This window comes from Helicobacter suis, from assembly GCF_902196135.1.
GTDB lineage: Bacteria > Campylobacterota > Campylobacteria > Campylobacterales > Helicobacteraceae > Helicobacter > Helicobacter suis_A.
The window spans coordinates 1-57,671 of sequence record NZ_CABIKE010000002.1; the positions used below are offsets into that span (position 1 = coordinate 1).

General features: G+C 39.7%; 45 protein-coding genes, 3 tRNA genes and 2 pseudogenes (1 of these 50 running past the window's edge). 22 read left to right on the top strand and 28 right to left on the bottom strand.

Annotated features, from left to right (window positions below; all coding sequences use genetic code 11):
- A pseudogene (locus G6Q06_RS01455) lies at window positions 1-657 on the bottom strand (hypothetical protein); the annotation flags it as partial.
- Between the two features lie 83 nt (window positions 658-740).
- On the opposite strand from G6Q06_RS01455, the gene G6Q06_RS01460 reads away from it, so the two are divergent.
- Window positions 741-1,295 (top strand): phospholipase D-like domain-containing protein, encoded by a 555-nt coding sequence (locus G6Q06_RS01460; RefSeq protein WP_205435748.1) that lies wholly within the window; start codon window positions 741-743, stop codon window positions 1,293-1,295.
- Here the strand turns inward: G6Q06_RS01460 and G6Q06_RS01465 are convergent.
- Window positions 1,292-2,020, bottom strand: coding sequence for an outer membrane protein (locus G6Q06_RS01465; RefSeq protein ID WP_163565503.1), 729 nt, complete (start codon window positions 2,018-2,020; stop codon window positions 1,292-1,294). The genes G6Q06_RS01460 and G6Q06_RS01465 overlap by 4 nt on opposite strands.
- Before the next feature lie 87 nt (window positions 2,021-2,107).
- Between G6Q06_RS01465 and flgH the strand changes: the two genes are divergently transcribed.
- From flgH to pseI, 5 genes are read left to right on the top strand one after another with little or no spacing between them, the layout of a single operon-like run.
- Complete coding sequence (flgH, locus tag G6Q06_RS01470) at window positions 2,108-2,833, top strand: flagellar basal body L-ring protein FlgH (protein WP_205435757.1); 726 nt, start codon at window positions 2,108-2,110, stop codon at window positions 2,831-2,833.
- Window positions 2,833-3,528, top strand: a complete 696-nt coding sequence (gene pseF, locus G6Q06_RS01475) for a pseudaminic acid cytidylyltransferase (protein ID WP_163565505.1) — start codon at window positions 2,833-2,835, stop codon at window positions 3,526-3,528. Before flgH ends, pseF begins: the two co-directional genes overlap by 1 nt.
- Complete coding sequence (locus G6Q06_RS01480; protein WP_163565506.1) at window positions 3,518-4,417, top strand: hypothetical protein; 900 nt, start codon at window positions 3,518-3,520, stop codon at window positions 4,415-4,417. Before pseF ends, G6Q06_RS01480 begins: the two co-directional genes overlap by 11 nt.
- Window positions 4,411-4,983 carry a UDP-4-amino-4,6-dideoxy-N-acetyl-beta-L-altrosamine N-acetyltransferase gene (gene pseH / locus G6Q06_RS01485; RefSeq protein WP_163534375.1) on the top strand — a complete coding sequence of 191 codons (573 nt, stop codon included), beginning with the start codon at window positions 4,411-4,413 and terminating at the stop codon, window positions 4,981-4,983. Before G6Q06_RS01480 ends, pseH begins: the two co-directional genes overlap by 7 nt.
- A gap of 20 nt (window positions 4,984-5,003) precedes the next feature.
- Window positions 5,004-6,020: a pseudaminic acid synthase gene (gene pseI / locus G6Q06_RS01490; protein ID WP_163565507.1), complete on the top strand. Its 1,017-nt coding sequence runs from the start codon at window positions 5,004-5,006 to the stop codon at window positions 6,018-6,020.
- Here pseI and G6Q06_RS01495 read toward each other — a convergent pair.
- Window positions 6,002-6,460, bottom strand: a complete 459-nt coding sequence (locus G6Q06_RS01495; protein ID WP_163564717.1) for a transcriptional repressor — start codon at window positions 6,458-6,460, stop codon at window positions 6,002-6,004. The genes pseI and G6Q06_RS01495 overlap by 19 nt on opposite strands.
- 676 nt (window positions 6,461-7,136) lie before the next feature.
- Here G6Q06_RS01495 and G6Q06_RS08820 point away from each other — a divergent pair.
- The 3 genes and pseudogenes from G6Q06_RS08820 to G6Q06_RS01505 all read left to right on the top strand — a co-directional run.
- Window positions 7,137-7,448: pseudogene (locus G6Q06_RS08820) on the top strand (methyl-accepting chemotaxis protein); the annotation flags it as partial.
- Window positions 7,449-7,460: 12 nt separating this feature from the next.
- Entirely contained in the window at window positions 7,461-7,937 is a 477-nt protein-coding gene (locus G6Q06_RS08825) for a CZB domain-containing protein (protein WP_240328728.1), read from the top strand.
- 1 nt (window position 7,938) lies between these two features.
- Complete coding sequence (locus G6Q06_RS01505) at window positions 7,939-9,027, top strand: aminotransferase class I/II-fold pyridoxal phosphate-dependent enzyme (protein WP_163565508.1); 1,089 nt, start codon at window positions 7,939-7,941, stop codon at window positions 9,025-9,027.
- A 135-nt stretch (window positions 9,028-9,162) separates the two neighbouring features.
- On the opposite strand, the gene G6Q06_RS01510 is transcribed toward G6Q06_RS01505, so the two are convergent.
- On the bottom strand, window positions 9,163-10,224 hold the full coding sequence (locus G6Q06_RS01510; protein ID WP_163565509.1) for an HrgA protein: 1,062 nt from the start codon (window positions 10,222-10,224) through the stop codon (window positions 9,163-9,165).
- Between the two features lie 214 nt (window positions 10,225-10,438).
- On the opposite strand from G6Q06_RS01510, the gene G6Q06_RS01515 reads away from it, so the two are divergent.
- On the top strand, window positions 10,439-11,482 hold the full coding sequence (locus G6Q06_RS01515) for a HoxN/HupN/NixA family nickel/cobalt transporter (RefSeq protein WP_430734572.1): 1,044 nt from the start codon (window positions 10,439-10,441) through the stop codon (window positions 11,480-11,482).
- A 17-nt stretch (window positions 11,483-11,499) separates the two neighbouring features.
- Here G6Q06_RS01515 and G6Q06_RS01520 read toward each other — a convergent pair whose 3' ends face one another.
- From G6Q06_RS01520 to G6Q06_RS01570, 12 genes are all read right to left on the bottom strand, one after another.
- A complete protein-coding gene (locus tag G6Q06_RS01520; RefSeq protein ID WP_163533631.1) occupies window positions 11,500-12,684 on the bottom strand; it encodes a DUF2130 domain-containing protein in 1,185 nt (394 codons plus the stop codon).
- Window positions 12,685-12,701: 17 nt separating this feature from the next.
- Window positions 12,702-12,788: transfer RNA gene (locus tag G6Q06_RS01525), tRNA-Leu, on the bottom strand.
- A gap of 129 nt (window positions 12,789-12,917) precedes the next feature.
- Window positions 12,918-13,052 (bottom strand): hypothetical protein, encoded by a 135-nt coding sequence (locus G6Q06_RS08695; RefSeq protein WP_275896938.1) that lies wholly within the window; start codon window positions 13,050-13,052, stop codon window positions 12,918-12,920.
- Window positions 13,023-13,107: transfer RNA gene (locus G6Q06_RS01530), tRNA-Leu, on the bottom strand. Before G6Q06_RS01530 ends, G6Q06_RS08695 begins: the two co-directional genes overlap by 30 nt.
- A gap of 20 nt (window positions 13,108-13,127) precedes the next feature.
- Window positions 13,128-13,439 (bottom strand): F0F1 ATP synthase subunit C, encoded by a 312-nt coding sequence (locus G6Q06_RS01535; RefSeq protein ID WP_034375811.1) that lies wholly within the window; start codon window positions 13,437-13,439, stop codon window positions 13,128-13,130.
- Window positions 13,440-13,502: 63 nt separating this feature from the next.
- Window positions 13,503-15,512, bottom strand: a complete 2,010-nt coding sequence (locus tag G6Q06_RS01540; protein WP_163565511.1) for a polyribonucleotide nucleotidyltransferase — start codon at window positions 15,510-15,512, stop codon at window positions 13,503-13,505.
- A 20-nt stretch (window positions 15,513-15,532) separates the two neighbouring features.
- The gene (locus G6Q06_RS01545; protein WP_163533629.1) at window positions 15,533-16,192 is read right to left on the bottom strand and encodes a phosphoribosyltransferase; all 660 of its coding nucleotides are present in this window, start codon (window positions 16,190-16,192) and stop codon (window positions 15,533-15,535) included.
- 1 nt (window position 16,193) lies between these two features.
- Window positions 16,194-18,461, bottom strand: a complete 2,268-nt coding sequence (locus tag G6Q06_RS01550; RefSeq protein ID WP_163565512.1) for an LPS-assembly protein LptD — start codon at window positions 18,459-18,461, stop codon at window positions 16,194-16,196.
- Window positions 18,462-18,881: an RDD family protein gene (locus G6Q06_RS01555; protein WP_163565513.1), complete on the bottom strand. Its 420-nt coding sequence runs from the start codon at window positions 18,879-18,881 to the stop codon at window positions 18,462-18,464.
- A gap of 6 nt (window positions 18,882-18,887) precedes the next feature.
- Window positions 18,888-20,135: a phosphoribosylamine--glycine ligase gene (purD, locus tag G6Q06_RS01560; protein WP_163533626.1), complete on the bottom strand. Its 1,248-nt coding sequence runs from the start codon at window positions 20,133-20,135 to the stop codon at window positions 18,888-18,890.
- Between the two features lie 316 nt (window positions 20,136-20,451).
- The gene (locus tag G6Q06_RS01565; RefSeq protein ID WP_163565514.1) at window positions 20,452-21,300 is read right to left on the bottom strand and encodes a hypothetical protein; all 849 of its coding nucleotides are present in this window, start codon (window positions 21,298-21,300) and stop codon (window positions 20,452-20,454) included.
- A 1,455-nt stretch (window positions 21,301-22,755) separates the two neighbouring features.
- Window positions 22,756-26,565, bottom strand: a complete 3,810-nt coding sequence (locus G6Q06_RS01570) for an Eco57I restriction-modification methylase domain-containing protein (RefSeq protein ID WP_240329152.1) — start codon at window positions 26,563-26,565, stop codon at window positions 22,756-22,758.
- 117 nt (window positions 26,566-26,682) lie between these two features.
- On the opposite strand from G6Q06_RS01570, the gene pgi reads away from it, so the two are divergent.
- Window positions 26,683-28,335, top strand: coding sequence for a glucose-6-phosphate isomerase (pgi, locus tag G6Q06_RS01575; RefSeq protein ID WP_205435758.1), 1,653 nt, complete (start codon window positions 26,683-26,685; stop codon window positions 28,333-28,335).
- A 94-nt stretch (window positions 28,336-28,429) separates the two neighbouring features.
- Entirely contained in the window at window positions 28,430-29,482 is a 1,053-nt protein-coding gene (locus G6Q06_RS01580; protein ID WP_163565516.1) for a tetratricopeptide repeat protein, read from the top strand.
- A gap of 224 nt (window positions 29,483-29,706) precedes the next feature.
- On the opposite strand, the gene G6Q06_RS01585 is transcribed toward G6Q06_RS01580, so the two are convergent.
- Window positions 29,707-32,025: a TonB-dependent receptor family protein gene (locus G6Q06_RS01585; RefSeq protein ID WP_163565517.1), complete on the bottom strand. Its 2,319-nt coding sequence runs from the start codon at window positions 32,023-32,025 to the stop codon at window positions 29,707-29,709.
- Window positions 32,026-32,155: 130 nt separating this feature from the next.
- On the opposite strand from G6Q06_RS01585, the gene fliW reads away from it, so the two are divergent.
- Complete coding sequence (gene fliW / locus G6Q06_RS01590) at window positions 32,156-32,563, top strand: flagellar assembly protein FliW (RefSeq protein ID WP_163533621.1); 408 nt, start codon at window positions 32,156-32,158, stop codon at window positions 32,561-32,563.
- 1 nt (window position 32,564) lies between these two features.
- Window positions 32,565-33,647: an undecaprenyldiphospho-muramoylpentapeptide beta-N-acetylglucosaminyltransferase gene (gene murG, locus G6Q06_RS01595; protein ID WP_163565518.1), complete on the top strand. Its 1,083-nt coding sequence runs from the start codon at window positions 32,565-32,567 to the stop codon at window positions 33,645-33,647.
- On the opposite strand, the gene G6Q06_RS01600 is transcribed toward murG, so the two are convergent.
- Both G6Q06_RS01600 and G6Q06_RS01605 read right to left on the bottom strand, forming a co-directional pair.
- The gene (locus G6Q06_RS01600; RefSeq protein ID WP_034376154.1) at window positions 33,630-33,899 is read right to left on the bottom strand and encodes a hypothetical protein; all 270 of its coding nucleotides are present in this window, start codon (window positions 33,897-33,899) and stop codon (window positions 33,630-33,632) included. The two genes, murG and G6Q06_RS01600, sit on opposite strands and share 18 nt — an antisense overlap.
- The gene (locus tag G6Q06_RS01605; protein ID WP_163533618.1) at window positions 33,900-34,166 is read right to left on the bottom strand and encodes a TrbC/VirB2 family protein; all 267 of its coding nucleotides are present in this window, start codon (window positions 34,164-34,166) and stop codon (window positions 33,900-33,902) included.
- A 289-nt stretch (window positions 34,167-34,455) separates the two neighbouring features.
- Between G6Q06_RS01605 and G6Q06_RS01610 the strand changes: the two genes are divergently transcribed.
- From G6Q06_RS01610 to dnaK, 3 genes are read left to right on the top strand one after another with little or no spacing between them, the layout of a single operon-like run.
- Complete coding sequence (locus tag G6Q06_RS01610) at window positions 34,456-35,241, top strand: HrcA family transcriptional regulator (RefSeq protein WP_163534542.1); 786 nt, start codon at window positions 34,456-34,458, stop codon at window positions 35,239-35,241.
- Window positions 35,238-35,756: a nucleotide exchange factor GrpE gene (gene grpE / locus G6Q06_RS01615; RefSeq protein WP_163533616.1), complete on the top strand. Its 519-nt coding sequence runs from the start codon at window positions 35,238-35,240 to the stop codon at window positions 35,754-35,756. Before G6Q06_RS01610 ends, grpE begins: the two co-directional genes overlap by 4 nt.
- 21 nt (window positions 35,757-35,777) lie before the next feature.
- On the top strand, window positions 35,778-37,643 hold the full coding sequence (gene dnaK / locus G6Q06_RS01620) for a molecular chaperone DnaK (RefSeq protein WP_163533615.1): 1,866 nt from the start codon (window positions 35,778-35,780) through the stop codon (window positions 37,641-37,643).
- Between the two features lie 211 nt (window positions 37,644-37,854).
- Here the strand turns inward: dnaK and G6Q06_RS01625 are convergent, their stop codons facing one another.
- From G6Q06_RS01625 to flgB, 7 genes are all read right to left on the bottom strand, one after another.
- The gene (locus tag G6Q06_RS01625) at window positions 37,855-38,022 is read right to left on the bottom strand and encodes a hypothetical protein (RefSeq protein WP_163565519.1); all 168 of its coding nucleotides are present in this window, start codon (window positions 38,020-38,022) and stop codon (window positions 37,855-37,857) included.
- A 102-nt stretch (window positions 38,023-38,124) separates the two neighbouring features.
- Complete coding sequence (locus tag G6Q06_RS01630) at window positions 38,125-40,083, bottom strand: FUSC family protein (protein WP_240329153.1); 1,959 nt, start codon at window positions 40,081-40,083, stop codon at window positions 38,125-38,127.
- Between the two features lie 14 nt (window positions 40,084-40,097).
- On the bottom strand, window positions 40,098-41,195 hold the full coding sequence (locus G6Q06_RS01635; protein WP_163565520.1) for an Mrp/NBP35 family ATP-binding protein: 1,098 nt from the start codon (window positions 41,193-41,195) through the stop codon (window positions 40,098-40,100).
- A 35-nt stretch (window positions 41,196-41,230) separates the two neighbouring features.
- A complete protein-coding gene (locus G6Q06_RS01640) occupies window positions 41,231-43,141 on the bottom strand; it encodes a peptidoglycan D,D-transpeptidase FtsI family protein (RefSeq protein ID WP_163565521.1) in 1,911 nt (636 codons plus the stop codon).
- A 51-nt stretch (window positions 43,142-43,192) separates the two neighbouring features.
- Window positions 43,193-43,495 (bottom strand): flagellar hook-basal body complex protein FliE, encoded by a 303-nt coding sequence (gene fliE, locus G6Q06_RS01645; RefSeq protein WP_034376995.1) that lies wholly within the window; start codon window positions 43,493-43,495, stop codon window positions 43,193-43,195.
- An 86-nt stretch (window positions 43,496-43,581) separates the two neighbouring features.
- Window positions 43,582-44,073, bottom strand: coding sequence for a flagellar basal body rod protein FlgC (flgC, locus tag G6Q06_RS01650; protein WP_163533612.1), 492 nt, complete (start codon window positions 44,071-44,073; stop codon window positions 43,582-43,584).
- 9 nt (window positions 44,074-44,082) lie between these two features.
- Window positions 44,083-44,505 carry a flagellar basal body rod protein FlgB gene (gene flgB / locus G6Q06_RS01655; RefSeq protein ID WP_163533611.1) on the bottom strand — a complete coding sequence of 141 codons (423 nt, stop codon included), beginning with the start codon at window positions 44,503-44,505 and terminating at the stop codon, window positions 44,083-44,085.
- A gap of 123 nt (window positions 44,506-44,628) precedes the next feature.
- Here flgB and G6Q06_RS01660 point away from each other — a divergent pair, with 123 nt between their 5' ends.
- Window positions 44,629-45,786, top strand: a complete 1,158-nt coding sequence (locus tag G6Q06_RS01660; protein WP_006564752.1) for an FtsW/RodA/SpoVE family cell cycle protein — start codon at window positions 44,629-44,631, stop codon at window positions 45,784-45,786.
- Here the strand turns inward: G6Q06_RS01660 and folE are convergent.
- Together folE and truD are read right to left on the bottom strand one after the other, a co-directional pair.
- The gene (gene folE, locus G6Q06_RS01665) at window positions 45,770-46,321 is read right to left on the bottom strand and encodes a GTP cyclohydrolase I FolE (RefSeq protein ID WP_163565522.1); all 552 of its coding nucleotides are present in this window, start codon (window positions 46,319-46,321) and stop codon (window positions 45,770-45,772) included. The two genes, G6Q06_RS01660 and folE, sit on opposite strands and share 17 nt — an antisense overlap.
- A gap of 45 nt (window positions 46,322-46,366) precedes the next feature.
- Window positions 46,367-47,539: a tRNA pseudouridine(13) synthase TruD gene (gene truD / locus G6Q06_RS01670; RefSeq protein ID WP_163565612.1), complete on the bottom strand. Its 1,173-nt coding sequence runs from the start codon at window positions 47,537-47,539 to the stop codon at window positions 46,367-46,369.
- A gap of 23 nt (window positions 47,540-47,562) precedes the next feature.
- Between truD and G6Q06_RS01675 the strand changes: the two genes are divergently transcribed.
- The 4 genes from G6Q06_RS01675 to G6Q06_RS01690 form a co-directional block, all read left to right on the top strand.
- Entirely contained in the window at window positions 47,563-48,024 is a 462-nt protein-coding gene (locus G6Q06_RS01675) for a hypothetical protein (protein WP_006564755.1), read from the top strand.
- Between the two features lie 45 nt (window positions 48,025-48,069).
- A tRNA-Met gene (locus G6Q06_RS01680) sits at window positions 48,070-48,147 on the top strand.
- 44 nt (window positions 48,148-48,191) lie between these two features.
- A complete protein-coding gene (locus G6Q06_RS01685; protein WP_163565523.1) occupies window positions 48,192-48,776 on the top strand; it encodes an NAD(P)H-dependent oxidoreductase in 585 nt (194 codons plus the stop codon).
- A gap of 177 nt (window positions 48,777-48,953) precedes the next feature.
- A protein-coding gene (locus G6Q06_RS01690; RefSeq protein WP_163565524.1) for a vacuolating cytotoxin domain-containing protein crosses the window boundary here: on the top strand, window positions 48,954-57,671 show its 5' portion. 312 nt of this gene lie beyond the right edge of the window; only the first 8,718 of its 9,030 coding nucleotides appear in the window; it begins with the start codon at window positions 48,954-48,956; its stop codon lies off the right edge, out of view.

Below are 57,671 nucleotides of genomic sequence, written 5' to 3' on the forward strand. Positions count from 1 at the left end.
TTCTTCTTTATGTTCTTCTTTATGTTCTTCTTTATGTTCTTCTTTATGTTCTTCTTTATGTTCTTCTTTATGTTCTTCTTTATGTTCTTCTTTATGTTCTTCTTTATGTTCTTCTTTATGTTCTTCTTTATGTTCTTCTTTATGTTCGCCATTTTCTGCTTGTTGCTCAGGAGTGCTTGAAGAGGCCTCATGTTCTCCGGGGACATCTAACAACCCTTTTAGTTGATCTAAACTTGAATCAATATCCTCTAAAAAATTTGTATCCGCATGCTGTGTTTGTTCTACTTGGGGACTTGGGGCTTGCTTAGGGGCTTGATCACTAGGAGAGGTGTCCATAACTCTTTGTAAAATATAAAGTACATCTGTGGGCAAAAAAGGCTTTTGGATACAATGGGTAAATCCCTCACACTCCTCCACACCCTTTCTATGCAAGAGTGCTTTAAAATGTACATTTTCTAAGTAGGGTTTGATTTGTGCATATTCCTCGCCACCTACAGCTGTATCATCTGCAAAAAAGAAATACGCATTATCTTCTTGTAGTAATGAAATAGCGTCCCTTACACGATCTACAGCCACTAGCTCTAGGTTTAACTTTTTAGCGATGTTTTCAAAAAGCTTACCCACCATCTTATTTTGATTGACTAACAGAATTTTCAAGGACTCTCCTTAAGCTAGGCTAGCTAAGCTGTGGATTATAATACAACTTCGCCTTTTTTTACTTTAACCATTAAGGATGTTATATGCGCCTCTTTAAAGCGTCTTGTCTATTTTCAGGTTTACTCGCTTTTGGCCTTAATCTGCAGGCTGATTCTACGCTATACATGCTCCCTTATGAACAAAATGAGGCGCTTAAAAGTTTGATTAGCGGGATTAATGCGGCTAAGAGTAATATCAATATTGCCATTTATAGCTTTACCCATAGAGAGATTAGCAAGGCCTTAAAAGATGCGGCTAGCCGCGGCGTGCGCATTAATATTATCTTTGATCGCAGTTCTAACATCCATAGCGAATATTCGGCAATGGGCTATCTTTCTAAGTATCGTGGGATTAATACTTGTATGCTTAGTGGCAGAGAAGCGCGTAAGTTTAGGCGTGGCAAGCATGATTATAAAGGCATCATGCACCAAAAACTAGCCCTCATTGATAACAACACAATCTTTTTAGGTTCGGCTAATTGGAGTAAAAACGCTTTTGAGAATAATTACGAACTCTTAATGAGAGATGACAACCCGGCTATTATCCAAAAAGCCCAAAGTTATTTTAAAAAGATGTGGGCGGAGTGCCAACACCCTTAAAAATGATAGCTATACCCTATGTAGAAAGCAAAAGTACGGCGGAAGGTGATGCTATAGTGGCTATCGCTGTAATAAGTGTGGTTGATTGTGGGGATTTTAAATCCAAGATCGATGCCATGTGCACCTACTACTAAGGCGCGAATCCCTACATCAAATAGAAACTGGAAAGCGCTCACACTAGGTTTAGCATCTGCGGGCAAACCCATAGCATTTTGCCCATTCACACCCATAAGCCAAGAATTTCCCGCAATAGCCACACCGACATAAAAACCCAAATCTAAAGAAATGTCATCGCGATAAAATGCCCCCTGAAAGAAGTTATAAAAAAAATCCGCCGCTGCCCCATAGGCAAGCATATTGTTGCTCCCATAGTAAGCCCCCCCTCCATAAGGGCTGCGTTTATAGCGCGCTCCATACCCATTCCAATCCAAAAAGGCATAATAGCGCATCCCAAACATCTGATCATCGCGGAAATAGCCCGTATACCCGATATTAAACCCTAGCCCATTAGCCCCAACATTCATGTCATTACGCCCCGGCTGAAAAACACTTGTAGCTGTGGCATTGGTTGTTAAAATAGTTACGGTACCTGTCTGGTAATTTGCACCGATAAATAAACCATCTTTCCAAGAAGTGTGTCTTCTGAATTGATCGCTAGGCTGTGCGTATAAAAACCCCGTTCCTAAGATCATTGTAAAAAACCACCCTAAATCCTTACTTCGCATATTTCTCCCTAAATCTTAATGCGTCTAAATAAAGCGCCATTATAGTATAATTTGGATACAAAATGTGCCAAATTTTTTTTAGAAAGGATGGTTGTGCTTATCCAATTCATTTCCCCCAAATGGTTGTTAATCCATGCGCTTTCTCTTTCTATGGCTCTAAGTGTAGAACCCGGGATTAAATTTGATCCGCCCGGCTATGTAGAGGACATGCCCTCTAAAGAATTTATCCCCCAAATTGCCAAACCCGGTAGTTTATTTGGGCAAGGAGAACGCCCCTTATTTGCCGATAGACGGGCTATGAAACCTAATGATTTGGTTACTGTGATGATCAATGAAAATGCTAGTGCTAATTACAGCGCCTCTAAAAATTACACCAACACCTCCAATGGCAACTCCACAGCCCCTAGACTTACCTATAATGGCACTAATCCTAATAAAAGAAACCAAGCCCAGTTTTTAGACGATCAAAGCAATTATAACCTCACCCAGTCCACCACCAATAACACTTTTAAGGGTGGGGGTTCGCAAAAGAAAAGCGAGGATATGAAACTCACAATCACTGCTAGAATTGTCAAAGTCTTAGAAAATGGTAATTATTTCATTTATGGCAGCCGCGAGATTTTAGTAGATGGAGAGAAACAAATCATTAAAATTAGCGGTGTTGTACGCCCCTTTGATATTAGCCGTAATAACACGATTGAATCTAAATACATCGCCGATGCTAAAATCGCCTACACCCACATCGGGAGCTTGAGCGCGAGTAATAAAAAGAAATTAGCTAGCGATGTGATGGATTCAAGCTTTCCCTTTTAATGCAACAGATCATTGCCTTAATCTTAGCTCGGGGGGGGAGCAAGCGCATTCCTTTAAAAAATATCACGCCTTTTTTAGGCAAGCCTTTAATTTCGCATGTAATCCAAGCGGTGTTAGAATCTAAGCTTTTTGCGCAGGTTGTGGTGTCTACTGATAGCAAAGAGATTGCACAAATTGCTAAAGCACATGGCGCATCTGTACCATTTTTGCGCCCTAAAAATCTAGCAGGAGATTTCACACCCACTTTAGAAGTGGTTGCCCATGCCATTAAAACCCTATCTATTCAAGAAAGAACTATGGTTTGTGTACTCTATGGTACTAGTGTTTTTCTGCGGGCTACTTACATTAAAAAAGCCCTTGAGATGTTAAAAAACAACCCCCATAAAAAGTACGCCTTTGCTTGTAGTGTTTATAGTGCCTCTCCTTATCGCTCTTTTAGTATCCAAGAAAACAACCCCACCCCGCTTTTTGTAGAAAACATGCCAAAACGCTCCCAAGATTTGCCCCCCCTTTATTACGATGTAGGCTTATTCTATTTAGGACAGGCTTTACATTTTAGTAATCTAGAGCCTATTTTAGCCCCCCACTCTATCCCGCTCATTTTGCCTCATCTTTATGTGCAAGATATTAATACGCCCGAAGACTTAGAATTAGCCACTCTCAAATACACCTTTTTAAAGACCCATGCAAATTAATATTTTTTGTGATGCCACGCCTCAAAGTGGACTAGGGCATTTAAAACGCATGCAAAAACTCAAAGCCCTTTTAGAAACAATGGGGGCACAAACAACCCTATTTGCCTCACACTCTACTAATCTACCCCTAGATTGGCACAAGGCTAGCCATGCTAAGGTGGTTATTGTAGATAGCTATTTAGCGCCCCCATCTTTTTATAAAACGATCTCTTCTAAGCTTGTGGTGTTTGAGGATATGCCACAAACATACCCCCCCCATGTCTTTGTGATCAACCCGGGGTATCAAGCCCACACCCGCTATACAAAAACAGCACAACAAAACCCGCGTTATTTTCTAGGCATTGATTTTTTACCCATTGATCCGCTCTTTATCTCCAAAAGTAAAGCGCTTAAACCCACCCTTTCTAAACTCTTTCTTTGCTTTGGAGGCAGTGATTTAGCTTTGCCCTTTTATCAAAAAGCCCTAAACTCACTCCAAAAAATTCCCTTAGAGATACACATAATCGCCCCTCTTAATATCATTCAAGCCCTACAAGTTAACTATCCACAAAGCCCTAAATACCGCTACTATGCCAATGCTTGCTTTAAAGACATTGCCTTTTTAATGCAAGAGAGTGATTTAGCTTTACTAGCAGGGGGGGGCATGCTTTATGAAGCTATTTTAAGTAAAATCCCCATTATTGCTATCCCCATTGCTTCTAACCAACAGCCCCAAGTACAAGCACTCAACGCGCAAGGATCATGCCATGCTAGCAGTTTAGAAGGGTTATTAGAGTCTGTGCAAATTTTAAGTCCACTGCGTAGTAGAGAACACATGCAAAAAGCTCAAGAAAAGTTAAAAATAGGGCATAAATTACATAAAACCATGCAAGAGATTTTAACATGTTAGATTCATCTACCTTTTGCCAAGAATTACTGCTTAAAAGTTTTGAAATCCCTTCCAATCCTTTTAAAAAATACCCCCCTCTGCTTGCCTGCCATTTTATCCACACAAGTGAAGACGAGCGTTTGCAAATTTTAGCCTTTAGAAACCACCCTAAAACAACGGCGTGGATGTATACAGAAGAAATCACCCTTGCCTCTCATTTGCACTTTATAGAACAACTCAAGCAGAGCAATAACAGCGCTTATTACCTCTTTAAACAAGGGGATTTATTGCTTGGAGTGGGATCGTTAAGCCGAATCCACCCCACGCATCGCCATGCTTTTTTAGGGATTTATAAAAACCCAGATTTAGAGCATGTGGGCGGGCAAATTTTAGATGCTTTAGAATTTATCGCCTTTTTTAAGATGCGCCTGCATTCTATCCACCTAGAAGTTTTAGCAACCAATAAACAAGCCATCACCTTTTATACCCGCCATGCTTACCGCAAGGGAGGGCTTTTCAGGGATTTTATTTACCGCCAAAGAAGTTACCACGATGTGTGGCTATTTTCTAAACTCTCGCCCCTCTAAACTTTTTAAAAAAGGCTATTATGATCCCTTTAATCGTTGCTGAATTAAGCTCTAACCATGCCAATTCCCTAGAAATTGCCCAAAAATCTTTAATCACCCTTAAAAATATCGGTGCAGGCGCTGTTAAGCTCCAAACTTATACCCCAGATTGCATGGCGCTTAAAACCCCTACGCGTATACAAGGCACGCTTTGGAATCAACAAAACCTCTATGAACTCTACAAACAGGCGGCCATGCCCTTAGAGTGGCATGCCCCCCTCTTTGAATTAGCCAAAAGTTTAGATTTACTTCTCTTTAGTTCTGTTTTTAGTCTAAATGGTTTAGAGCTTTTAGAAAGTTTAGAGTGTCCTTTGTATAAAATTGCTAGTTTTGAGATCACCGATTTAGAGTTAATTTATCACACCGCTAGTACGCAAAAACCTATCATTATCTCTACAGGGATTGCCACACACGAAGAAATTTTAGACGCCCTAGAAGCCTGCAATAAGGCAAATAATAGCGCTATTACTCTTTTAAAATGCACCAGCGCCTACCCTGCTCCATTAAAAGAGGCCAATTTGCTTTCCATGCCAAAACTACAAGAAATATACGGGGTTAATTATGGTTTAAGTGATCACACACTAGGAAATCTTAGCGCTATTATTGCCACTACTCTAGGCGCGCGCGTGATTGAAAAACATTTTATGCTAGATAAAAGTTTAGACACTCCCGATCGCGCCTTTAGTATGGATACAGAAGAATTTAGCCAACTGATTGAGGCCGTGCACGATACTGCTCTTGCCCTAGGTAATTCTAACCCCACTTTAAACCCGCATATTTTACAAGAGGGGCGTCAGTTTGCCCGCTCCCTTTTTGTGATCAAAGCGCTTAAAAAAGGCGCGATTTTTACCAAAGAAAACATTAAAGCCCTGCGCCCCAACACAGGCCTAGCCCCTAAATATCTCCCACAAATTCTAGGTAAAAAAGCCGCTAAAGATTTAGATTACGGCCATCCGCTTACTTTAGGAGATGTACAAGATTATCCATCCGCCCCTTGAGCCAAACACTTAGCACACACCACAAAAAGTTTCATGTCATGGCTGACAAGTTTAGCCTTATGCTCTTTTGCTACTTGGATTTGGCGCTCTTCAATTTCTAAATCCACAAATTCAATAATTTCTCCACAATGCAAACAAATGATGTGATCGTGGTGTTCTTTGGCTGCAATTTCATAGCGCCGCCCATTTTTATTCGTCTCTAAAGTATAAATAAAGTTTTCTTTCTCTAAAAAATTTAGGATACGATAAACGGAGGAAATGCTCGTATTTTTATCATTGAGGCGGATACTTTGGGTGATCTCCTCTGGGCTTAAATGAGTCCCACTCTTATAAAGCACGCTCACCACTTCCTCTCTTTGCTTGGAGTTTTTTAAACCATTTTTCCTAATAGAGATACGCAAACGCTCTAAAATAGACTCTAAAGTTTCCAATCGCTGCATATAATAATCCCCTTGCTTTCAAGAATAATACCCCATGCCCTATTGATAACAGACTAAACAAAAGATTATAACATTTTATCTTAAATCCGCCATGTGCCTATATAATGCTAAGAATTTGTAGTGTATAATGGATATTTAATCTTGCTTCAAGGGGTTTGGCATGTTTTTTGGCAAGGGTTCAACTAAGCAATTAGAGGATAAAGACGCAGAGATCAAGTCTTTACAAAAAAAGTTAGATTTTTATAGACAGCTTGTGGATTTATGTAGCCATATGGGCTTTATTGGGGTTAGAGATCACAAGATCGTGTTTAAAACGGGGGAGATTGTCAACATGGAAGGGATTGATAGCAAGGCTAGCGATCTCTCTAGTTCTAATGCGGACTTTAGCCTTAATAACCGCCTGTATAAAACCAAAAGCCAAAACATTGACGGGACGCTTTATCACTCTGTAATGCAAACCTCTGATCTGCTCATTGAATGTGGTAAAAACCAAACCTTTAACCTCTACCACACCAGCATGCGCGAGGGGCTTGAAGAACTACAAGCCACCATGCAAAATATCTTTAAAAACACAGATGATCTCTTCCGTGCAGCAGCTACGGGTGTAGAAAACTCCAAAAACACCATTGAAAAAGTGGATAAGGCCAATGAAAACATCACTAGTTTACATGAAAAAATGCAAAGTGCCACTTCTCTTGCTGATTCGCTTAGTCAGCGCAGTAGCGAGATCACTCAGGTGATTTCTCTTATTGATGATATTGCCGAGCAAACTAATTTATTAGCCCTTAATGCCGCCATTGAAGCCGCACGCGCGGGTGAACACGGCAGAGGGTTTGCGGTGGTGGCTGATGAAGTGCGTAAACTTGCTGAAAAAACCCAAAAGGCCACAAAAGAAATTGCTGTGGTGGTTAAATCCATGCAACAAGAGGCTAGCGATATCCAGACTAACACACATGAAACCAATAGCATTGCTGAGGTCATTAAAGATGATGTCAATAACATGCGATCTCTTCTACAAGGCTCTTTAGTAGCAGCCGATACAGCCAACTATTCCATTGAAAATCTCAATAACTTAGCCTTTTGTTGTTTGGCTAAAACCGATCATGTAGTCTATAAAGGTAATCTCTATGGCGTGATTTTTGATATTCCTAATCACTTTAAGATAGTAGATAATCATAACTGCCGTTTAGGCAAATGGTATTACGAAGGCGATGGAAAGAAACATTTTTCTCACATGCCTAGTTATCGTAGCATGGAGGCATGCCACAAAGAAGTACACGACAGCGCCAACGCCCTTGTTGAGCAACTTAAAGATCGCAGCAAAGTCAGTTCTGAGACAATTGAAAAGGCTGTTAGCGCTGTTGAGAGAAGCTCTAAAGAGGTGCATAATGCCATTGATAGAATAAGCCAAGAAAAATCAGAGGAGTTACAAAAAAAGATCGCCAGCATATCAGAAACCAACCCTTCAAATACCTAAGTTGTTCTTCTCTGCTCTCAAGGCTTTAAACCGCGCTTGTTTGCACCGCAAGCGCCGGATCTACCCACCGGGGCTTGCAGACTTTGCCTCCAATGATTATTTAGCTTTAGGATCGCACAAAGGTTTATTACAAGAAGCTTTTAACATTTTATCAAATCTACCCTCCCACGCCCCCAAAGCTTCTATGCTTGTTAATGGTTATTATCCCTTGCACCAAGAATTAGAAAATTACCTTTGTGATCTTTTAGGGTTTGAAAGTTGTGTGTTAGTGGGGAGTGCTTTTTTAGGCAACCTTGCCCTTATAGATGCTTTGGTGCGTAAAAATGATTGGCTTTTAATGGATGCACACTACCATGCTAGCGGACAATTTTTAGCTAAAAAATCCCCCAATACCCTTTTTTTTGAACACAATAGCCCGCAAGATTTAGAAGCCAAACTAAAAATTTGCCACAATAAAGGCCAGCTTTTCATCGCCATAGAGGGGGTGTATTCTATGAGTGGAGAGATCGCGCCTTTAGAAATTTTAGAAATTGCAGAAAACTATAAGGCGTATTTGATTTTAGATGAAGCGCATAGTTTAGGTAGTATAGGGGAGCATTTATTAGGGCTTTTAGATCACTATAAGTATAAACCTACAGAAAAAATGATTTTATTAGGGGCTTTTTCTAAGGCTTATGGCAGTTATGGGGGATTTATAGCAGGGTCTATGGAGGTGATTGACTTTTTATGTAACCGCGCAAAAAGCATTCTTTACACCACAAGCCCCTCTTTGCTTGATACCGCCTTAAGCCTTGTTAATCTCAAATATCTTTATAGCAACACAAAACACTACCAAGAAATTTTAAAACAAATGCGCGCCTGTTTAGATCGCTTTAATTGGCACACACAGAGCAATATTTTTACCCTGCCCTTTACAAATTCTACCGCTTTATTAGAGATTCAAGATCGCCTGATTCAACATGGATTTTTATGCGCGGCTATCCGTCCCCCAACCACAGCAACCCCCCTTTTACGCCTCTGTTTAAATATCCAGCCCCAAAGAACTTTAGAGCTTTTAGAGGGTTTGTGTTATCTGCTGTGCTCAAAATAATTAAAACTCATATAAACCGCTAATATTAGAAATTAAATAGGGCGCGCGCTTAAAAATATATCGTCCACCTAAAAATATTCACTTTTGCTGGCGCTTGTTGGATATTGTGCACAAGTGCATCAAAAAACAGGGATTTTAAAAACTTTTAGATTCAAGATATTTAGGGTGTGGGCTGAGCATACCTTTTTCTTTCATATACTGCTTTAGTTTTTCCTTATTCATCACTTCGTCAAAACCTTTAATTTCTATGTTACTGGTCCCCCTTGTTTTGTGGTGGGAGTTAATAATCCTCACAAGTTCTTCAAAATCCTTGTTGTTACATAGTTCAGAAAGCATAGTTTGATCTAACCCATCTTTGGTTTTAGCTTTTAAAAGTACTTTGCTATCCTCTATATTCGTTAGATTAAGAAAGATTACCCCTATCCCGAAACTGGTGTTTAATCGTGTGAGTAATTCCATGATTTTACTTTGATTATCATCTATCTTTCCTACTACCAAATAACCCTCATGTGCCCATGAACTATTGCTAATGGCTTGAAAGTAGTATTCACGGCAATCACTCAAATTTTTGATTTCTTTTTTAAGCTCAAAAGAGATCAATGTAAAAGGTACTTTATCAAAGTGGACTACAAATTCCTGCAAAACCTTATTACCAAGTTTGTCATAACTAAACTTTACACCCACCATATCTGGATGAAGCCATTCGTGTTTACCCTTTTCCTTACCTTTTGTTGTAGTGTGATTGATAGTTTTTATAGATAAATCTAACTTGTCGTGGGCAAAATATGCTAAAAGCGGGTGTAAGTCTCTCTCATTGTAACTTTTAAATGGTGTCGTGGTTTTAGTGGCACTCTTAGTAGGATTTTTTGTAAAAGTCTGCGTGATCTCCTTGTTTATACCCCACTCTTTTAAAGCGATAGTGAGGGGTTTATCTTTAAATTTTTTAAAAGGTAATTCTTCATTGTGATCCTTTTTAAGCGCGCCTACAACAGAACCTCGAACACTATTTCGCCTTTCAGTAAATCTTTTTACTAATTCTGGGGTAACAAGGTGTTTTTTCGACTCGTCTCCTTCCCAAGCTGATTTGAGTTCTTTATACTGACTACAAATCTCCCAAGGAGTCAAAGATGTTTTGACTTTTTCAAGTACAGCTACTATAACATTTATAGTGTCTTTATTCATTCCTTTTTTACTCATTGACTATCCCCGGGTAAATAAAAAGTTATTGATATAAAACAAACGACAGGCCTAATTCTACCACATTGGATAAAATTTTAAAATCCCAAAAGACAGAGTCTCTATTTGGCTAGCATATTAATAATATCTTTGTCAAGAAAGTTTAAAATTCAGTGAGGTAGTTAATCATTGCACCATAAAAACACTATTTTTACACACTATCTATTTGGCATATATGCTAAAATATTACAAAATTTTAAAAAATAAGGTTGTAAGCGTGTACTCGTGGCTACCCTATGTTTTGGGGATTGTTTTTTTGCATGTCTTAGGAGTGGGTTTATTAATTTTGGCAAATGAGCCTCATTTTTATTCATTGGCAATAACGGCTTATTTACTTGGCTCTAGGCATGCCTTTGATGCCGATCACATTGCCTGTATTGATAATACAATCCGCAAACTTTCCCAGCAAAAACAAAATGCTATGGGTGTGGGCTTTTACTTTTCTATGGGGCATTCTAGTGTGGTGATTTTAAGTATTGTAGTTAGTGCCTTTGCAATTGGCTGGTTTGAAAGGCATGCGCCTGCTTTTAAAGAAGTAGGGGGCATTATAGGAACTTTGGTTTCTGGCCTTTTTTTGATCCTTGTGGGTCTGTTAAATGCCTTTATTTTAATGGATTTATTTAAAGTATTTAAACAACAAAATAACCATTATGATCAAGAAGCCTTAGAAGCCCTGCTACAAGAACGCGGACTTATAAATCGCTTTTTTAAACCCTTATTTGTCTTTATCTCTAAAAGCTGGCATATTTATCCTATTGGCTTTTTATTTGGTCTGGGTTTTGATACGGCTAGTGAAATCGCGCTTTTAGCCCTTTCAGGGGCTGCACTTAAAACAAGTATTATGGGCATGCTCGCCTTGCCTATTTGCTTTGCTGCTGGCATGAGTTTATTAGACACTTGCGATGGGATTTTTATGCTTAAGGCTTATGACTGGGCATTTAAAACACCCCTGCGCAAGATTTATTACAATATCACTATTACGGCTTTAAGTGTACTAGTGGCCTTAGTAATTGGGGGTGTAGAACTCTTCCAAGTTTTAAGCCAAAAAATGCACTGGAAATTTCATGGAGTACTAGGGTATTTACAAAACCTAGATTTTGGGCATCTTGGCTATTATTTGGTGGGTATGTTTGTGCTAGTTTGGGCAATTTCTTATGGGATTTGGCATTTTGGAAAGATTGAACAAAAATGGGGGCAATCTAGCAAAATAGATCACTAAAAATAACCTTGAATTTTCTATTGCTTAAACTCTAAGGCCTGCAAAGCTGGCATGCTTAAGCCAGCAATGCCTTCTAAAGATCCATAAGTCTGGCTGATAAGCGATAAAATCTGATCGATTCGTTTCTCCTGTTTAGCCCAATGTTTTTGCATAGCCTGTTTTTCTTTTCTCAAATCCTCTTGCATCTGCATAAAATTCTCTACAATGCCTTGTATTTGCAGATTAAACTCTGTGCTTGTTAAGTAATGATAAAGCGAGTGTGCTTTATCTGCTTTATCTTCTTGACTTTTTTGTACTAAGGCTATCCGTTCTACCATGGCACGCAAAAGCACACTTAAACCCTTAAATTCCTCAAAAGTACACACATAAACCCCCTCTAATAAACCCATTCTCTCCATTTCCTTAGGCAAGATAGCACTCACCAAGACCCCTACCTCTGCTCCCTCTACTTGCATATCCTCCTTGAGTTTAGCAACCCACTCTTTATTAAAATTCTTTGTATTCTTACTCTCATAACAAATAGTCCCGCAAAAAAGCCCCTGTCTTGTATAAACCTTGTGTAAGCAATCCGCACCCCTTTGACCCTTTTTAATATCCTCAATGCTATCTAGGGGGAAATGAACGCGCAAATACTCCTCAATAACCCTCTCCTGCGCCTCACCTTGGAGTTGTTGAGAAGTACTCTCAGCGCGCTTTTGTATTTCTAGTGCGCTCTGCTTAAGCTGGTTAATCTGCTCCTCTTTTTCTTGGAGTTTGATCTCATAATCAGCTTGGAGGCGCTCTTTTAGTTGCTGTAATTGTGTATTTAATTGTGCGGCACTTTGTGCCTCTATTGCAGCGCGCATCTCCTCCTTATCTCGTTTTAATTTTTCGTTTTCAGTTTCTAGTGCGTACATCTTTTTTAATTGATTAGATTTTTCCGTATTTTCTTTTTGTAGAAGTTCTAAAGCCTCTTCTTGTTCGCGTTTGACTTTCATACGAATAGAATCGTATAGTTCTTGCCGTTCTTTTTCTAAGGCTCTAGCCACGCCCTCTTGTACCTGCTTGTCAAGAGCCTTTTTTTTCTCTTCTAAATTTTTAAAAGCTTGTTTGTATTCCTGCCTTTTGGCCTGTACTTCTTGCTCAAAATGAGTTTTTTCCTCTGCTAAAAAGTCGCTTGCATCAATGGATTTATGGCAATGAGGACAGATTAAGTTTTGCATGCTGTTTCTTTAATGTGTGGTACCAAAAGTCGGACTCGAACCGACACGGAGTTGCCTCCACCAGATTTTGAGTCTAGCGTGTCTACCAATTCCACCATTTTGGCTCTTTTAACACCTTTTTTCTCGCCTACACCGCCTCAAACTTGAAAGGGTTATTTGAAAAAAACCTTTAAAACCTGCGGTTTTTCCTGTAGTTTTTGATCTTCCCTTAGTCTTTTTAGGGTTTGGCAAGACTATGGAAAAACCTTTTCCCATAAATCGCGGTTTTCTCTTTGTGGCTTTTCTAAAAAAGCCGTTTTCTCCTGCGGTTTTCCCCCGTAGTTTTTTAAGCGGTTTTCTGGTGCACTGGGCGAGAGTTGAACTCGCACGGGTTACCCCACCACCCCCTCAAGATGGCGTGTCTACCAGTTCCACCACCAGTGCAAGAGCCCCCTCCTCTTTTTTTAGGCCAAGAAAGGGTTACTATAAATAGCCACGATAGCAAACACTAAGGTATAAATCACTTGTGCTTCAATCATGGCCATAGCAATAAACATCGTAGTGAGTAACTTACCGCCAACACCTGGGTTGCGCGCTGTACCCGTAATGGCTGCAGCAGCTGCATTGCCCATCCCTATTGCACCCCCGCAGGCTGCCACTCCTAAGCCCACTACCGCGCCTACAACGGAATAGGATTTAATCATATCTGTTCCGCTTATATCCGCTCCAAAGACCAGCCCCACCGCTCCTAAAAAGAAAAGCACAACAAACTTCATGGACTCAACAACCTCGCTCAATTGTTAAAATTTTCACAAGTCTTAATTATAGCACCATTAAGCTTAAGTTAAAATGACATGTACCTTGCCCTGCTCTATTTTAGAAACCTGACAGGTTAAAGAGGTATCTGGCTTTAAATTTTGCCAATCTAAATCTTTAAGATCACTCTTGTGTAGCAGGGCTTGGCCACCCCCACTTAAACGCACAAATACACCAAAATCCACCACCTTTTTAACCCATGCCTGCACTTGTTCTCCAGCTACATAAGAGGGGATTTCTAGAGATTTTAAAATAAAATCTTTGGCTTTTAATACCGCTTCTTGAGCGCCATGTACACACACTTGCCCGCTTTGTTTATCTAAATCAATTTGCACAGCAAAGCGCTGTAAAATTTCTTTAATATTCTTCCCACCTGTGCCTATAAGGGCGCTGATTTTAGAGGATGGGATATAAAAACTCTCTGAGATAGGCATAGCTTTTGTATTAATGGGCATGATCTGTGCTATCTCTTGCATGCGCTCTAAAATCACCGTGCGGGCTTGTTTGGCTTGTTTTAAAATTTCACCCAGCCACTCTAAGCAAATGCCAGATAACTTAGTATCCATTTGCATCGCTAAAACCCCTTGATGGGTACCGGCAATTTTAAAATCCATATCCCCTTGCATGTCCTCTAAAGCGCTAATATCACTTAAAATAGCATACTTATCCCCCTCTACCATAAGCCCCATTGCCACACCGGCTACTAAATCGCGTGTATCAATCCCAGCTGCTTTTAAAGCCAAAGAACCCGCGCATACACTCGCCATAGAACTAGAACCATTGGATTCTAAAATTTCAGAAACAAGGCGAATCACGGGGTGTTGTTCTGGTAATGTGCTCTCTAAAGCCTTTTGTGCCAAATGCCCATGCCCTAATTCGCGACGGCTCAATGCACCCATAGGCATGGCCTCACCCACACAAAAGGGAGGGAAATTATAATGCAACATAAAGCGCTCTTTAGTGGGTGTTTTTTCATAAGTGCCTAGCCCTTGTTTGGCATCGTTTTCACTCCCTAAAGTACAAGCCACTAGGGCTTGGGTGTGCCCGCGCTCAAAAAGCACGCTAGAGTGGCAGGCAGGTAAAAGATTGGTTTCTATATAAATGGGGCGGATTTGTGTGAGAGTACGGCCATCGGGTCGTTGTTGTTTTTCTATGATCTCTGATCGCAGATGGGCATACAAACATGTTTGTAAAGCTAATTTGAGTTCTTCTAAACTCACTTGTTGGCCTTCTAGGTTGAGTTCTTCGGCTATTTTTTGGATTAAATCTTGTACTTGGGCGTTGCGTTCGCTTCTAGCCATTAGGCTTGAGGTTTCTAAAATAAGGGTTTTAAAGCGTGAATTGAGTAAATCTATGAGGGCTGTATTTGGTTTAATGGGGTCTTTAATAGAGAGACTTTTTGGTTTTCTATGGGGGGTGAAGTGGTGGTAATAGTGCGCGCAATACTCTTGTATTTCTGTGTGGGCATGCCTAATTAAATCTAATAGTTTGGATTCTTCTAAAGCATATTGGCAATCTTTTACCTGCATTTCTATCATTAAAATAGCCTCCGCATTCCCCACCACTAATAAATCCAAAGACTTAGCCGTATCATTTAAACGCAAGGCATGGATAGTTGTATCTACGCCAATATTGGCTAAATAAAGCGCATTGCTAGCAGCATTGAGTGCACAAACTTGTAAATCGCTCTGGTAATCATAACTGAGTACTAAAAGAGTGATCTGGGTGGGGTAGGTGTATGCTTTAGGGAAGAGAGGGCGTAAACTGCGATCAATAAGGCGGGAGGTGAGGGTTTCAAAGGAATCCATTTTTCCTTCTCGTCTTAAAAAGTTGCTTGGAAAACGCCCAACTGCATAAGCCCTTTGGGCATATTGCACACTTAGGGGTAAAAAATCAGCTTCTGTGTGTTGTCTATCCACCACTACGCTAGCTAAAATCACTGTGCCTTTATAGCGATAAAGTAAAGCGCTATCTGCTGTCTTAGCTACATAATCAATTTTAAATTCCTGTCCGTTAATTTCAATGTTTTGCATAAAATCCTTTCAATTTAAATTTATAACGCTTTTAAAATTTCTCCAATTTCATGTTCTTCAGTATCAATAGAGGATTTGTAGTAGTGTTCCACACTGACAAAATATTCAGGGCGATACACACTAATCACTCCATCGCAAAGCAAAGAGAGAGCATCGGCTACATTTTTGGGCAAAATGGGGGTGAGAACATAAATATTTTTCGTGGATTTAGCCATGCAAGTTTGAATCGCAAGATTAGCCGTCATGCCCGTTTCAATGCCATAATCTACAATGAAAACATCTTTATTCTCTAAAGACCAAATCGTATTGCCTTTGCGGTATTTATAGATTTTAGAGAGAATTTCTTCTTCATAAACCCGTTTAGCCTCGCCATAAACATAGTCTAAAGTGATTTCAAAAGAGTTAATCAAATTTTCATTCATAAGAATACCCATGTTTTCACTCACTAATGCGATCTCACATTCGCGGTTTAAGGGGGCATAAATAGGGGCTGTGAAGAGAAAATCTAAAGCCGTCCCTAGTTTTTTAGAAAGTGCATGGGCAAATTTTAAACCTTTTGTACTGGTAACAAGTACAACGGCATTTTTGGTGTCTAAATGCCGAATGAGGATTTCATTCATGAGTTGGTTAAGCGCATCCTCAGGGCTAGCAAACATGAAAGAATCGACCAAATTACCCATGTTATCTACTCTTTAATGAACGGTAGGTAAGACTAGTTTTAGTGATTGGAGAAAAATCTAAGGTAAACTTGACATAGTTATTTTCATAAACTCTTAAAGGATCGCTTGGGTTACTTGTTAATACAGGGCGGCGCTGGTTGACAAACTCTAAGCCAAATCCAAAACAGCGAATCTTTTTGAAAATCCCAATATTCCAATTGAGTACGACATTATTTTCAATATCATAACCTATAGAGGTCATGAAAGAAAACCATCTAAAATCATTACTCAAGCCTGCTTTGATGTAGTTAGAATTGTTAGTAGAAATTTTATCAAGGGCAGTTTCATTAAAATTCTTTCTTAAATAGTAAGAAATATTGGCGCTTAAAAATTTATGGGTGTAGTTTGCATTAATAGAGGCCTCAGTTAGGCTGTTATAAAACCAAGAGTAAAAAATTGTGCCATAAATATCCAAACCTCTTAGAGGGGAAAAGCCAATTTTACTTTCCATAGGACTCTGAGCAATAGAGGTAGGGTTAGCAAAGTCAAGTACCTGACTGATACGCCAATAAAGCAATTCCTGCCCATTGAGTCCATAAAGATATTGGGTGAGATTTAAATAAAGTTGGCTATTAGAAGGGTTTGGGCTAAAGAGTAAAGAGGGATTCCACACAGCATCATAAAGATGACCTTGATAATCATATTGGGTAAGGGTATCATTAGTGTAGCTATTTTGAGCCAAAGCGCTAAGGGTGTACATATCAGAGTTAAATAGCCCATTTGCAAAGGTGTAGTAGGCCCCACTTAATACGGCTTGTAGCTGGATTGTGTGTAAAAGTTTATGGTATTCGCGCGCTAGATCGCTATTAAGGTAGAGAGCATAGCTACTAGAAAAGTAATTCCCAAATTCTCTAGACTGGTTGCCCACCTCAGGAATGTAGCTAGTTTTTTGATTTGAAATGGCTAAGTTACTCAGATCAATCGTATTCCATAGCCCTACAGAGAGATATTTTTTAAAGAGAGAAAATTGCAACCCTAAGGGCACATTGATCGTATTTTGTACATAACCATAGCCCACTGGCCGCACCACATTATGGAACTGGTAGTCTAAAGAGTAAAGGAGATGTTTCCAGCCTAAGGTGTTTAAATATTTGTGGTATTGCAAATTAGGCAGGGATTGGAAGGTTTCATTATTATTAATCTTGTTGAGGTTTAAAAAATACCGGAGATAAAAGCCATAAAAATGGTTATTAGTCTGGACATAGTAATTTACCCGCGACATGTGCGTCGCGTCTGTGATGCGTTTGTTGACCTTTTCAAAGCGCACATAGTCTAAGTCATTCATATAAAGAAAATCTATATAAGAGGCATTATCTAAAGACTTTTTGAGTCCAAAATATTTTTGCAAAGTCTGGCGGCTTGCACTGAGCATTTCAAGCCCGTAGATATTTTTATTACGCAAATCATATTTTTTAGCGTAGGCGTTATAGTTTCTAAAATAGCGCATGTTAAATAAAAATTTATCTTGATGAGAATTAATCCAACGGGCTTGAAAATTCATGCCTAACCCGCGTTTAGAACGGATTTGGGGGACAAAAGTCATGTCCCATGAATTTTTAGGGGCGATGTAGATAGGTTGTAGATAGATAAAACCGGCTAAGTTTGAATCACTAAATTCAGGATAGAGTAGTCCGCTAGAGCGTTTATTACTTGTAGAAACAAAGGCATAGGGAAAATAAAATATGGGGATTTGGCCTAGATAAACTTTAGGATTCCAAAGAGAAAGGTGGGATTTATCCACATTATAATGGCCAGAGGAAGCGTTGACATGCCAAATAGGGTTTTGAATATCACAGCCTGAAGTGGTAAGGTTTTTAATATTGTATCTATTTTGTTTGGCATGGGCAATATCAGCGCTGATCCAAATCCCTGTAACGCTATCTTGTACATAAAAGGGAAAGATGAGTTCGTATTTTTTATCTAATTTAATCTTGATATGTTCACCTTGTACTAAAAGCCCCTCTCCACGATAAACCTTAACATGCCCATCTATCGTGGCTTCTTTCTTTTGGGTGTCATAGATTACGCGATCGGCTAGAATGTAGACATCATAATTGAGTAAAACAGCATGCCCAGTGGCCACTACAATATTATTTTTAGAATCCACGCGATCGGCTAATAACTCAAAAATCTTATGGTTTTTCTTGTTAAATTTTTGCACAGCCACTTGCTGCTTACTAAAAAGTACACCTAGCAATAAACAAATGATAAAAGTACCGCGCCACAACACTCATTTAGACACAATAACCAAAGTTTTGGCATGCCGGTCATGGAAAGTACGGCTAAATTTATCCTTAAAACAATAAGCTAAAGGAAAAAATAGCAACGCCTCTTTATACAAACAACGCTTCATGCGCGCAAGAAATGGGGGTTTATCTAAACTACTCACATCTAAGATACGCAAGTGGAAAACTAACTTACCAATACTGTTACCCAAAAAACCCATCAATAAACTTTCATAAAGAATATGCAAACCAAAGAAAACACACAGAAAGCGTAAAAAGATAGGGTGTAAAGGCAAATAGGGGTGTAAATCCCAAGTTAGAAAGCTCACCCAAACTAAATCCACCCCATAAGCCCCCACACGCCACGAAAAGGGGGCCATCACAAGATGTTCTTTATAGAGTCGTTCTTCTAATTTGGCTTCCATGCGCCTCTAAAGCGATCCAATATCTTCGCGAAACTGCATGCCTTCAAATTGTACCTTTTTAACTAAGTTATAAGCGTGGTTTTTAGCCTCACTTAGCGATTTACCCCAGCCCACGCACACACACACCCGCCCCCCAGAAACCAAAAATACCCCATTTTCTTGAATAATCTTGCCTAAATCCAAATGGGCATTTTTTTCATTCATAGGATCAATATAAACATTTTGCCCCCCAGAAATTTTATAAGGGTAATCTTTAGAAGCCAGTACAACGCCTAGTGTATGCTGGGGGTGTAATTCTAATTCTATTGTATCTAAACGATCCTCTAAAGTTGCCTCCAATAAATCTAGTAGAGGCGTTTTTAACAAGGGCAAAAGCACGCTACACTCAGGATCTCCTAAACGGACATTAAACTCAAGCAAATAAGGTTCTAATTGCCCCTCTTGTTCAACCACCATAATCCCGGCATAAAGCACCCCTATAAAAGGCGTGTCCGCCTCTACCATTGCTTTTAACGCCGGTTCTATAATTTGGCTTGCAATCTTGTTTTTTAAAACCTCATCGCATAAACTTGAGGGCGCAAAAGCCCCCATTCCACCCGTATTTGGCCCCTCTGGGGTGAGTTTTTTATAATCATGGCAGGGGGGTAAAAGAAGATAGTTTTGGTGGTGCACCAAAGCAAAGATAGAGAGTTCAAAACCTTTTAAATATTGTTCTACTAACACTTTTGAGTGTTTTTCTTGTAATAAGAGTTGCCCCAATATTTGTTTGTATTCCTCTTCACTCTGGACCACCACCACGCCCTTACCCCCAGAAAGCCCATCAACTTTAACCACTAAGGGAAAGCCTAAAGCTGCAACCTGTTCTTGTGCTAAAGTGTGATCGCGCACGATACAGTAAGGGGCTGTTGGGATGTGGTATTGCGTGGCTAGATTTTTGGTAAAACTCTTAGAGCCTTCTAGGATACTAGCCTTTTTACTGGGGCCAAAAACAGCAAGACCGGATTCTTTAAGCATGTCAGCCAAACCCCCCACTAAAGGTTCTTCAGGTCCAATTACGACTAAATCAACACCCTTTTGCAGGGCAAAATCTACAATTTGGGCATATTCTTCTAAAGGGATATTTTCGCCAATGCTTTGAGTCCCACCATTGCCCGGGCAAAAATACAGCTCACTTATGCGCGTATCCTCTTTTAATTTGCGTCCCAAAGCATACTCGCGCGCTCCGCCCCCGATAATTAAAATTTTTTTCTTCATTTACGCCCTATTTTTAATCACCCAAACGACCGTTACTTGTGTGCGTAGTTCAAAGAAGCTACAAGAGGCCAAGAGGATCTTTTTAGGGGGCAAACACCAGATGCCCATCACACCAAAACCACTACTGACAGCCTCACAAAGATGGATAAAAGAACTTGCCATTTTAAGAAACACGCATCGCCCAGGCTTTAGCGCCATTATACTAAATTTTACTTAAGTGTGCTATCTGCTAACAGCTTTAACTTTGGCTAAGTAAATTAGGGCGCTAGATTAAAAGTTTTGTACTCCAATTTTGGGGTATCTATTTTAGAAAGTATCAATCTAAGTTATGGATATTACTAATTAGATTATAAAGAAACCAACTATCGCCATTGATAAAGGTTTGTGGTTTGGCTCTTACACCGTCTTTATGGACACTAATCCCGTCTGAGTAGGGCGTAACAGAGATGAGTTTAGCAAAGGGAATTCTTAAACTCTTAGATTTGCCGCAAAAATAGAGGTGCTTAGTGGTGATAGCTAGTAAGCCAGTATCTATATAGGAGAGCTGTTCTTCTTGGATTTTATGCCCCTTAAATGCCCCAACCCGGTAGTACACACCCTTAGCAATTCTTAAACTCACGCCTTGAGATCCTCCCACATACCGGCTTGTAGTCTTCATCTCAAAATACTGAACCCCATTTTCTACCCAAATCAATTTTTCATTTTTCATAAACACAAAGGGTAGAGAATCGCCTACAATATTAATTCCTGTGGGCATCACACCCTCACAGACATGCCTTAAAATTGAACCTTGTTTGAGCTTGGTATAGTAGCCATTGGAGTCTAAATCCTCTTGAAAGAGATGAAAGAAAGTATTCAATTTAAAAATATTCTCTTCCTCTTGCTCAGTTAAAAGCCCATCCTCAAGGGCTGTGTGGATAGCAGCCTCAACCCCCTTAATAAGCAAATCTCTTTGCAAAGATTGATCAATAAAACTTTCTTGGGCAATTTGCTGGATACGCCCTTGTAGATTTTCTAAATCCTCTGGACTAGTTGCTTGGTTAATGTAATTATCTTTGATCGCATCTTGAATAGCCTTTTGACCCTCTAGGTGCTCTCTTTGGCACTCTTTATGTTTACGCCTTAAAAACCCCGCCTTTTGCCCACAAAAGATACAAATACCCACGACAAAAACTTTCTTACTTTAATTTATAAGCTACTACTGGCCTTCCTCTAAAAACCCTGATCATACCATGCCCTAAGTTAAAAAATAAACTCTAGTTTTATCCTGACCTTCACAATATGCTTTTTTACACTCTTTAGTAAGTACCAGACCGCTAAAAGTACAGCTATTAAAAAAATAGCGCTATCTCCTACAAATCCAGCCAAACCAAGCAAAAACGCCCTTTTTGCCAAAAAGCTCCGCCACAAAAGGAAGTATTAAGGAGAAGTAAGACAAAGATCACACCAAAGAAAACACCACAGAGTAAACCCCGATCAAGCTTTGCTAAAAACCTACCAAAGATCAAGCCCTGCCAAAAGGATTAAGAAACCCCAAAAACCCACGCTTTAAGATCAAACTCCACTTTATGGGGAGTTTTGCTAAGAGAAAATTTTGCTAAGAGAAATCCCCGCCTAAGAGAAAGCTAAAGGGAGCTTTGCCTAAGAGAAACCCCCGCTTTAAGCGCAAACTCCACTTATAGAAAACTACACTCAAAGAAAGCCCCGCCCCGCAAACAAACTAGTCTTTAAAAGTAAACTTCACCTAAGAGTGGCGCATTTAATGGGGAGTTTTGTTTTAAAAAAACCCCACTCAATAACAAGTTTTACTCAATAGTAAGCTTTGCTTAAGAAGAAGCTACACTAAAGAAAACTCCACCACAAAAAAGCCTCACCTAAGATTAAAAACTCCTACTCAAGCCCCCCCGCTTTAAGATCAAACCCCCCAATGGCAAGCTTTGCTAAAGAAAAAACTACGCTCAGAGGGGAGTTATACCTTAAAGAAAACCCACTCAAAAGAAACCCCCCTCAAGAAAACCCCCGCTTTAAGCGCAAACTCCACTTAATAGGAAACTACACCTAAAAGAAAACTACACCTATTCAAGAAAAAGCTACGCTAAAAGCAAACCCCACATAAGATCAAGCCCGCTAGAAGCTATACTAAAGAAAAATCTCAGCCAAAGCGAAAGCCATGCTAAAGAAACCTTCCAAAGAAAAGCCTGAGTTAAGAGTAAGTTCTACTTCGAATCAACCCCGTTAAAACCCCCAAAAAGAAAAACCCGTCAAAAACCCACATAAGATCAAGCCCGCTAAAGCTCTATCAAAAAACCCCCTCAAAGAAAACTACACTAAAGAGAAACTAAACCTAAGAGAAAGTCCCTAAAGAAACCCCCCACAGAAAAAGCTAAGGGGAGCTTTTTAAAGAAACCCCCCGCTTTAAGATAACCCCCCAAATAGCAAGCTTTGCTAAAGAGAAATCTCCGCCTCAAAAAATCCCCGCTCAAGAGAAAGCTACGCCTAAAAGAAACCCCCTAAAGAGGAAGCCACGCTAAAAAACCCCTCAAAGAGAAAACTACGCTCAGAGGGGAGTTATACCTCAAAAAAAATCCCATTTCAAAACCCCCCCCCTCAAGAAAAAACCCTAAGAAAAATCCCCGCTTTCTGTCCATAAACTTTTTAAAGCGGCGATAAAGCCCGGTTGTTTTTTGGCTAAGACTTTAAAGGAATCTAAGAGGTGAAAAAATTGTGCTTGGCTTAGGCCATACACTTCCCGGGCGATTAAAATATCTAATTTAGCGCGCTTAATATCATAAAGTTTAGAGGTTTTAGGCACATCAAGCCGCCCTTGTATTTGTACTTTTAGTGCCTCAAACTCTCCGGCTGTGTCGTTAAAAAGTTGGCACTCTAGCGCGCTTTTTGCAATCTGTAAAAAAGTGGGGTTATTTTCTATTTCTGTTAGGCTTGGCTGAGGCAGGGGGAGTTCAAGAAGGCAGGTTTTGGTGATATTGATTTGTGCACGCAGGCGTAAGATAAAATCTAACACCAAAGAATTTAAAAGCCCTAGTACAAAGAGTAGTTGCAAAGGTTTTATTTCTACAATGCCCTTTTTAGTGTAAATATAGGGAATACTTAAAAACATGCTATTCCCGGCCACACAATTTTTAGCCACCAAACTCACAATTAAACTACGCTCATTTGTATCGCTAGCCACCTCTCTATAACCTAGCCTGAAATATTGGTGTTCAAAGGCGATTTTGCCGGTATAGCCTGCTTTTTTAGCCCGAAAGATCTCTTTACTTTGTAGCCTTTGCTCAAGTTTGGCGCGCTCTACTTTATAGCGCGGCTGTGCAAAGCGCGCGTTAAACTGGTGGATATATTTGCCCTCTAAAAGCAGAAGCGTCTCGTTTTCACCCGCGCCTCCTGTACCGGTTTTCTTTGTTTTTAAAGCCTCTTGATTCATAAATAAATCCTTATCATTGCTCATGTCTAATTCGCGCCTAAAATCCAGCCACGCTGTGCTGAGTTTATTAAACCGTGTTTCGCAGTGTTTGGCAATTTCTAAATCTAGCGCATTTCTAACCTCTTTAAGCGCTCTTTTCTCTGTGTTTAAGAGTTCTTTAACAGGGATTAACAGGGGCTTTAATTCTTGAATTTGCTCTATTTGTTCCAAATAAAAGAGGGTTTTAATGCTTTTTTCCGGTTTAGCTTTTTTGTTAGAAATACCAAGCAGGGCAAATTTATAGCAGCGATGCACATCTTCAAAAATCTTTTTGCGATTCTCAAAGCTATAGAAAAACTCTAGGCTAAATTTTTCTAAAATAGCTGATCGTAGTTTGATACTGCCCTCCTCTAGCATTAAAGCACTCGGAATGACCACACAAAGCCGCGCCCCCTTTGCTAATAACCCTAATTGGCGCTCAATAAAAAATCTAAACAAATTGCTATCGCCTACGCCTCTACTGAGGGGGTAGTGGGTTTTGTAATAGGCATTTAGGGTTTTGATGTGTTCTTTTTCTTGTTCAAATTGCTCTTTAATGTAGAGCTTATCCAAAGCATTTAGGCGCAACTCCTCTTGTTCTTTAAGACTAAGCTTTCGGTAATTACTCCTTAAACTAGCAAAAAACTCGCTTGCATCAAATTTTGTTTTCTCCCAAGGGGGGTTACCCACAATGGCATCAAAACAAATTTGATTATTCTGCACCACCTCAGGAAATTCAATTTCATAGTTAAAAAACCTAAATTTTAAGGCATAGCGCTCAATAAAATTTTTCACCGCCTCCCCCTCTTGCAAAAGTTTATCTATTCCTTCTTCGTTAAAATTTTGGCCATGTTTTTCCCACCATTGCCGATCTTTATGGTTTGTAGGCAAACCTTGTATGAGTTTGTGGGTGTTGTAAAAATTTAAATAAAGATTGAGTTTATCTAAAGTGGGTTTAGCCCTGTTAAAGAGTTCTTTAGAATGTTCTATTTCCTCTGGTGTGGTGTCTTTGATATTGGTTAATGTTTTAAAATCCTCCTGTAGCTTTTTAAACTCCTCAAGAAAGTTTGGAGCAAATACACTTCCTTGATAGGCTATAGAATTTTTAATCTGACCTGTTTCTCTTAAAAATTCTTTAAATTCCTCTAAAGTACAACCTAGCAAGGCATCGCCACATCTAAGGTGGGGTTCTAAAAAACTTAGTGGCGTGCCAAAAACAAAGCTATCAATCCAAAGCGCGAGTTTGGCTAGTTCAATTGCAAAGGGGTTTTTATCTATGCCATAAATTAAGTTTTTAAGCACCAAGCGCTTAATCAAAGCGCCCTCATCCAGCGGGAAACTGGGAGCGCATTTTTTAATCTGCTCCTCTACAATTTGTTTTTCTTGTTCTAAAAGAGGTTTTAAAGAAGGGAATTCACCACTTAATGCTCTTTGGCTCACTTGGTGCAAGCTTTCAATTAAAAAAGCCCCCGATCCACAGGCATTATCTAGGATTTTAAAATTTAAGATATTAGAATCATTTAACCCGACTAAGGCTTGTTTGACTAATTCTTTTGTGATTTTTTCTGGGGTGTAAAAACTCCCGCTACTTTTACGCGAGTTGGCGCTATTTTTTAAATAAAGCTGGCCTTGTGTGTAGTGTTGGGTACTCTTGGGTTTTTCTTTAATATTTTTAAGATCGTAGCTATCAAAATAACCCTCATTTGTGGCATACACGCAATAATACAGCTCCTCACTAGCTAGGGCAAATTTAAAAGAAAGCAACCCCTCATAAATGCTACCTAAATGCGAAATACTTAAAGTAGAATAACCCCGCTTATAGCCTTTTTTATAGTCATAATAAAAAAGTTTGATCAGAATGCGCTTGAGTAGGGTGTCATTGATGATTTGGCCTTTTTTAAAAAGTGTACTTTTAGATTCTTCAAAAAGCCCGCCATTAAAAAGAGGCATGGAATAATTAGCATTGCCCGCGTTATAAACCCTAAAAATCTCCTCTAAACGCGCCATTCCTACAAAACTAGCGCTATTTTCCCCCCATTTTTTATCCTCTAACAAAGTATATAAACTCAAATAATGAGAAAGGGCGGGGTGATCTTTAAGGCTATCTAAAAATCTATCCTCAAAGTAGGCAATAAAGAGTAAGCGGAATAAAAAATATAGGGTGTTTTCATAGATATTTTTTAAAAGAATCTCTCTTTCTTCCTCTTTAGTTTGTTTGGCATAAACAGCAAAAAGCGCTGCGCCGATGTCCTCAAAGAGCGAATCCTGCCCATTTGTGCCATAAATTAAACTAGATAAATCTTGCTCAATTTGTACAATATTTTTTGCGTTACACTCTAAAGTCTTTTCTATAGGGCTATCTTTGGGGGTGAAGTTTTGCGCGCTGAAAAGATGATAGAAGTATAAAAACTCTTCTAAATCCTGATTTTGTAAAATCCCCTCTAAATGCACCTCAAAAAAGACTTTATGGGTAGAAAGGGTACTGGTGTTATAAAAACGCCAAAAACGCCCATTAGTCAAAAAGCCATAATCATGCCTTAAGGCATTGCAGTAGTGTAAAATCTGGTAGTGGGGGTTGTTTTCTACCTTGCCATTATCTAAGATCACAGAGCAAGCCTTACTCTCTAAAATCACGGCAAAATGTTCATTACTCGCCCGTCTTAAATCTCTTTCTAATGCGCTGTATTTGGATAAACACTCTTTAGTAGCAAAAAGTAAAAAGTCTGGTTTTTCTAACTTTCCTTGAATGATCTTTTCCTCTTGGCGTAAAAATTGCCAACCTAAGATTTCAAGCACAGGGGCAATAAAGCTATCTTCAAACTGGTGTTCGTTGCTTTGTGTGTTTAAATTAAGCGCGCTCATGCGATCTAAAGCTTGTTTAGCCTGTGCTTGACTTTGATCAAAGTGATAAAGAATAGGAAATTCTTCGTTTAAGGTGTAGGGAGTAAAGAGATTGTTTGTGATAAAACGCATGGGAATCTTTCTTAAAAATAAAGGCATTGTAACAAAAGAGGGGTTAATGTGGGTTGAGAGGTTTTAACTTTGTTGTTATAATGGGGGAATTTTTGTTTGAAAAATTTAGAGGAGTGTATGAAAACCTTAACACAATTACAGGCCTTTAAGGATTTATTAGAACATTTTAACAGCATTAAAACGATCCATATGAAAGACATGTTTAAAGCAGATCCAAGCCGTGCCACGCGTTATTTTCTTAAAACTGGCTCTATTTATTTAGATTACTCCAAAAACCGCATCAACAACACCACTTTAAAACTTTTAAGAGCTCTAGCTCAAGAATGCGGGCTAAAGCACAAAATAGAGGCGATGTTTTCGGGTGCAAAAATCAACACCACAGAGGAGCGCGCCGTTTTACACACCGCTTTGCGTTATCAAGGAGAGTTACCCATTATAGAAGAGGGGCAAAATGTTCTCCCACAGGTACGCGCGGTGCTTGAACGCATGGAAGCCTTTAGCGACGCGCTGCGTTGCGGGGAGTGGCTTGGCTATACTAATCAGGTCATTACTGATATTGTTAATATTGGCATAGGCGGATCGGATTTAGGGGCTTTAATGGTGTGTAAGGCGCTTAAACACTATGCTAGTCCGCGTTTAAATGTACATTTTGTTTCTAATGTAGATGGTACACAAATACAAGGAGTATTAGATAAGATTTATCCAGAAACCACGCTTTTTATCATCGCCTCTAAGACTTTTTCTACCCAAGAGACTTTAACTAATGCTTTAAGCGCGCGCCAATGGTTTTTAGCCCACGCCTTAGATGAATGCCACATTGCTAAGCATTTTGTGGCTGTTTCTACCAATAAAGAGGCGGTACAAAACTTTGGGATTGATACAGAAAACATGTTTTCTTTTTGGAATTGGGTGGGGGGTCGTTATAGTTTATGGTCAGCTGTTGGGCTTTCTATTATGATTTATCTAGGCAAACAAAATTTTAAAAGTTTATTACAAGGGGCGTATGAAATGGATGAGCATTTTAAAAACGCCCCTTTTGAGCAGAATATGCCGGTTATTTTAGCACTCTTAGGCATTTGGTATATTAATCTTTTTGATGCCGGGAGTCATTTAATAGCCCCCTATGATCAATATTTGCGCTATTTTCCTCGTTTTATCCAACAACTAGACATGGAAAGCAATGGCAAAAGTACTACTTTAGAGGGGCAAGTGGTGGATTATGATACAGGGCCCATTATTTGGGGCGATGTGGGTACTAATGCCCAGCATGCATTTTTCCAATTGCTCCATCAAGGTACGCATATTAGCCCGATTGATTTTATTGTTTCTCTAAGCAAAGAGGGGCATTTACCAGAACACCATGATATTTTAGTGAGTAACATGTTTGCCCAAGCACAGGCTTTTATGGAGGGTAAGGAATATGAAGAGGCTTTTAAAGAGCTCTTAAAAATGGGTTATTCTGAGCAAAAAGCTAGTAAACTTGCCCACCACCGCATTTTTTCGGGTAATCGCCCTAGCAATGTGATTTTATTAGAAACCATTTGTCCTAAGAGTGTGGGGGCTTTAATTGCGCTTTATGAACATAAAATTTTTATACAAGGGGTGATTTGGAATATTAATAGTTTTGATCAATGGGGCGTAGAATTAGGTAAAGAACTCACAAAAGACATTTTAGCAAGATTGCGCCATGAACCCTCTGAAAAGCAACAAGATAGCTCTACAGAACACCTCATTAGTTTGTATGTTAAGTTTAATCAAGATAAAAAGTGAAGGGATCGCGTTATTTTCTTTTGTGTTTTTAAGATAAGCCGATAGCATTTAAAAATGAAGGCTTGGTTTCTGCAAATTCTACAAAGGAGAAAAAATGCTAAAAAGTATGTTATGTGTAGCGTTGGTGGGTGTACTTTGCAGTGTGCAGGCTAAGGGGGAGGGCGATGCGTATTTTTCAATTGCTGAAAAAGCTTATCAAAATAAAGGTTACCAGAAAGCTATAGAGTATTTCAAGAAAGCAGCAAACATGGGAGATGCGGATGCTTATAACAGCTTAGGGGTTATGTATGCTAATGGGAATGGTGTGCAAAAAGATCCACAAAAGGCTTTAGAATATTACAAGAAAGCGGCAAACATGGGAAGTGCGGAGGCTCATTTTAACTTGGGGGTTGTGTACAATGATGGGGATGGTGTGGCAAAAGATTATCAGAAAGCTTTAGAATATTATCAAAAAGCAGCGAGCATGGGAGATATGAATGCTTATAACAGCTTAGGGGTTATGTATGCTAATGGGGAAGGTGTAGTAAAAGATTACCACAAAGCCATAGAGTATTACAAGAAAGCAGCAAGCATGGGAGATGTGAAAGCTTATTTCAACTTGGCGGTTATGTACAATGATGGAGAGGGCGTAGCAAGAGATTACCAGAAAGCCCTAGAGTATTATAAGAAAGCAGCAAGTATGGGAGATACAAAGGCCTATTTTAACTTGGGGGTTATGTATGATAATGGGGAAGGTGTGGCAAAAGATTATCAGAAGGCTTTAGAATATTATCAAAAAGCAGCGAGCATGGGAAATGCGGCCGGCTATAATAACTTGGGGAATTTGTATGAGAATGGGGAGGGTGTAGCAAGAGATTACCACAAAGCTATAGAGTACTACAAAAAAGCAGCAGGCATGGGGAATGCGGCCGGCTATAATAACTTAGGGAGCATGTATTATATTGGTTGGGGTGTAGCAAAAGATTACCAGAAAGCTATAGAGTGTTTTAAAAAAGCAGCAAGTATGGGAAGTGCGAAGGCTTATAATAACTTGGGAAACTTGTATGAGAATGGGGAGGGTGTGCAAAAAGATCCACAAAAGGCTTTAGAATATCATAAGAAAGCCTGCAAGCTAGGATTTAAAGATGCGTGTCATAGAATAAAATAATCAAGGTATGCCAAGTTGTAATGTGCTTTAGGATTTGTTTTGGCTATAAAGCCACCCCTCCAGCTACTCCGCTTTAAAAAAATTTTATTTCTCTTAACAAATCCCACTTATCTTTAGCACGCGAGTGATTCACTCCTCCTAGAAACTAAAAAACCTCTAGTAACATGCGTACTAAAACTTAGTAGCAATAGCGCTCTTTTGCTTATCCCCTCACCATTTTAATTTTAAAATTGATAACTCAAATACACCGTAACTGAGCGCCCAGGACCAGGTTCTCTACCTGCAGGGCCTGTGCCAAGACCCCTGAAATAATACTTCATGTTAAAAATGTTATTGACCTGCAAACTACCCACAATTTGATGCCGCCCACTCTGCCAAAGCGTTTGGCTCACTTGGATATTCCATACCCAATACCAAGGCAATAAGCCCACACTATTACAGCCATACCTCAAACCACCGCTTTTAGCAGGGTTGTCAAACTGAAAACAAACAGTTTCTGATCTAGCCTGATTGAGTACAGAGGAGTATGCCCGGCTATAAAAGTAACTGCTAATCCCAACGGTGGTCTTTTTGTAGGTGTATGTCGCGCCAAAAATGAATTGATTAGGGCTTACATAGGGGAGTCTTTTGCCTTTGATGTTAAAGGATTGGTTAACAATGCCTTTAAAGTCAGCTAACACATCACCCACGCTAGAGGTGATCATCGCATCAATGTAGGTGTAGGCTACATGGAATTGCAACCCTCTAATAGGGGCATAATACAACTCTAGCTCCACGCCCTGACTTCTAGCATTGACTGCATCATTACTATACCCGCCTGCATAGTAGCGTTGCGCAAAGGTAACAAAATAGTCGGCATTAAAGCTAAGTAGATCCTTGTAAGCATAGCGTGAACCCACCTCAACCTCGTTAAAAATTTGGTTGTAATTAATAGAAAAAAGCCCTATGGTGTTAAATTGTGGCGGGATGAAACTTCTGCGGTAGTTAAAATATAATAACCAACCATCAAGGGGTTTATACCCCACATTCAAGGCCGGACTCCATTCATTTTGATATTGCTTAGTGGCATTCCATACAGCAAAATCTCCACTTTCAGGCCTCATTCTTTTGTAATTCAAAAAGGTATAACGCAACCCAGGTGTGAAAATCAGCTTGCCCTTAAAAAATTCCATTTTATCGCTAAGATAGCCAGCCGTGTAATTATTGGCCATTTGTAGGTTTTGGCTTGGCTTGGTTACCAAAGTAAAGGGCGACATGCTACATGTACTATTCTGCCACTCACAATTAGACTGCATGGCCTTAAACCACATATTGCTAGTCATAAAGCGCATACCCACTTTAAAAGTTTGTTTGACAGGTCCTGTATTAACCACCACATTAACATTAGGCTCAATGCCATTGATCACATAGCGCCTGATGTGATTGGCAATAAAAAATCCCTTGTAGTTTTGGTCAGTATAAACCGGTAGATTAGGATTAATGCTAGGTTCGTTGACACTTAGATAGTTAGAATCTATCTGCATATCCCGGCTAAGATCTTGCCCGTAGTAGGTGAGTGTAAAATCCCCGCCTACTTTGGAAGTGTCGCCAAAAAATGTCTGATAGACCGCACCCCAGCGCATAACTCTACCACCTCTATTGGTATTGGGGCGATCATTTTGGAAGCGGTTTTGATTGTAGGCTTGCTCACTTAAAGAGCCCGGTTGGGTTATGAAAAACTTATAGTATTGGTAGTAAGCCGTGATTTTATTGTTGTCATTGATTTGGTAGAGCAAATCTAGCAAATAGTTTTGGATATTGGTTGGGGTATTGTATCTAAAGCCCTGTCCATTAGTCCAGTTAGCCTGAGCTTGCACGCCAATGTATTTATTAATCATGCCTCCACTTCTAACATAGGTGTCATACAAGAGATTATTGCCAAGTGTTTTATCCAAAGGCGTATTTTTACTCGTAGGTCCTGTAATCCCTCCATTACTAGGACGGCCCCAGATAGTCATTCTTTCAGCCGCCTGATTTTCCCATTTGTAGGGAATGGGTTTGGTGATGACATTAATCACGCCCCCAACAGGATTAGGGCCATATTGCACGCTCTCCCCTCCCTTAGTAACACTGACGCGATCAATTGCTTGGAAGGAAACGGGGAAAATTTCCATAGCAATACTTGCATAAGGCGCGGCATAGACCGGAATGCCATTAACCAAAACAAGTCCAGTATTGCTTGTTCCACTCCCTCCAGCTCCAAAACCTCTAACAGAAAATCTAGGTATAGCCCCAACACCTGTGGTGTTTCTAATATGCACCCCGGGCACATTTTGCAAAGCCTCCTCAAAACTTTGGTTAGCTTGCTGGGTGAGTTGTTTGTGTGAGATAACCGTCTGGCTACCTAAATAGTTTTTCACTTCCTCACTGCGCCAGCTTTTAGGGGCTTCTTCATTCACAGCTGCCCCTGTGGTTTGTACTTTTTGCAAGCTATGGGTTTTAATGGCTTGCAAGCTATTTATGGCCAAGCACCCCCCAGCAAAAAAAGACGCAATCTTTTTCATTTCATAACCTTTTATCAAAATTACGAGGGCGGATTATATAAAAACAATTATAAGAATTATATTAAATATTAGGAGTTTTTAAATGGAATAAGTTTTGCTTTGAGAGTCTCATATTTTGTAAAGGAAGTCTATGCTCTACACACTCAAAGCCCCCATTCTAGGATTTGAAAGGATCATGGAGGTTGAACTTACAAAAATTGATGATCTCTTTAGCCGTGTGAGTAGTTTAGATAACACTATTAGCATGGTTTTAGTCAATCCTTATAAACTGCGCGAGTATAGCTTTAGTATCCCTAAATACATTGAATTACTTTTAGAACTCAACGCACAATCACAAGTAGAGGTGTATTGTGTGGTGGTGATTCAAAAGAATTTAGAGGATTCGATGGTTAATTTTCTCGCTCCCTTAATCTTTAATCCTGAAAATGGCTATGGCGCTCAAATTGCCCTTTCTATCATGGACTATCCAGATTTTGGCTTTAGAGACACGCTTAAATCTTTTGTACAAACACAGAATCAATCGCGTTTAAGTTCTTAATATGTTGGCCATTACAGGAGGAGGAACGGGTGGGCATTTATGCATTGCCCGCTCACTAGCCCAAGAGTTGCAAAATAGAGGCGAGGATTTAATTTATATTGGTAGTCTTTCCGGGCAAGATAAGGCATGGTTTGAATCTAGCGATTTATTTAAGCAGTGCTTTTTTTTAGACACCACAGGGGTGGTTGATAAAAAGACCTTTAAAAAAATGCATGCCTTGTATAAACAAATCCGGGGCATAAAAATAGCCAAAAAGATTTTACAAGAACACCAGATCCGGGCTCTCATTAGTGTAGGCGGGTTTAGTGCTGGTCCTGCGAGTTTTGCAAGTATCTTATCTAAAATCCCTCTTTATATCCACGAGCAAAATGCCATTCAAGGCACGCTTAATAAAATCATCGCCCCCTATGCTAGGTGTGTTTTTAGTAGTTTTAAAAATCCTAACCAAGATTCTAAATACATCTATACACCTTATCCTATCCAACAAAGTTTTTTTGAACATGCCCGCATACGCACTAATATCCAAACGGTGCTCTTTTTGGGAGGCTCTCAAGGCGCTAAAGCCATTAATGAATTTGCGCTTTTATGTGCCCGTAAACTACTTAAAAGAGGAATGCATATTATCCACCAATGCGGGACATCAGAATATGAGCGCATCGCCACACTTTATAAAGGTTTAGGGATTTTAAAATCCATTGATCTATTTGCCTTTGATATCCAGCTAGTTAAAAAAATGCAACAAGCAGATATTTGTGTGAGCCGTGCAGGGGCGAGTAGTGTATGGGAACTTTGTGCCAATAATTTGCCTACCCTCTTTGTCCCTTATCCTTTTGCAGCTAAGAATCACCAGTACTACAACGCTTTAGAGTTTGAACAAGAAGGTTTGGCTAGGATTGTCGCACAAAAAGATTTACATCCTAGCCATTTATTTGAATTCATGCGTTCTTTAAAAGCCCCTACAAAAGAGGGGCTTTATATTTCTGAGGTGAGTAGAAAATTATTTAACAAGGTCTCTAATAACGGAACGGCCTTGATTGTGGATCAAATTTTAGATCAATTAAAAGTCTCAGGCGTAAAAGCTTGAAGCTTTTGTTTTAAGTTTGGAGCGGGCAATTAAAATATCAGCAATGTCTTCATCAAAAAACTCTAACACACTAAAGAGCAATAAAAAACCCGCATAAAAAAATAGCGTCGCTAGAGTACCAAGCCATGGCCAGCATATAAAGGGGATAAAAATAGAGACGATCCAAGATTTAGCATTAAGCCAGAGAAATTTTTCTTTAGTAGAAATTTCTTTAAGGTTGGGGACAGAAACCACTAACAAGGGATAATGCATTTAAAAGAGTCCCATAAACCACGAAGCTAGAGCGGGAGCTTTAAAAAAAAGCATAATGCCTAGCACAACGCCTAAAACCGTGAATAAAATATCCCGCCAGCGATCTAAATTGCGCCACACATAAAAGGCAATGCCAATAAAGATCACCATTAAAATACCCTTAGCCGTATTGCTTTGGAGTTGTTCTTCAATGGCTTGAAAAAAACTATCGCTCCCCTCAGCCCTTAAAAAGGCAAAAACCACACAAAAAACCCATAAAAACCGCACAAGACCCCCAAATAATTAGGCTAAAAGCTTGATTCTAACTAATTTTCATTTAACACAAGCTAAGGATTGCATGCAGACTAAAAGGTTATGGCATGTGTTATTTAATACTTGCTACTTATAGAAAGAATTATTCATAAAGTAAGTAATATAAATTGATACAGGCCGTATAAAGTTTACGCTTTAATGGGGATAAAATGACAGAAATTTTAGCAATATTTAAAAAAGAATGCTAATTTTTCCAAAATTTATGCTATACTGCACGCAGTTTTAAAAATTTCAAAGGAGACCCATGGGTTCAAAAAAAGAGTGGCTTTTACAAACCTTTATTAAAACCTATTTAAGTAGCCATGTACCTGTGGGCTCTGAAAGCTTGCGTTTGGTGCTCCAAGATCAAGCCGTGCAGATTTCCTCTGCTACTATCCGCAACTATTTTAAGCGCTTAACTGATGAGGGGGCCCTTAGCCAGAGTCATAGCAGTAGTGGGCGTATCCCCACGCTAGAGGCGCTTAAAGCTTATTGGCGTGCCAAACTCAACCCCCATGTGCCCTTTGAAGTGGATTTAGAAAAACTCCAAATGGCCAGCGAGCATTACAGAATTTTTAGCATGGTTGAGCGCTATCAAAGGGCGGTTTTATTAGCAGTATATGATCACAGCCAGCGCTTTTTAATCCTAGATTTTGGAGACGATCAAGTTTTATTAAGCTATAACAAAAAACTAGAGAGATTTTTAAAAGGTTTGGTGGGCTTAGAATGCCAAGATATTCATAAAATCGCCTCTTCGGTGTGCATGGCTAGCCTAGCTAAGCAAATAGAAATCTATTTTCAAAAGCGGCTTTATTTTGGGCTATGCGTGTTAGCTCAGTCTTTACGCCAGTCGCTATTTTTGCAAATTCTTAAAGGGGAGTTGTTGCGGCATTTAGAGCATGGACTACATTTTGAAAAGGTCTTGCCCTTAGGTTTTTTAGGGGTGCTTAGCCCTGCTAAAGCTCAAGGGGAGGACATTAACATGTTCTGCGTGGGGGAAATTGAACAAGATTTTGAAGGATTTTATGGATCCATTAGGAGAGTGTCATGAATGAAGAGCAAGCAGAGTTACAAGATCAGATGAGTGCTGAGATGGAACAAGTAGAAGCACAAGAGCAAGAGCCCCAGATAGATTATCAGGCCAAATTTAAAGAGGTACAAGACCTCTATCTGCGCACGCATGCAGATTTTGAGAATGTCAAAAAGCGCTTGGAGAAGGATAAAGCGGTGGCACTAGAGTATGCCTATGAAAAGATCGCTAGCGACTTACTCCCTGTGATAGATACCTTGCATGCGGCCTTAGAGAGTGCTAGAAAGGAGGAAAACAAGGCCATTTCTGATGGGCTAGAGCTCACTTTGCAAAAAATGCATGAAGTGCTGAGCAAGCACGGCATTGAGTGTGTGGAGTGTGGTACTGATTTTGATCCACACCTGCACAATGCCATCATGCATGTTCAAGCTGAACACAAAGAGGAGGGGCAGATTGTGGAGGTCTTCCAGAAAGGCTATAAATATAAAGAGCGCTTGTTGCGCCCTGCGATGGTGAGCATCGCAAAAAATAGTTAAATTCAACATAAAGGATACAAAATGGCAAAAGTAATTGGTATTGACTTAGGAACTACAAATTCAGCAATGGCTGTATATGAGGGCAATGAGGCAAAAATCATCGCTAACAAAGAGGGCAAAAACACAACCCCCTCTGTAGTGGCTTTCACAGATAAAGGTGAGATTTTAGTAGGCGAGAGTGCTAAGCGACAAGCCGTAACTAACCCAGAAAAAACCATTTATTCTGTTAAACGCATCATGGGGCTTATGAGCAATGAGGATAAGGCACAAGAGGCTAAAAAGCGCTTACCTTATAAAATCGTGGATCGAAACGGCGCGTGTGCGGTAGAAATTGCGGGTAAAATTTATACACCTCAAGAAATTTCGGCTAAGATTTTGCTTAAACTTAAAGAGGACGCAGAAAGCTATTTAGGCGAGGCGGTAAATGAGGCGGTGATCACCGTGCCGGCTTATTTTAACGATAGCCAAAGAAAGGCCACCAAAGAGGCCGGCACCATTGCTGGTTTGAATGTTTTGCGTATCATTAATGAGCCTACCTCTGCGGCTTTGGCCTATGGTTTGGATAAAAAAGAATCTGAAAAAATCATGGTTTATGATCTTGGCGGGGGAACTTTTGATGTGACCGTGCTTGAAACTGGAGATAATGTTGTAGAAGTGCTAGCCACAGGCGGCGATGCGTTTTTAGGCGGAGATGATTTTGATAACCGCATCATTGATTTTATCGCTAAAGAATTTCAAAGCGAAAATGGCATTGACATTAAAAAAGACATCATGGCCTTACAACGGCTCAAAGAGGCAGCCGAAAATGCCAAAAAAGAATTGAGTTCAGCCCAAGAGAGCGAAATTAATTTGCCCTTTATTACAGCCGATGCCAGCGGACCTAAGCACTTGGTTAAAAAAATTAGCCGGGCTAAATTTGAAAATCTCATTGAAGATCTCATTGAGGAGACTATTTCTAAAATTGATGGGGTGATCAAAGATGCAGGGCTAAGTCGGGGGGATATTGCTGAGGTGGTGATGGTGGGTGGTTCAACGCGCATTCCTAAAGTTCAAGAACGCGTGAAAGAATTTATCCATAAAGATCTTAATAAATCAGTAAACCCTGATGAAGTCGTAGCTGTGGGGGCAAGTATCCAAGCTGGCGTACTTAAGGGTGATGTTAAAGATGTGCTTTTATTGGATGTTACACCGCTTAGCTTAGGCATTGAAACCTTAGGCGGGGTGATGAGTAAGATTATTGAAAAAGGTACAACCATTCCAGCTAAAAAAGCGCAAGTTTTCTCTACAGCAGAGGATAACCAACCGGCGGTATCTATTTTGGTTTTACAAGGTGAGCGCGAATTTGCTAAAGACAACAAATCTTTAGGCAAATTTGATTTAACCGGTATTGCGCCCGCTCCAAGAGGCGTACCCCAAATTGAGGTAACTTTTGATATTGATGCGAATGGAATTTTAACCGTCTCAGCCAAAGATAAAAACACCGGTAAGTCCCAAGAAATTAAAATCACCGGTTCAAGTGGGCTTAGCGATAGTGAAATTGAAAAAATGGTTAAAGATGCGGAGTTACACAAAGAAGAAGATAGCCGCCGTAAAGCTGTAGTAGAGGTTAAAAACCAAGCCGAAAGTTTAGCACACCAAACCAAAAAAAGCCTAGAGGAGCACAAAGCCAAATTAGAGGCTAGCGAGGTAGAAAAAATAGAAAAGGCTTTGGGTGAGTTGGAGGCTAGCCTTAAAGATGAGAATGCAAGCAAGGAGATGATAGAGGCGCGTATGAAAGCCCTTGCTGAGGCCTCACATAAGCTCACTGAGGCGATGATGCAAAAAGATCAAGGCGCGCAATCTTCTAAGAAAAAAGAAGATGATGTGATTGATGCGGAGGTGGAATAAAGATTAATGATAGGGGGGTGTTTTAGGTTGGCTTAGGGCTTAACCCCCACACTTTAATCGGTGCTTAGGGCTCTCAAGTTTTGGCTAAGTTCTAGGGCCTTAGTAGCTGTTGTTTGACATACTCCCCATAGCGTTAAGCTAGAGGATTGAGAGAATCATCAGGGCTTGAGCGCTAAGCGACACATAGCCTCTACTCTTTAGAGTTGAGCCCTTATTCCCTGCGTTTATAGCACAGACCTTTAGTAGTCGTCTTAATCCGTTTAGCTAAGCTTGCGGGCTTTACGGTGCGATTGTATAAAACTTGCAAGAAAATGCGTTTAAACTCTGTAAAATCCCTTACAATCAAAACCAGCCAAGTAAGCTCAAATGTTTTTAGCATTTGGGCACTTTAACGGTGCTACATTACTTGTATATCAGGCTTTACCCTCAAAAAGTTTTATATCCATACAAAGTTTATATTATATTCCCCCATAACATAGCTTTAATATTTAAAGACATACATGATCTCTCTAAAAAGTTTATTTTGGGTAAAGAACATGGTCCTTAAAAGCGCGTCTAATTCGCTATCAATTTTAAGCAAACGGTTACCCTCTTTAGCCTTGAAGTAGTGGGGTTTATTGTTAAGATAGTTTAGCATTTGTAAATAGCGTCCTAGTAAAATTTGGGTGTTATTATCCAGCAAAAGTTGCTTGTCTTTTGAAAGCTTGATATTTAGACAATAATCATAGAGGCGATAGCTACAGGTATCTAAAATATCCACAGCTTTTAATCCTCTGAATAGAGACTTTAAAGTGTTGGGCTCAGAAGTTTCGGTACGGGCGTTTTTCAAACAAAGTCTAAAGGCATCTAGCTGTCTTAAAAAAGTGTTTTGGAGATGTAAAACTTGCGCTGCATCGCTGTATGCCTCTAAAAGACAGCGTAAAGTGGTTACTAAGTGGCGGGTGTGTTGGATAAATTCATCTTTGTCGTATTTAGGCCATATGAATAAAAAAATCACATAAACAATCCCAATACCAATTAGCAGATCCACCACACGAGAAACCACCATGCCCATAAAATCATGGGTAAGGAGTGAGAAGCAAAGAATGAAGGCAAACATCAAAGCTGCTGACCAAGTGGCATAAGAGTAGACTTTTAAATAAATAAAGAAAAAGACACCCACTACTAAAAATCCATAAAAAATAACACTGCCATCAAATAACTCCACCACCAACAAACCAAGTACTAATCCAATACAAGAACCCATTACAAATTCTAATTGGGCTTCCCGGATACTCCCTAAACTGGAGCGAGAAATTAATAAGGTCGCCATAGCAATCCACATGCCATGGTTAAATCCAAAATAGCGGGCAATAAAAACAGCAATACCCATAGCTATAGCGTATTTAGAGGCATATTGGAAAATGGCATTTTTAATATTAAAGGCTTTGAGTACATTTTTAAAAGTGGGTTTGTATTCAGGATTACTAGGGGCTACTTGTTCCTCTCCTCCTAGTAAAAAGATTTCCATTTTATTATAAATAATGGCAATAGAGTGGCGCACCACTTTATCTAGTTGCGGGCTAAGATTGTTGAGTGCTGTTTTTTGTATTTCTATGTGCTGTTTTGTAAAAATCCCGGATAGAGTTTGTAAATTCAAGATGATCTCTTGGCATACAGATTCTAAAGTGCCTAAATAACCACCAATAGAGTGGATAGAGTGATAAATCTCTTCTAAGGCGTGTAATTGGAAAAGGGCGCGTTGGAGATTTTGAATCGTGTGTGGGTTTTTAATGCGGCTTGAGCGCGAGGTTAAAATCACTTTGGTGTTATGAATCTGGCTTAACACTTGTGTTTTGATGTGGGTGTATTCTGTAGGGCTATTGATGTATTGTAACATCAGTTCCATACTAGAGAGCAGAGTAGAAAAACGCTTTTTGACAAAATAGCCGTATTTGGTAACGATAAAGTGTTGTATTACAAGACTTAGACAACCTAAGACAGAAATCATGAGTAAAGTTTGTGTGAGATCAAGAGGGGCATTGGCATCTACATAAAGGCAAGTAACTAGACCATTAGAAAGGGCGGCATTGCACACTTTATATAAATCTAGGCTATAAGCCATAGCCATGCCCACTAAAAAGGTGGTGATTGCAATCGGCACGCATAGCCATGCCCCAAAATGAGCCATAGGATAAAAGATCAAGGCATTAAAACAACTCACTCCAATAAAGACTAGTAGATAATAAATTTCATGTTCTTTATCGCTGATAAGCAAGCTTGAGAAATATAAAAAAACGGCCTGAAAGCCCGCCCAAATTGCAATAGAATAGCCAAAGAAAAAAGTCCCTAAACCGGCGCATACAAAAGTCATGAGGGTAGTTCTGAGGGCATAAACCAAACTAAAATAGCCCGGATCATAAAGATGAACCGCGCGCTTGAGGCGGTTAAAAATTTCCATCGTTTTAGTTGATCTTAGTGTATGGTGGGTTGGATACTCTTATTATCCGCCAGATTCTCTACTTTAACTTTGTGGAGAAACTCTAAGAGCTTGTTTGCAGCCTGTATATAAGCTTGGCTGATAGCAGAATTAGGGTTAAGAATGCTAATAGGCGTGCCTTTATCCCCCCCTTCTCTAACCTGCAACTCAATAGGGATTTGTGCTAATACTTGGGTTTTATATTGTTTGGATAGAGATTGCAAAGTATCCTTACCAAAAATATTGCTCTCATGGGCGCAGTGTGGGCAGATAAAACCGCTCATGTTTTCTACAATGCCAGCAATAGGGATATTTAAGCGCATAAACATATCCAAACTCCGGCTTGCATCATCTAAACTCACGGTTTGGGGTGTTGTTACGGTAATTCCAGCGCTAATGGGTACAGCTTGGGCTAAAGTGAGCTGTGCATCTCCTGTACCCGGTGGCATATCTACTACCAAAACATCTAATTCACCCCAAATAATATCTGTCAACATCTGTTCAATGGCACGCATTAGCATAGGACCGCGCCAAATCAAACTTTGCCCCTCTTCATATAAAAGCCCCATACTCATTACCCGTATACCATAAGCTTCTAAAGGGATTAATTTTTTACCACTTGGATCGGTAGTAGGATTAGTCGTCATTAAGCCTAACATTCTGGGCACATTAGGGCCATAAACATCAGCGTCTAATAAACCTACTTTTTTATCTTGTTGTGCAAGTGCAATAGCCAAATTAACACTTGTGGTACTCTTGCCCACGCCCCCTTTTCCTGAACTAATCATCACCACATGTTTAATATTGGGGGCTAGATTTTTAGTTGTTTGTTCTTGCTGGCTTTGTTTTTCCCTTTTGGGGGGAGTTTTAATATCAATCTGGCAAGTCAAGTCTAATTCTTGCATCTTTGCCATAATATCTGTTCTTAGAGCCTGTGCAACCTCTGCAGAACTAGAGGGAATATCTAGTAAAAGGGCGACTTTTTTCTCATGAAGTGTGATGTTTTTCACAAACCCAAAGCTAACAATGTCTTTTTCAAAATTGGGATAAATCACCGTCTTTAACACATTTAAAACCGTATCCTGCGTAACCATTTCTATCCTTAAAGAGATCTGCTTAAAGCTTATACCTAGTTTTTCTTAATATTCTTTAACCCATGCCGTGTGGGGTGTTTTTTATAAGAGGGGTTAGGGGTATGGATTTGTGGGGGCGTACTTAAAATCCTAGAAGGGGTTAGATACTGGTGGGCGACTAGCATTTGTACAATTTGTTTAAAAATAGGGGCTGCTGTTTGGCTACTATAGTATTCCTCACTCCCTAACGATCCAAAAACCACCACCCCGATAACATAAGTGTTTTCTTTATCTTTGACAAATCCAAAAAAGGAACTATTATAGGCTTCTGTATATTTACCTTTGCTAGCTGTTCTAGCCGTACCTGTTTTACCACCAATAATAAGCCCCTCAACTTGAGCGCTTTTACCCGTTCCTTGTCTGACAACTTTAATGAGTAAATTTTGCATTTTTAACGCACTTTCAGGGCTAATAACCTGCCGTTTAATAGGAGGATTTGGGATATAAATATCTCCATTAGTGGCGCGTACTTGTTTGATCAAATGCGGGGTAGTGATCACCCCTGCATTAGCAAAAACCCCGTATGCGCGGATTAATTGTAAAAATGTGGTGCGCAAACCATAACCATAAGAGGCGCTACCTTTATAAACTTCGGTATTGAGTAGACGGATACTAGGAATCAGCCCTGTTTTTTCATAGGGTAAATCAATCCCCGTAGACTCTGAAAGGCCAAAACTCTTAAGGCCTGTATGGAGTTCTTCACCACTAAGGCGCTTGGAAAGTTTGATCATGCCTACATTGCTTGAGCGGATCAAAACATCTTCAATCGTGGTGTGTTTAGGAGGGACAATATCATCTTTGACTGTATACTTACCTAGCTTATAAGACCCATGGTTAAGATCAATTGGCTGGCTGGTATCAATGCGTTTTTTATCAATTAAAAGCGAGTAAACAATGGGCTTAATGGTACTGCCCGGCTCAAAGGATAATTCCACCGCATCTACATTTAAAAAAGGGTAATCATTTTTCTGGATATTATTAGGGTTAAAACGATTTGTGGTTGCTAGGGTGAGTATTTCGCCATTTTGGGGGAGATAAATCCCGGCGATGATTTGGTGGGACTTGTAGCGCGCCTTAGCGGTATCTAAAATCTTTTCTAACTCTCTTTGGATTTTTAAAGGAATGCTTAAAATGAGATCCGATCCATCCATGCGGGGTATACTTTTAAAACTTTTATCTTCAATAAGATTAAACCCTAAATCGCGTTTACCCGTATCCTTGCCATCATGTTTAGAGGCTAACACGCCATTTTTAAACTTCTCAATCCCTTTTACCCCCTGTATAGAAGTGATGTTAGAAATATCAACCTTTTTAACATACCCCACTAAGGGTTCAAAATTATCCTTATAAAGATAATTGCGCGCAATCCCGCTTACCTCAATGCTAAGGCCGATTTTAGGCATGATTTTCCTGTTTTGATCTTCATATTCTTGGAAAACATTATAGGCCAAAAATTTGGCATTTAATTGCCTCAAACTAGCAGCTGTATTGGCACTGACATTATAAGAAAGGGTAACAAATCCATTTTGGGAAAACTTGCTTGCGATGATACTTTTAGGGATATTGGTATAGATTGATAACAAATCAATAAAGAAATCTTTTTTATTTGGATCAATAGAGAGGGTGTTAAAACTCACCTTGAAAAGTTTTTGGCTACTAGCTAGGCTAAAACCATCTTGGCTAAAAATCCGCCCTCTAGTGGCGATGTCTGTTTTGGTGATGATTAAAGCCGGCATTTTCCTAGGCAACAGGGCTTTAAACAACATCACCACTACAAAAAGAATAAAACACCCCCCCACAACGGCAAAAATCATGAGTAAACGCTCGGTGCGCCCGTGTTCTGAGTCGTATTTTAGGTGGGAGGGGTCTTTGTTTGAATCGAGGGATTTAGATGCAAACTCTTGCATAAACCTCCCCGTATAGAAACTCTCTACAAAAGGGAGGGTACACTAATAAACCTAAATTTGCGTTCTTAGTAATTCTTTGTAGGCACTAATAGCTTTATTGCGTACCTCTAGCATTAATTTCATGCTTGTTTCAGCCTTACCAATGGCAATAGCCGCTTGGTGCAAATCTTTAACCTGACCTGTTGCCATATCTGCTAAAGCCTTATCTGATTGCATTTGGGTATTGTTGAGTTCGTCAATAGATTGCTTGAGCATCTGAGAGAACTCTCCTCTCTCCACTAGATTTTCATGCACCTTTGAATCTAAAGGAGTACCTGCTTTGTTTAACCCTATATCTGTGTATAAAGTCTTCATCTGAACTCCTTGCATCCTATATCACCTACATCGTCTCTTCTGGATAATATTCAAATACCCAAAAAAATACCCCTTTCTTTTAGTTTTTACGCTTGTAGCATGCCAATAGCATTAGCCGCCATATTTTTTGTACTCTGGAAAGCCGCTACATTGGCCTGATAAGCACGCGTGGCCTCAATGAGATCTGCCATTTCTACAACAGGATTAACATTAGGATAGGAAACATACCCATTAGCATCGGCATCTGGATGGCTAGGATCGTATTTTAAAAGTGGTGCTTTATCATCGCGCACGATTTTCTCAATGTAAACACCCATGATTGGAGGGTTAGGTTTTTCAATTGCATCGCTTTCATCAAGTGGATCTTCATATTCCATTAAATTATTATTTTCTGCCAATTTTTCATTCAAGACTTTATTAAAATCAAAAGATTTAAAAACGGCCTCTTGGCGGCGATAAGGGCCACCTTCATCTGTACGGGTTGTGTTAGTATTAGCAATGTTAGAAGAAATTAGATTAGCACGCACCCTTTGGGCAGATAACCCATACCCGCTAATATCAAAACTAGATAAAAACATGCGCGCTCCTTAAATGTTTTTTGCCGCATCAATGGCGTAGTTAACAATCCCTCTATGTTTTTTAAGGGCTGTTGTTAGCGCTAGATACATCGTGCTATTTTTGCCCATCTCAGAGGTTTCAATGTCTAAATCTACACTATTGCCATCATTTTTTGCTAAATGCCCATCTCTAAAAAAAAGCGTGGCTTTTTGGCTTTCTTGTAATTTTGGACTTAAATGCCTTTTATTTGTTTTAGCCAATTCTAAAATCTGATCTTTCTTGTGATCAAAAACCTCCGCTTTTTTGTGGGCTAACATAGTCTCAAAATCTACATCTCTAGGGCGATAAAAGGGAGTGTCCACATTGGCAACATTACTTGCAATTAAATCTTGGCGCAAAGAGCGATAATCCATCGCTTCATAAACTAACGGATAAGCCTTTGACAAGTCCATGATCAACTCCTCTGCCTTCAGATGTAAGCAAGGAGCATTCCACAGCAAGCCTTGCAAACAAAAAATTAGGCAAACAAATTCTTGTATAATTATAACACATTTCAATCTTATTTGGTGGTTTTTATGGCATACCGGCATTTGTTTACCTGCGCTAGTATTTTAATGATTTTAAGCGTACTTTTGAGTTATTCGCTTTCAACTTATACAACTTTAATTTATCATTATCAAGAATTCCATTTTTTCTTACGCCAATTAGTTGCCACGATTATAGGAATTATTCTAATGTGGGGGATTTCATGGCTTGATCCGAACAAATGGTTTAGTAAATTAGGCTTTACTCTCTTCTTAGGGTCTTTTTTTCTGATGTTTATCATGAATTTCTTACCTGAAAGTTTGTCTAGTAGCGCAGGAGGGGCTAAACGCTGGATTCGCTTGCCTTTCTTTTCACTAGCCCCTACCGAATTTTTCAAAGTGGGCTTTATCTTCTTTTTATCTTGGAGTCTTTCGCGCACCTTTTTTAACCAAGAAAAATCTAGTGTCAAAGAGGAAATGGCAATTCTTATTCCCTATCTTGTTTTATTTTTAGTGGCAGCCTTTCTCATTGGTGTTTTACAAAACGACTTAGGGCAGGTGATTTTATTAGCGATGGTGTTGGGGTTTTTGCTTATCTTTTCTGGCGGGAGTTTTAAACTCTTTAGAGTGTTTTTAAGCATTGCGGTTGTGATCGGGGTGGTGGCCATTACAACTAGCGAACACCGCATTTTGCGCATGAAATTATGGTGGTCTAATTTACAAAATTCTTTGTTATCCATTCTGCCCTCTAAAATTGCTAGCAGTCTAAAAATTGAACATCTACCCGAACCCTACCAGATTTATCATGCCAGTAATGCCATTAAGCATGGCGCGATATTAGGGCAAGGGCTTGGAGAGGGGGTGATTAAACTAGGTTTTTTAAGCGAGGTACACACAGATATGGTATTAGCAGGCATGGCAGAGGAATTAGGCTTTATCTCTATTTTGGCATGCGTGGGGCTGACTTTAATTATTTTGCATGCCATGTTTAAAATCACCAACCGCCTAGATAATCCCAAACACATGCTTTTTTGTTTAGGGGTGGCTTTACTCATTGGTTTTTCTTTTATCATTAATGCCTTTGGGGTGAGTGGGATTATCCCTATTAAAGGAATCGCCGTTCCCTTTTTAAGTTATGGGGGGAGTTCTTTACTGGCTAATTCTTTGGCTTTAGGATTGGTGCTTAGCCTTTCTAAGCAAGCCCGCTAAGCATTTGCATAAACTCAGCCCTTGTGCGCGCATTTTCCTTAAAAATCCCCTCTAATACGCTAGTTTTAACCACACTATCTTGTTTTTGAATGCCTTGCATAGCCATGCATAGGTGCTTAGCCGTGCAAACCACCCCCACTCCCTTAGGCTCTAATACGCGCTTAAGGGTTTGGGCAATCTGTGTGGTTAAGCGCTCTTGAATCTGAAGCCTTCTAGCAAAACTCTCTACAAATCTAGCTAAAGCACTTAGCCCCACCACTTTATTATTAGGGATATACCCTATGCTGATATGCCCAAAAAAGGGTAATAAATGGTGCTCACATAAACTATAAAATTCAATATTTTGGAGTAAAACAATCCCGTCGGTACTCCCAATCTCAAAAGCACTTTGTAAAATTTGCTCAGGATCACTCTGATAGCCAGAGGTTAAAAATTCCCATAAAACTTTAACCCGCTGTGGGGTGTTTTTCAGCCCCTCTCTTTGGGGATCTTCGCCAATGCGTGCGCATAACAAATTCCATAAATCTTGTGTCAAATGCTAAGTTTTCCTTTTATTGTAAAAATCCTAATACCCACAAACTCAAGCCTCAAAAAGAGTTTGGCCGGCAACTTCTTCTAAAAAGATCGTAGCATATGCTCCCTTTGGCAGAAAAAAACAAAGCTGAGCTTGCGCCTCTTTAGGCAAATACACAAATTCCAGCGCATCCGGAAAAACTAAGGCAAAACGGCGATCGCCCTTTGCTTTAAGCGTGTGGATATAGGGTTGTTCTAAAACATGGGCTAATTCTTGGGCATGGGGCACTTTTTGCCCTGTAAGTAGACCCGTAGGGACAATTTGCTTAGTAAGCAGGCGTTTAAAGTTGGCTAAATCACAATGCGTGAAATATTTCCCAAAAGGATAATGGCATAAAATATCACCCGGCAATAATTTAAAATAGTGTTCTTGATTACTTAAACTCTTTAATTGCTCTAAACTTAGAAAATGAAACTTAGCCTGTATTTCTTTGGGGTTAAAGTGGCGCAAGAGGGTATTAAGATGCATGCGCATACTTAGCCAATGGTTAAAAAGGTGGCTTTGATAGCTAGAGAGAAAGAAGGCTTGCAATTTTTTAGAATGCGTAGCAGGCTGCTTAAAATTATCCCCACTTTTGCCAAAACGCTGCAAACCAAAATAATTAGGAAAGCCATAAGTTTTTAAAAAGGGGAGTACCTGCTCTATTTTTTTAGCATCTAAAGGACTAAGTTTTTTAAGGCGCATGGAAAAGAAATTACCCTTAAGATGGCCTAAACGGATTTTATGGTTATGGGCTGTGATGTCTAAAATTTTAACGCCCCGATCCAGTAAAGTAGAAGCATGTTTTTCTAAAATGCAGGCGTAGCGTTTGGGTAAAGAAATATATTGCGTACTCATCGCCTGTTTATCTTTAAGCCCAGCATAACCAAACTCTTTAATCTTAGCCCCACTCACCCCCGCAAGCAAAGAAAGCATTTCTAAGGTACTTAAATCTTTTTTGCGTACCTTGAGTATGGCGTGATCGCCCTGCCCACTGAAAGGATAAAGCGGTTCTTCTTGCACGCTAAAATCTCTGGAGCATTTTTTAAAGTAAAAAGAAATTGGGGCGTGGGTGGAGGCAAAAAAGCGCTTAGGAGGTTTAAGAGGAAAAAAGGGGGCTGTTAAATTCTGCATAACAGAGATTATAGCACGGGAAGGCTTGTGATCAAAGTGGACTGATTTTTGCTTCCTAAAAGGTATTCTTTAATTTTAGGATGGCTTTCATGGAAATTAAGGACACGCGTAACCAACCCAATCTATCTGCCTTATTGCACGCCTCGCAGTTAGAAAGAGGGCAAACCCCAGCAACCCCTAAAGCAGAAAAACACCCCGAAGTAGCCGTTGAGGTTTCTAAAGTGGAGCGCGAACCAAATGGCCTTAAGCGCGAAACTTATGGGTTTTTGGTTTTAGAATTGATGAGTGATAATGAGTATCAAGCCTTTTTACGCGCTACCGCAGGGATGAATGAAAATGAAAAACGCCTAGCAGCGCAGTCGCTTTATAGCCTGACAAGTTTTTATGGCGGGCAAATCCAGCAGGATAAACAGGCAGAACAAAAAATAGATGGATTAAAGGCGTTGCAAGAAACCCAAATGAAAAAAGCACTAGGGTTAGATCAAAACTTTGTAAATCGTTACAAGAACGCCTACGATCAAGCCTACCAAGCTTTAGATGTGATGCTTTAATCAAGAAAATTTAAGCCAACTGCCCTTATAATGGGAGCTTTTCAAGTCAAGGTAGCTCAGCTGGTTTAGAGCGCTGGTCTCATAAGCCGGAGGTCGGGGGTTCAAGTCCCCCCTTTGACACCACTTAATTAATCCCGATTCTTATTTTAATCCTTAGGAGCTTTTCAATGGAAAATATTCTGTGCATCAATGGATCTACTCCCTTTTTAGAATCTAAAGGCAGATTAAATAACACCTTGCATGATCTGGCCATGCAAACCCTACAAGATTTGGGTTATAACCTCGAGCAAACGCTCATTAACCAAGGCTACAACATAGAAGAGGAGATAGAAAAAATCTTAAGAGCAGACGCTTTAATCTGGCAAATGCCGGGCTGGTGGATGGGTGAACCTTGGACGGTGAAAAAATATATAGATGAGGTTTTTACAAACGGACATAAGCGCTTTTATGAGTCAGATGGCAGGAGTCGCCATGATCCTCGTAAATATTATGGAACAGGTGGGCTTTTACAGGGCAAAAAATACATGTTTTCTCTCACATGGAATGCGCCCATTGAGGCTTTCACAGATAAAAATCAATTTTTTGGAGGTATAGGGGTAGATGGGGTGTATCTGCATTTGCATAAAGCCCATAAATTCTTAGGCATGCGTGCTCTGCCAACTTTTATTGTAAATGACATCATTAAAAATCCACAGGGGGAATCCTATCTCAAAGATTACAGCGCGCATTTAAAACAAATTTTTCATAAATAAGCTTTTTTATTCTCACTTCATTAGCTTTAAAGTTTGCTAGCTAGATATTTTTAACAGGCGTTTTTATAACGCCTCAAACTGGGAGCTAGAAAAATCACTTTTAATTGTGTATGTAAACTAAACTAAGTGGCTCTTAGATTAATTTCTTATGCATGATTTTATGCTAGAGTTTTCTTTATGAAAAAGTTTAGTTCTCTCACATTGAAATTTGGCCACGCTCTAGCACGGCGCATTAAAGCTAACCAAGCTAGGCGTGCGGGTACTTATGTCTTTAAAAAACAACTCCCCTTACCTAAGCGTTCTGAGTTGAAACCTAAATTACTCAAGCAGGGGACTTTTATTTTAGGTGTAATGAGCCAACCGCTTTTAGCGTGGTATCCTTCATGGATTAGTGGCTCTCACACTCTCAACACAACAGATATTAAGCAGTATATGCAAAATAACCATAGAAGCCAAAATTTGTTATGGACTGGTGGCTCTAATGTCTTTTATGAGGCTAGTAATGGGAGTTATTTTTGTACTAACTGGAATTGTAACGGCTCGGTTACATTAATTGGTAATGGCTCTACCGCTTACACGCTTAGTAATCTCAACTACGAAGGCGGTAGCCTTAATTTACAAATTAATGGCAATGGTACACAAGGCACGCTTAATATTTCTAATGTCAACATGGATAGTTATCAGGGAAGGCAATTTACAGATACATGGAATGCCCAAAAAGTTAATATCAGCGGAAACCTACAGGTAGGGCAAAATCATATCACTATCCACGCCAACAACGGCACTACTGCAAACAACGCCACGATCAACGCAGATCAAGGTAACGGGGTTTTAAATATCAATGATAGTACAAGCGAGAGTTTCACAAACACCACTTTTAAAGGTACAGGGCAGATCAATTTGCAGAGCAACAATATTATCTTTAACAATGTTACTTTTAATGATAGTAACACTAGCTCGCATGTTACAGACAATGGCACTCTTACTCTTGAGGGCACTGAGACCTTTGCACAGAATTCGCCTCTTATCAATCTAGGTGCTAATGTTACTATCCAAGCCAACACTATTTTTAACATTACAGAAGATCTCACAAAGACCACCAACGGAGCCTACAATCTTGATACCCTTGTAAGCACAAGTGGTAATAAAAGTATCAACGATAGTAGCTATGTGAACCATTTGTGGGATCTTATCCGCTATCAAGGCCAAACAGGTAGCCTTTTTAACGGGCAACTCAGCAATGGCACTACTTTAAGTAATCCTAGCTCCGGCAATGGGATTTACTATGTGAAATACACTTTTGGCAATGGTGATTGGGATATTCTTAAAGAAGATTTTGAAAATAATTCTCTATCAGCACAACTTGAGGCTTACGCTAAAAATCAGGGTGATATTTGGGGTACAATCCACAATATTAACTCTACTTGGAATTTTAATGTAGGAGAGGGTAGCGCCTATATCAACCCCGGGAATGGAGTGGATCAAGCTTGGGCACAAAGCAATAAAAACTTTAAAGTTACTTTAGATAATGGAAATGGTGGGACGCTTATTCTTGGTAATAGCACAGAAAACCCCAGTTCAAGCGGTAAAATTCTCTTTGGAGGCACAGGGGGTAATCCTTTTGCTTTAAATGGCAACTACGGCGGAGATCTTGGCTATATGACAGGGGAATTTGACGCGGGCAAGATCTATCTTACAGGCACTATAGAAAGTGGAAACTCTTTCCACGATGGTAATGGCACTAATATTAACTACAACGCTATTACAAACATTACAGCTAATGGTTTGCATTATCTTAACGATAACGCCGGAGCATGGCATAGCAACGCTAATTTTAAAGCTACTAATGGCAGTATCAATATTTCAAACTCCCAATTCCAAGATCAAAGTAGCGGACAATTTACCTTTAACTCTCAAAATCAAACCTTTAATAGCACAATTTTTACTGGCAATAGTTATACAATCACTCTACACGCTACCAATAACCTAACCCTCACCAACACAAGTTTTAATGACTCAAATGCTACCTTAACCCTAGAAGCCGATAACGCTTCTTTACAAGATAGTACCAATCAAGGCACTAGCCAAATTACCGCTAAGCAACTTAATATCATTGCTAACCAAGCAAGCTTTAGTAACACGATTTTTAATGCTAACAACAGCTCTTTTAAAACTAACCAATTAACCCTGACAAATGATACATTTAATAACGGTAGCTATAGCTTTACATCTGAAAGCAACAATAACAGCCACACAACTACATTTGGCGGTACAACTACGATTAATACTAGCAGTAGCCCCTTTGCTAATTTAGGCGGAAGCATTAGTTTTAATAGTGGCGCTACCTTTAACCTGAATAATATTTTAAGTTCTTTACAAATAGGTACGACTTATACGATCTTAGGCGGAAGTGGAGCTAGTATTAATTATAGTAGCGATACGCAATACGCTAGCAATCTTTGGAATTTAATTAAAATTAGCGGAACTACTATTAACTCAGAAACAGAAATAAGTAATACTAACGGCACGCAGGTTTGGGATGTGATCTTTGGTATAAATGGCATGCCCATTAAAATACAAGAAACCTTTGCTAACAATGAGCTTAGCTTTAAAGTTATTAGCCAAGCTAAAGATATTTGGTCAGATGTATATACCATGACCCCCGGTTGTGCGTATAATGTTTTTGCGCATAATTGTACTTATGGACTTTTCCACACCGGTTTTAAAACCTATAATGAAAGCGTGGGCGCAGACGGGATTGCCTATATCAACCCTTTAAACCCACAAAGTCATGTTGGCTATAACGCCTCCACCCACACACTCCAAACTTATACAAAATTTGGCAATGGCGGTATTTATAATGTTGGAGAAACAAAAAATGGCAAATGGGTTAACAATGGTACTTTGATTTTAGGTAACAATACTTTACAAGCCACTACAGGGGGTAAAATAGAATTTGGCGCAGTGGGCTCAGTAGGTTATATCACCGATGTATTTAACGCCGGTAATGTTTTTCTAACCAATACCATAGAAGTTGGGGATAGCTCGCTAAGCGGGGCGGGGGCGACTCTAACTTTTAATGCTAATAACAATATTACCGCTGATGGCCTCACCTACCACCAAGATGCTACCGCTATCCCTCCCTTTGGCTCTGCTATCAGCCAGCATAGCCATGGTAGCTTTAACGCACAAAATAGTTTTAGCGCGCTCAATTCCTCTTTTGAAGACGATACTAGCGGGTCTTTAGACTTTACCGGTAAAAATAACATTAGCTTTACAAACAGCACCGTTATAGGTAGCGCAAGTAGTATTACCCTTAACTCCGCAAAAACCACTCTAAATAACTCTGCCTTTTTTGTGGGCAATGGTACAACGCTTACTTTTGGTAATGTAATTTCAGCTAATGGCCATAGTGGCTATTCTACTAGTACAAATACTATCAACAACTCCACTATTAATTTAAACCAAAACTCTAACTTGCAACTTCATGGCAACACCACCCTAGATAACACCACTTCTTTTTTAAACTTAGGCAGTCAAGCAACCTTTTATGGCTCAGCTAGCCTAAGTGGTAGCACTACAATTAATCTTGATCACAACAGCAAGATTACAATGAATAGCACCACTACGCTAAATGATAATGCTAATTTTAATTTAATCAACTCCGCTCAAGCCAATTTTCAAAACAACACCACTTTTAATAATAGCTCTGGTATCACTCTTAACAGTGGCGCTAAGGCTACATTTATGCCTACTACAACAAGCACCCAAGACATTACAACTTTTAATAACAACTCATTTTTAAATGTGAATGGGAGTTTTACAGATTTTATACCAAATACAAGTAGTAACGGGAGCATTAGCGGGGGGGGATCAAGTAGTAACCAAAACTATAGCGCGCAGTTTAATAATCTAGTGTTTAACAACTACGCCTCCATGCTCTTAAATAGCGCAGATATTCAAAGTAGCCAAACCACCTTTGCTAATTCTGTTAATATCAATATGCAAAATAGCCTTTTTAATGCGGGTACACTTAATTTAAATGGCGGTAATTTTTACATGCAAAATAGCCAGATTAAAGCAGGAGCGGTGAGTGTGGGAGCTTCTGATTCTGTTAATATTAATTCTGGGGTCAATTCTCTTAATCGCTCCCTCATCACTAGCTCAAGCTTTAATCTTGATGGAACATTAAATCTAGATGGCCTTTTACTTGGGCCTACAACTACAGGTACAACCCAAAGCGCGGCTAACAGCCAACCTCTTATTTCTGTTTCTAGTAATGGCTCTAGTAACACAGGAGGGGGAACATTTAATTTAAATGGCATTCTTAATATCTCTAATATTGATCTCTCAGCGCCCCTCTCTAGTCAAACCAATAATACAAGTTCCTCCGCCACCTATGATATTGTCAATGCGAACAACATTACAGGCATGAGCGGGGCAAATGGTTATCAAAAAATTGAGTATTACGGCATTAAAATTAATAACGCTACCTATTCTGATACTAATAATATCCAAAGTTGGAGTTTTACAAACCCCTTAGATGGCGCACAAACCATTACCGAAAAAATCCAAAATGGTAAACTCACCATTACTATTAGCAATAGCGATCATTTTGTAGCCACTGATTATCACAACATCGCCCCCGAACTCTTTTTTTACAAACAATCCGCGCAAAATTTGCCTAGTACAGATTCAGCAAGTGCAGATATTAGCAGTTATGATTATTCCAGCGATGAAAGCGGGACTTTCTTTTTAGATGGCAATTTAAAAGGGGTGTATTATCCAAAGGCTAGCACAACAGGTACTACCTCAACCCCAGTTATTCCGGGCACTTACAACGCTCAAGGCCAGCCTTTACAAGGTCTTTATATTTCTAATAATGGTCTGTTTAATGCAACCACCCTTAATAATTTAGTAGGCATTGTCCAAAGTATTTGGCCTCATTTAAAAACCCTTTTGCCTAAAATCTTAGCGGATTTAAGCGATCCAAGTAATATTATTCAAGACCTAGAAAACTCAGGGATTACATTAACCCCTACACGGAGCAAAGAACTTTTAAGTTTTATAGACGGGCTATCAAGCAATATCAACCAAACTTTTAATAATGGTACGCTTGTAGTGGGTTCGCCTCAGGCAGGACAAACCGGAAGTAGTAGCGTGGTGTGGTTTGGGGGCAATGGTTATACTACGGCTTGTACGGCTGCACAAACAGAAAAAGGGTGTCAGGATTTAAGAGGCACTTATTTAGGTCAGCTTCTAGGATCAACCTCTGCTGCACTAGGCTATATTGAGGCTAATTTTAAGGCTAAAGATATTTATATCACCGGCACCGTAGGCAGTGGGAATGCTTGGGGGATAGGTGGGAGTGCAGATGTAACTTTTAATAGCGCGACTAATTTAACCCTTAATCAAGCCACAATTGATGCAGAAGGTACAGATCAAATCTTTAATATGCTAGGTGAGGGCGGGATACAAAAAATCTTAGGCCAAAAAGGGCTAGCCCAGATGTTAGGTAATTATATCTACGATCTAGCCAATGGCTCTAGTATTAATCTTGATCCAACCAGTAGCATTCCAAGCTCTATCCAGCCTTTAGCCAAAGATTTAGGCGGACAGATTAGTAAAATCAAACTTAGCGAGGTACTCAGCGCCTCAGATGTGAGTGCTCTTTTAAACATGCCCGGTATGGATAATGTGATTAAAAATATTTTAAGTACTAAGACTGTGAGCTCATTGCTAGGCAGTGGGGGGCTTATTTCTAGTTTGAATCAAGCCGAGCAAAATAAAATTTATGATGCCATTGATAAAGAGTTGCATTTTTCAGGGGGAAAAGCCATTGCCTCCATTGCCAACGGGGTTTATGGTAACCACACCCTTTTAAGCCTCATTAACTCTTTATCCCCTATGACGGGCAAAGATGTTAACAACATTTTAAACATGCCAAATACTAGCAGTGGGCAAAGCCAAGTACAAAACTTTTTAAACAACACCACCTTTGGCCAGATTTTTGAAGAACTATTGTCTAATCAAAATTTACTTAATAAAACCATCGCTTGGCTAGGCCCACAAATTTTAGATGAGATGCTTAAAACTGCCATTGATGACTTGCTTAACCCCACAGCAGCACTTACCGCCGCTGAAAAAAATATGCTTGATAATATCCTTAATAATATCTTTGGTTCAGAGAAAAAAGCAGTCCAGCAAATGGAAAACTCTAACCCGGATATTAAACAGGTGATCAATGGTCTTATGCAGGCTAAAGGTCTAGGGGAGGTTTATACTAAGGGTCTTCAAAGCATTTTATCTAACAAACTCCAAGATCAATTAAAAAGCATGGGCTTGGGTTCTTTACTTGCGCCTAAGGCTTTGGGTAATTTCTGGCAAAAGGGTTATTTTAACTTCTTAGCCAATGATGATATTTTAGTGAGCAATAGCACTTTTAGTAATGCCTCAGGCGGGACTTTAAGTTTTATAGCCGGCAAATCTATTATTTTTGCAGGCCAAAATACAATTAACTTTAGCAACAGTCAAGGCACACTAGAGTTTTTAAGTAATGATGTGTCTAATATTGATCTAACTACTCTTAATGCTACCGATGGCCTAACCATTGATGCCCCCTTTAATAATCTTTATGTCCAAAAGGGCAATATTACCCTTAATCAATACGAGAGTTTTAGCGTGCAAGCGGGCAATTTTGACTTTTTAGGCACGGTGCAAGCAGACGGGGCTGTGGATTTATCTGGTGTAACCGGTTTAGCCGTTTTAGGTACTCTTAATCTTACTGAGGATAGCACCCTTAAGGCTAATAATTTGACCACGATAAGCGCCTTTAATAACCAATCGCTAAACCTACTTAATATCAGCGGGAATTTTAATTCCTATGGCACATTTAGCACGCAAGGGGCTGGGGTGAATATCGGGGGTGGGTTTAATAGTACAGGGGCTTTAACTTTTAATGTAGCGGGCGCAGCGGTTAAAACCACCGGTCCTAGCTCAGATAGTTCAAGTTCATCTAGTAGCACCGGTTCTAGCTCCTCTACAAGTTCTAGTAATTCTAATAGCTCTGGAGATTCTAGCGCCTCCTCTAGCACTTCTACAGCTTCTACTAGCTCTAGCACTTCTACTAGTTCTACAACAGCTTTAACTCTAGCTAACACCACCACGCCTACAAGTTCTACAACTTCTAATAGTACCGCTAGCACTTCTACAAGTTCCTCTAGTACCTCCTCTAGTAGTGATACAAGTAATAGCCCAAGCTCTAATAGTGCCTCTTCTAGTGGGTCTAATGTAAATCCGGTTAGCCCAACGCCTAGCACACAAATACCACTAATCCAAGTGGGTGGGCTTGTGAATTTAAATTTAGGCGGGAATGCGATTATTAACTTTAATACAGAGGCACAAGCAAATAGTACAGGAAGTACGGGCACAGCAAATACGAGTACAGGATCAAGTGCGGGTTCTAGTTCTACAAGTACACCACAAACAACTACTAGCAGTTCTACTAGCTCCACCCAAACAGCAAGTACCACACCAAGTACTACATTAAGCCTAAGCCATAATACTAGCCTAGCTACTACCAGCCAGATACCTACAACTTCTAGCGGGGCTTCTGCTTCTCCGGATAGTTCAAACCCTGCAGCCTCTCCTATCACTTCTCCAAATGGCGCTTATACGCTCATTCAAACTAATAGCTGGATTCATTACAACCCCACCTCTTTTAATCCTAATAACTGGAGGCAATATTTAGAGCTCTACACTAGCCTTAAAATCAACGGGACAGCTTTCCAGCTTAACGCTCAAGGTACAGGCCTTACTTACAATGGTCAAGCGGTGAATATCTCACAACGAGGTTTACTTGTCAATTATCAAGGTGCAAATGGCCAAGAAGTGAGTGCCTCTATTGATTACAACAAAATACAAATAGGCATAGGCCAAAGTCTACAAGTCATAGCGCCCACTATCACACAATATATCACCCAGATACAGGGGCAGTCTGTAGTTAATGCGCTAGAAAATGCAGGCGGGGCGGGTGTGATGAATTGGTTTGGTAAACTTTTAATTGAGACAAAAAACACCCCACTTTTTGCACCCTACTATCTTGAACAACACTCTTTAAGCGATCTACTTAAAATTGTAAAAGATATCCAAAATGCAACCGATTGGATGGGTGCTTCTGGTTTGAAAGCCACTAGCTCTAAATTGCTACAAATCAGCGTACACACCAAACAGATGAGCCGTTTAGCTAAACTTTCAAACTTTGCTTCCAATGATGAATTACCGGATTTTCATGACTTTTTAGTTAGTCTGAAGGGTAAAAAATTTGCTAGCGCTGTGCCTAATGCTATGGATATTATCACCGCCTACTCCCAAAGAGATAAATTAAAAAACAACCTATGGGTAACCGGTGTGGGGGGGGCGAGTTTTGTAGCAGGAGGCACGGGTACACTTTATGGGCTGAATGTGGGTTATGATCGCTTTATTAAAGGCGTGATTGTGGGGGGTTATATGGCCTATGGTTATAGTGGCTTTTATGGCAATATCAATAGCGCTAATTCTAATAATGTCAATGTGGGATTTTATAGCCGCGCCTTTATCAAGGGTAGAAATGAGATTACAGGAAGTGTGAATGAAACCTATGGCTATAACAAAACCTATATTGATGCAACTAATCCCATTCTCACCCCTCTTAACCAGCAGTACCACTATAGCACTTGGACGACTAACATCGGCGCTAACTATGGCTATGATTTCTTTTTTAAAAACAAACATGTTATTCTCAAACCCCAAATTGGCTTAACTTATTATTACATTGGCCTCTCAGGCTTGCAAGGCAAGATGAATGATCCGATTTATAACGAGTTTAGAGCCAATGCCGATCCAGCCCATAAATCT

Coding starts and splice junctions, on each gene's coding strand:
- G6Q06_RS01625 (WP_163565519.1), bottom strand. CDS start 38,022: ATGCTAAAAACATTTGAGCTTACTTGGCTGGTTTTGATTGTAAGGGAT.
- G6Q06_RS01675 (WP_006564755.1), top strand. CDS start 47,563: ATGGAAATTAAGGACACGCGTAACCAACCCAATCTATCTGCCTTATTG.
- G6Q06_RS01635 (WP_163565520.1), bottom strand. CDS start 41,195: ATGGTTACGCAGGATACGGTTTTAAATGTGTTAAAGACGGTGATTTAT.
- fliW (WP_163533621.1), top strand. CDS start 32,156: ATGCTCTACACACTCAAAGCCCCCATTCTAGGATTTGAAAGGATCATG.
- G6Q06_RS01535 (WP_034375811.1), bottom strand. CDS start 13,439: ATGAAGTTTGTTGTGCTTTTCTTTTTAGGAGCGGTGGGGCTGGTCTTT.
- G6Q06_RS01495 (WP_163564717.1), bottom strand. CDS start 6,460: ATGCAGCGATTGGAAACTTTAGAGTCTATTTTAGAGCGTTTGCGTATC.
- G6Q06_RS01555 (WP_163565513.1), bottom strand. CDS start 18,881: ATGGAAGCCAAATTAGAAGAACGACTCTATAAAGAACATCTTGTGATG.
- G6Q06_RS01640 (WP_163565521.1), bottom strand. CDS start 43,141: ATGCAAGAGTTTGCATCTAAATCCCTCGATTCAAACAAAGACCCCTCC.
- purD (WP_163533626.1), bottom strand. CDS start 20,135: ATGAAGAAAAAAATTTTAATTATCGGGGGCGGAGCGCGCGAGTATGCT.
- G6Q06_RS01610 (WP_163534542.1), top strand. CDS start 34,456: ATGGGTTCAAAAAAAGAGTGGCTTTTACAAACCTTTATTAAAACCTAT.
- G6Q06_RS01520 (WP_163533631.1), bottom strand. CDS start 12,684: ATGCAAAACTTAATCTGTCCTCATTGCCATAAATCCATTGATGCAAGC.
- G6Q06_RS01660 (WP_006564752.1), top strand. CDS start 44,629: ATGGCATACCGGCATTTGTTTACCTGCGCTAGTATTTTAATGATTTTA.
- pseI (WP_163565507.1), top strand. CDS start 5,004: ATGATCCCTTTAATCGTTGCTGAATTAAGCTCTAACCATGCCAATTCC.
- grpE (WP_163533616.1), top strand. CDS start 35,238: ATGAATGAAGAGCAAGCAGAGTTACAAGATCAGATGAGTGCTGAGATG.
- fliE (WP_034376995.1), bottom strand. CDS start 43,495: ATGAAGACTTTATACACAGATATAGGGTTAAACAAAGCAGGTACTCCT.
- G6Q06_RS01580 (WP_163565516.1), top strand. CDS start 28,430: ATGCTAAAAAGTATGTTATGTGTAGCGTTGGTGGGTGTACTTTGCAGT.
- G6Q06_RS01570 (WP_240329152.1), bottom strand. CDS start 26,565: ATGCGTTTTATCACAAACAATCTCTTTACTCCCTACACCTTAAACGAA.
- flgC (WP_163533612.1), bottom strand. CDS start 44,073: ATGTTTTTATCTAGTTTTGATATTAGCGGGTATGGGTTATCTGCCCAA.
- G6Q06_RS01600 (WP_034376154.1), bottom strand. CDS start 33,899: ATGCATTATCCCTTGTTAGTGGTTTCTGTCCCCAACCTTAAAGAAATT.
- dnaK (WP_163533615.1), top strand. CDS start 35,778: ATGGCAAAAGTAATTGGTATTGACTTAGGAACTACAAATTCAGCAATG.
- G6Q06_RS01685 (WP_163565523.1), top strand. CDS start 48,192: ATGGAAAATATTCTGTGCATCAATGGATCTACTCCCTTTTTAGAATCT.
- G6Q06_RS01630 (WP_240329153.1), bottom strand. CDS start 40,083: ATGGAAATTTTTAACCGCCTCAAGCGCGCGGTTCATCTTTATGATCCG.
- G6Q06_RS01465 (WP_163565503.1), bottom strand. CDS start 2,020: ATGCGAAGTAAGGATTTAGGGTGGTTTTTTACAATGATCTTAGGAACG.
- G6Q06_RS01480 (WP_163565506.1), top strand. CDS start 3,518: ATGCAAATTAATATTTTTTGTGATGCCACGCCTCAAAGTGGACTAGGG.
- G6Q06_RS01585 (WP_163565517.1), bottom strand. CDS start 32,025: ATGAAAAAGATTGCGTCTTTTTTTGCTGGGGGGTGCTTGGCCATAAAT.
- pseH (WP_163534375.1), top strand. CDS start 4,411: ATGTTAGATTCATCTACCTTTTGCCAAGAATTACTGCTTAAAAGTTTT.
- flgH (WP_205435757.1), top strand. CDS start 2,108: ATGGTTGTGCTTATCCAATTCATTTCCCCCAAATGGTTGTTAATCCAT.
- pseF (WP_163565505.1), top strand. CDS start 2,833: ATGCAACAGATCATTGCCTTAATCTTAGCTCGGGGGGGGAGCAAGCGC.
- flgB (WP_163533611.1), bottom strand. CDS start 44,505: ATGGACTTGTCAAAGGCTTATCCGTTAGTTTATGAAGCGATGGATTAT.
- G6Q06_RS08825 (WP_240328728.1), top strand. CDS start 7,461: ATGCGATCTCTTCTACAAGGCTCTTTAGTAGCAGCCGATACAGCCAAC.
- G6Q06_RS01515 (WP_430734572.1), top strand. CDS start 10,439: ATGCTAAAATATTACAAAATTTTAAAAAATAAGGTTGTAAGCGTGTAC.
- G6Q06_RS01460 (WP_205435748.1), top strand. CDS start 741: ATGCGCCTCTTTAAAGCGTCTTGTCTATTTTCAGGTTTACTCGCTTTT.
- murG (WP_163565518.1), top strand. CDS start 32,565: ATGTTGGCCATTACAGGAGGAGGAACGGGTGGGCATTTATGCATTGCC.
- G6Q06_RS01510 (WP_163565509.1), bottom strand. CDS start 10,224: ATGAGTAAAAAAGGAATGAATAAAGACACTATAAATGTTATAGTAGCT.
- G6Q06_RS01545 (WP_163533629.1), bottom strand. CDS start 16,192: ATGGGTAATTTGGTCGATTCTTTCATGTTTGCTAGCCCTGAGGATGCG.
- pgi (WP_205435758.1), top strand. CDS start 26,683: ATGAAAACCTTAACACAATTACAGGCCTTTAAGGATTTATTAGAACAT.
- G6Q06_RS01540 (WP_163565511.1), bottom strand. CDS start 15,512: ATGCAAAACATTGAAATTAACGGACAGGAATTTAAAATTGATTATGTA.